The organism is Herbidospora cretacea (assembly GCF_001570605.1).
Classification (GTDB): domain Bacteria; phylum Actinomycetota; class Actinomycetes; order Streptosporangiales; family Streptosporangiaceae; genus Herbidospora; species Herbidospora cretacea.
Genome location: NZ_BBXG01000015.1, coordinates 56,950 through 113,668, shown reverse-complemented (window position 1 = coordinate 113,668; position 56,719 = coordinate 56,950). Strand labels below are relative to the sequence as shown.

At 70.5% G+C, this 56,719-nt stretch carries 55 protein-coding genes and 1 tRNA gene (2 of these 56 running past the window's edge); 35 read left to right on the top strand and 21 right to left on the bottom strand.

What is annotated here, in order from left to right; all coding sequences use genetic code 11:
- From glmU to pth, 4 genes are all read left to right on the top strand, one after another.
- Positions 1-993, top strand: partial view of a bifunctional UDP-N-acetylglucosamine diphosphorylase/glucosamine-1-phosphate N-acetyltransferase GlmU gene (gene glmU / locus AW270_RS26255; RefSeq protein WP_061298620.1) — the 3' portion only. The gene continues 438 nt to the left of window position 1, outside the view; only the last 993 of its 1,431 coding nucleotides appear in the window; the start codon falls outside the window, past its left edge; the stop codon is at positions 991-993.
- Between the two features lie 65 nt (positions 994-1,058).
- On the top strand, positions 1,059-2,036 hold the full coding sequence (locus AW270_RS26250) for a ribose-phosphate diphosphokinase (protein WP_061298618.1): 978 nt from the start codon (positions 1,059-1,061) through the stop codon (positions 2,034-2,036).
- Positions 2,037-2,296: 260 nt separating this feature from the next.
- Positions 2,297-2,935 carry a 50S ribosomal protein L25/general stress protein Ctc gene (locus AW270_RS26245; RefSeq protein ID WP_061298616.1) on the top strand — a complete coding sequence of 213 codons (639 nt, stop codon included), beginning with the start codon at positions 2,297-2,299 and terminating at the stop codon, positions 2,933-2,935.
- A gap of 63 nt (positions 2,936-2,998) precedes the next feature.
- Positions 2,999-3,595: an aminoacyl-tRNA hydrolase gene (gene pth, locus AW270_RS26240; RefSeq protein WP_061298614.1), complete on the top strand. Its 597-nt coding sequence runs from the start codon at positions 2,999-3,001 to the stop codon at positions 3,593-3,595.
- Here the strand turns inward: pth and AW270_RS26235 are convergent.
- Complete coding sequence (locus AW270_RS26235) at positions 3,579-4,502, bottom strand: LysR family transcriptional regulator (protein WP_061298612.1); 924 nt, start codon at positions 4,500-4,502, stop codon at positions 3,579-3,581. The genes pth and AW270_RS26235 overlap by 17 nt on opposite strands.
- Positions 4,503-4,597: 95 nt before the next feature.
- Here AW270_RS26235 and AW270_RS26230 point away from each other — a divergent pair, with 95 nt between their 5' ends.
- The 3 genes from AW270_RS26230 (at position 4,598) to AW270_RS26220 (ending at position 7,213) form a co-directional block, all read left to right on the top strand.
- Complete coding sequence (locus tag AW270_RS26230) at positions 4,598-5,773, top strand: MFS transporter (RefSeq protein ID WP_245674859.1); 1,176 nt, start codon at positions 4,598-4,600, stop codon at positions 5,771-5,773.
- A gap of 43 nt (positions 5,774-5,816) precedes the next feature.
- Positions 5,817-6,188 carry a ClpX C4-type zinc finger protein gene (locus tag AW270_RS26225; protein WP_061298610.1) on the top strand — a complete coding sequence of 124 codons (372 nt, stop codon included), beginning with the start codon at positions 5,817-5,819 and terminating at the stop codon, positions 6,186-6,188.
- Positions 6,189-6,355: 167 nt separating this feature from the next.
- Positions 6,356-7,213, top strand: coding sequence for an SAM-dependent methyltransferase (locus tag AW270_RS26220; protein ID WP_061298607.1), 858 nt, complete (start codon positions 6,356-6,358; stop codon positions 7,211-7,213).
- Between the two features lie 13 nt (positions 7,214-7,226).
- Here AW270_RS26220 and AW270_RS26215 read toward each other — a convergent pair whose 3' ends face one another.
- Positions 7,227-7,799, bottom strand: coding sequence for a 3'-5' exonuclease (locus tag AW270_RS26215; protein ID WP_061298605.1), 573 nt, complete (start codon positions 7,797-7,799; stop codon positions 7,227-7,229).
- A 106-nt stretch (positions 7,800-7,905) separates the two neighbouring features.
- Between AW270_RS26215 and AW270_RS39905 the strand changes: the two genes are divergently transcribed.
- The 7 genes from AW270_RS39905 to AW270_RS26180 all read left to right on the top strand — a co-directional run bounded on the left by AW270_RS39905 (position 7,906) and on the right by AW270_RS26180 (position 14,919).
- A complete protein-coding gene (locus AW270_RS39905) occupies positions 7,906-9,300 on the top strand; it encodes a sugar transferase (RefSeq protein WP_061298773.1) in 1,395 nt (464 codons plus the stop codon).
- 3 nt (positions 9,301-9,303) lie between these two features.
- Positions 9,304-10,062, top strand: a complete 759-nt coding sequence (locus tag AW270_RS39900; RefSeq protein WP_061298603.1) for a 3'(2'),5'-bisphosphate nucleotidase CysQ — start codon at positions 9,304-9,306, stop codon at positions 10,060-10,062.
- A gap of 17 nt (positions 10,063-10,079) precedes the next feature.
- On the top strand, positions 10,080-10,994 hold the full coding sequence (cysD, locus tag AW270_RS26200; protein ID WP_061298602.1) for a sulfate adenylyltransferase subunit CysD: 915 nt from the start codon (positions 10,080-10,082) through the stop codon (positions 10,992-10,994).
- Entirely contained in the window at positions 10,994-12,238 is a 1,245-nt protein-coding gene (gene cysN / locus AW270_RS26195) for a sulfate adenylyltransferase subunit CysN (RefSeq protein WP_061298600.1), read from the top strand. The genes cysD and cysN overlap by 1 nt, the downstream gene beginning before the upstream one ends.
- A 115-nt stretch (positions 12,239-12,353) precedes the next feature.
- A complete protein-coding gene (locus AW270_RS26190; protein ID WP_061298597.1) occupies positions 12,354-13,247 on the top strand; it encodes a sulfotransferase family protein in 894 nt (297 codons plus the stop codon).
- 20 nt (positions 13,248-13,267) lie between these two features.
- Positions 13,268-14,131, top strand: coding sequence for a glycosyltransferase family 2 protein (locus tag AW270_RS26185; RefSeq protein WP_061298595.1), 864 nt, complete (start codon positions 13,268-13,270; stop codon positions 14,129-14,131).
- Positions 14,131-14,919 (top strand): WecB/TagA/CpsF family glycosyltransferase, encoded by a 789-nt coding sequence (locus AW270_RS26180; protein WP_061298593.1) that lies wholly within the window; start codon positions 14,131-14,133, stop codon positions 14,917-14,919. The genes AW270_RS26185 and AW270_RS26180 overlap by 1 nt, the downstream gene beginning before the upstream one ends.
- On the opposite strand, the gene AW270_RS26175 is transcribed toward AW270_RS26180, so the two are convergent.
- Genes AW270_RS26175 through AW270_RS26150 form a run of 6 tightly spaced genes read right to left on the bottom strand, consistent with a single transcriptional unit; the run spans position 14,912 to position 21,190 of the window.
- The gene (locus AW270_RS26175; protein WP_061298591.1) at positions 14,912-15,766 is read right to left on the bottom strand and encodes a sulfotransferase; all 855 of its coding nucleotides are present in this window, start codon (positions 15,764-15,766) and stop codon (positions 14,912-14,914) included. The two genes, AW270_RS26180 and AW270_RS26175, sit on opposite strands and share 8 nt — an antisense overlap.
- Positions 15,763-17,010, bottom strand: a complete 1,248-nt coding sequence (locus tag AW270_RS26170) for a lipopolysaccharide biosynthesis protein (RefSeq protein WP_061298588.1) — start codon at positions 17,008-17,010, stop codon at positions 15,763-15,765. Before AW270_RS26170 ends, AW270_RS26175 begins: the two co-directional genes overlap by 4 nt.
- Positions 16,998-17,819, bottom strand: coding sequence for a sulfotransferase domain-containing protein (locus AW270_RS26165; RefSeq protein ID WP_061298586.1), 822 nt, complete (start codon positions 17,817-17,819; stop codon positions 16,998-17,000). Before AW270_RS26165 ends, AW270_RS26170 begins: the two co-directional genes overlap by 13 nt.
- Positions 17,816-18,706, bottom strand: coding sequence for a hypothetical protein (locus AW270_RS26160; RefSeq protein ID WP_061298771.1), 891 nt, complete (start codon positions 18,704-18,706; stop codon positions 17,816-17,818). Before AW270_RS26160 ends, AW270_RS26165 begins: the two co-directional genes overlap by 4 nt.
- Positions 18,703-19,965: a hypothetical protein gene (locus AW270_RS26155; RefSeq protein WP_245674858.1), complete on the bottom strand. Its 1,263-nt coding sequence runs from the start codon at positions 19,963-19,965 to the stop codon at positions 18,703-18,705. Before AW270_RS26155 ends, AW270_RS26160 begins: the two co-directional genes overlap by 4 nt.
- A gap of 13 nt (positions 19,966-19,978) precedes the next feature.
- Positions 19,979-21,190 (bottom strand): YveK family protein, encoded by a 1,212-nt coding sequence (locus tag AW270_RS26150; RefSeq protein WP_061298584.1) that lies wholly within the window; start codon positions 21,188-21,190, stop codon positions 19,979-19,981.
- 184 nt (positions 21,191-21,374) lie between these two features.
- Between AW270_RS26150 and AW270_RS26145 the strand changes: the two genes are divergently transcribed.
- Complete coding sequence (locus tag AW270_RS26145) at positions 21,375-22,463, top strand: glycoside hydrolase family 26 protein (protein WP_157522651.1); 1,089 nt, start codon at positions 21,375-21,377, stop codon at positions 22,461-22,463.
- Here AW270_RS26145 and cysC read toward each other — a convergent pair.
- Positions 22,352-23,560, bottom strand: coding sequence for an adenylyl-sulfate kinase (gene cysC / locus AW270_RS26140; protein WP_061298583.1), 1,209 nt, complete (start codon positions 23,558-23,560; stop codon positions 22,352-22,354). The genes AW270_RS26145 and cysC overlap by 112 nt on opposite strands.
- Positions 23,561-23,645: 85 nt before the next feature.
- Between cysC and AW270_RS26135 the strand changes: the two genes are divergently transcribed.
- Entirely contained in the window at positions 23,646-24,140 is a 495-nt protein-coding gene (locus AW270_RS26135; RefSeq protein ID WP_061298581.1) for a SigE family RNA polymerase sigma factor, read from the top strand.
- Entirely contained in the window at positions 24,137-25,309 is a 1,173-nt protein-coding gene (locus AW270_RS26130; RefSeq protein WP_061298578.1) for a hypothetical protein, read from the top strand. The genes AW270_RS26135 and AW270_RS26130 overlap by 4 nt, the downstream gene beginning before the upstream one ends.
- Here the strand turns inward: AW270_RS26130 and AW270_RS26125 are convergent.
- Entirely contained in the window at positions 25,306-25,974 is a 669-nt protein-coding gene (locus AW270_RS26125; protein WP_157522648.1) for a methyltransferase domain-containing protein, read from the bottom strand. The two genes, AW270_RS26130 and AW270_RS26125, sit on opposite strands and share 4 nt — an antisense overlap.
- Before the next feature lie 166 nt (positions 25,975-26,140).
- Between AW270_RS26125 and mfd the strand changes: the two genes are divergently transcribed.
- The 7 genes from mfd to AW270_RS26090 all read left to right on the top strand — a co-directional run bounded on the left by mfd (position 26,141) and on the right by AW270_RS26090 (position 34,436).
- Complete coding sequence (gene mfd, locus AW270_RS26120) at positions 26,141-29,623, top strand: transcription-repair coupling factor (protein ID WP_061298573.1); 3,483 nt, start codon at positions 26,141-26,143, stop codon at positions 29,621-29,623.
- Between the two features lie 38 nt (positions 29,624-29,661).
- The gene (locus AW270_RS39065) at positions 29,662-30,264 is read left to right on the top strand and encodes a SurA N-terminal domain-containing protein (RefSeq protein WP_061298571.1); all 603 of its coding nucleotides are present in this window, start codon (positions 29,662-29,664) and stop codon (positions 30,262-30,264) included.
- A gap of 4 nt (positions 30,265-30,268) precedes the next feature.
- Positions 30,269-31,240, top strand: coding sequence for a nucleoside triphosphate pyrophosphohydrolase (locus AW270_RS26110; protein WP_061298569.1), 972 nt, complete (start codon positions 30,269-30,271; stop codon positions 31,238-31,240).
- Between the two features lie 51 nt (positions 31,241-31,291).
- Positions 31,292-32,569, top strand: coding sequence for a phosphopyruvate hydratase (gene eno, locus AW270_RS26105; RefSeq protein WP_061298567.1), 1,278 nt, complete (start codon positions 31,292-31,294; stop codon positions 32,567-32,569).
- A 63-nt stretch (positions 32,570-32,632) separates the two neighbouring features.
- The gene (locus AW270_RS39060; protein WP_061298565.1) at positions 32,633-33,028 is read left to right on the top strand and encodes an FtsB family cell division protein; all 396 of its coding nucleotides are present in this window, start codon (positions 32,633-32,635) and stop codon (positions 33,026-33,028) included.
- Complete coding sequence (locus AW270_RS39055) at positions 33,029-33,529, top strand: DUF501 domain-containing protein (protein ID WP_061298563.1); 501 nt, start codon at positions 33,029-33,031, stop codon at positions 33,527-33,529.
- 16 nt (positions 33,530-33,545) lie between these two features.
- On the top strand, positions 33,546-34,436 hold the full coding sequence (locus AW270_RS26090) for a Ppx/GppA phosphatase family protein (RefSeq protein WP_082801844.1): 891 nt from the start codon (positions 33,546-33,548) through the stop codon (positions 34,434-34,436).
- A gap of 4 nt (positions 34,437-34,440) precedes the next feature.
- Here AW270_RS26090 and AW270_RS26085 read toward each other — a convergent pair whose 3' ends face one another.
- Complete coding sequence (locus AW270_RS26085) at positions 34,441-35,625, bottom strand: cytochrome P450 family protein (protein WP_245674857.1); 1,185 nt, start codon at positions 35,623-35,625, stop codon at positions 34,441-34,443.
- 43 nt (positions 35,626-35,668) lie between these two features.
- Here AW270_RS26085 and AW270_RS26080 point away from each other — a divergent pair, with 43 nt between their 5' ends.
- The 4 genes from AW270_RS26080 to AW270_RS39050 all read left to right on the top strand — a co-directional run bounded on the left by AW270_RS26080 (position 35,669) and on the right by AW270_RS39050 (position 39,070).
- Positions 35,669-36,439, top strand: a complete 771-nt coding sequence (locus AW270_RS26080) for a uracil-DNA glycosylase (protein ID WP_061298556.1) — start codon at positions 35,669-35,671, stop codon at positions 36,437-36,439.
- 406 nt (positions 36,440-36,845) lie between these two features.
- On the top strand, positions 36,846-38,111 hold the full coding sequence (locus tag AW270_RS26075; protein ID WP_061298767.1) for an NAD(P)/FAD-dependent oxidoreductase: 1,266 nt from the start codon (positions 36,846-36,848) through the stop codon (positions 38,109-38,111).
- A gap of 218 nt (positions 38,112-38,329) precedes the next feature.
- Positions 38,330-38,402, top strand: a tRNA-Leu gene (locus AW270_RS26070).
- Positions 38,403-38,761: 359 nt separating this feature from the next.
- Positions 38,762-39,070 (top strand): hypothetical protein, encoded by a 309-nt coding sequence (locus AW270_RS39050; RefSeq protein ID WP_157522645.1) that lies wholly within the window; start codon positions 38,762-38,764, stop codon positions 39,068-39,070.
- Between the two features lie 45 nt (positions 39,071-39,115).
- Here AW270_RS39050 and AW270_RS26065 read toward each other — a convergent pair whose 3' ends face one another.
- Complete coding sequence (locus AW270_RS26065; protein ID WP_061298554.1) at positions 39,116-40,429, bottom strand: AAA family ATPase; 1,314 nt, start codon at positions 40,427-40,429, stop codon at positions 39,116-39,118.
- A 7-nt stretch (positions 40,430-40,436) separates the two neighbouring features.
- On the bottom strand, positions 40,437-41,435 hold the full coding sequence (locus tag AW270_RS26060) for a DUF418 domain-containing protein (RefSeq protein ID WP_061298552.1): 999 nt from the start codon (positions 41,433-41,435) through the stop codon (positions 40,437-40,439).
- Positions 41,436-41,654: 219 nt separating this feature from the next.
- On the opposite strand from AW270_RS26060, the gene AW270_RS26055 reads away from it, so the two are divergent.
- From AW270_RS26055 to AW270_RS26040, 4 genes are all read left to right on the top strand, one after another.
- Entirely contained in the window at positions 41,655-43,559 is a 1,905-nt protein-coding gene (locus AW270_RS26055) for a glycoside hydrolase family 15 protein (protein WP_061298550.1), read from the top strand.
- 52 nt (positions 43,560-43,611) lie between these two features.
- Positions 43,612-44,439 carry a Bax inhibitor-1/YccA family protein gene (locus tag AW270_RS26050; RefSeq protein ID WP_500784463.1) on the top strand — a complete coding sequence of 276 codons (828 nt, stop codon included), beginning with the start codon at positions 43,612-43,614 and terminating at the stop codon, positions 44,437-44,439.
- 168 nt (positions 44,440-44,607) lie between these two features.
- Positions 44,608-44,835: a DUF4287 domain-containing protein gene (locus tag AW270_RS26045; protein WP_061298765.1), complete on the top strand. Its 228-nt coding sequence runs from the start codon at positions 44,608-44,610 to the stop codon at positions 44,833-44,835.
- 99 nt (positions 44,836-44,934) lie between these two features.
- Positions 44,935-45,345, top strand: coding sequence for a PPOX class F420-dependent oxidoreductase (locus AW270_RS26040; protein ID WP_061298764.1), 411 nt, complete (start codon positions 44,935-44,937; stop codon positions 45,343-45,345).
- A gap of 4 nt (positions 45,346-45,349) precedes the next feature.
- Here the strand turns inward: AW270_RS26040 and AW270_RS26035 are convergent, their stop codons facing one another.
- The 3 genes from AW270_RS26035 to AW270_RS26025 form a co-directional block, all read right to left on the bottom strand.
- On the bottom strand, positions 45,350-46,570 hold the full coding sequence (locus AW270_RS26035) for an acetyl-CoA C-acetyltransferase (RefSeq protein WP_061298546.1): 1,221 nt from the start codon (positions 46,568-46,570) through the stop codon (positions 45,350-45,352).
- Positions 46,571-46,679: 109 nt separating this feature from the next.
- On the bottom strand, positions 46,680-48,020 hold the full coding sequence (locus AW270_RS26030) for an outer membrane protein assembly factor BamB family protein (protein WP_245674854.1): 1,341 nt from the start codon (positions 48,018-48,020) through the stop codon (positions 46,680-46,682).
- 49 nt (positions 48,021-48,069) lie between these two features.
- A complete protein-coding gene (locus tag AW270_RS26025) occupies positions 48,070-49,059 on the bottom strand; it encodes an SGNH/GDSL hydrolase family protein (protein WP_061298542.1) in 990 nt (329 codons plus the stop codon).
- 131 nt (positions 49,060-49,190) lie between these two features.
- Between AW270_RS26025 and AW270_RS26020 the strand changes: the two genes are divergently transcribed.
- Positions 49,191-50,561 carry a cystathionine beta-synthase gene (locus AW270_RS26020; RefSeq protein ID WP_061298539.1) on the top strand — a complete coding sequence of 457 codons (1,371 nt, stop codon included), beginning with the start codon at positions 49,191-49,193 and terminating at the stop codon, positions 50,559-50,561.
- Here AW270_RS26020 and AW270_RS26015 read toward each other — a convergent pair.
- Positions 50,547-51,701, bottom strand: coding sequence for a sensor histidine kinase (locus tag AW270_RS26015; RefSeq protein WP_061298537.1), 1,155 nt, complete (start codon positions 51,699-51,701; stop codon positions 50,547-50,549). The two genes, AW270_RS26020 and AW270_RS26015, sit on opposite strands and share 15 nt — an antisense overlap.
- 85 nt (positions 51,702-51,786) lie before the next feature.
- Here AW270_RS26015 and AW270_RS26010 point away from each other — a divergent pair, with 85 nt between their 5' ends.
- Both AW270_RS26010 and AW270_RS26005 read left to right on the top strand, forming a co-directional pair.
- Positions 51,787-52,017 carry a hypothetical protein gene (locus tag AW270_RS26010; RefSeq protein WP_157522639.1) on the top strand — a complete coding sequence of 77 codons (231 nt, stop codon included), beginning with the start codon at positions 51,787-51,789 and terminating at the stop codon, positions 52,015-52,017.
- A complete protein-coding gene (locus tag AW270_RS26005; RefSeq protein ID WP_061298534.1) occupies positions 52,014-53,153 on the top strand; it encodes a cystathionine gamma-synthase in 1,140 nt (379 codons plus the stop codon). Before AW270_RS26010 ends, AW270_RS26005 begins: the two co-directional genes overlap by 4 nt.
- A gap of 3 nt (positions 53,154-53,156) precedes the next feature.
- Here AW270_RS26005 and AW270_RS26000 read toward each other — a convergent pair whose 3' ends face one another.
- The 4 genes from AW270_RS26000 to AW270_RS25985 form a co-directional block, all read right to left on the bottom strand.
- Positions 53,157-53,588: a hypothetical protein gene (locus AW270_RS26000; RefSeq protein ID WP_061298531.1), complete on the bottom strand. Its 432-nt coding sequence runs from the start codon at positions 53,586-53,588 to the stop codon at positions 53,157-53,159.
- 26 nt (positions 53,589-53,614) lie between these two features.
- Positions 53,615-53,863, bottom strand: coding sequence for a hypothetical protein (locus AW270_RS25995; protein WP_061298529.1), 249 nt, complete (start codon positions 53,861-53,863; stop codon positions 53,615-53,617).
- A gap of 127 nt (positions 53,864-53,990) precedes the next feature.
- Positions 53,991-55,937 carry a vWA domain-containing protein gene (locus tag AW270_RS25990; RefSeq protein WP_061298527.1) on the bottom strand — a complete coding sequence of 649 codons (1,947 nt, stop codon included), beginning with the start codon at positions 55,935-55,937 and terminating at the stop codon, positions 53,991-53,993.
- Positions 55,934-56,719 carry the 3' portion of a sigma 54-interacting transcriptional regulator gene (locus tag AW270_RS25985; RefSeq protein ID WP_439649074.1) on the bottom strand. The gene runs 588 nt beyond the window's last position, so the window shows 786 of its 1,374 coding nt (coding positions 589-1,374); its start codon lies off the right edge, out of view; the stop codon is at positions 55,934-55,936. Before AW270_RS25985 ends, AW270_RS25990 begins: the two co-directional genes overlap by 4 nt.

Below are 56,719 nucleotides of genomic sequence, written 5' to 3'. Positions count from 1 at the left end.
ATCGTCCGCGGCGCCGACGGCGCGGTGCTGGCGATCGTGGAGCACAAGGACGCCACGCCCGAACAGCTCGCCATCGACGAGATGAACTCCGGCGTCTACGCCTTCGACGGCGCCCTCCTGGCGGATGCCGTCAAGCGCGTGTCGACCGCCAACTCCCAGGGCGAGGAATACCTGACCGACGTGCTGTCGATCCTCCGCGAGGAGGGCCACCGCGTCGGCGCCCACGTCGCCGCCGACCACGTCGAGGTCGAGGGCGTCAACAACAAGGCCCAGCTCGCCTTCGCGCGCCGGGTGCTGAACGACCGCATCGTCCACGACCACATGGTCAACGGGGTGACGATCGTCGATCCGGCCTCGACCTGGATCGACGCCGATGTCACGCTGGAAGCCGACGCCGTCGTCCATCCGAACACCCAGCTCCACGGCGTGAGCAGGGTGGGCGCGGGTGCGGAGGTCGGTCCGGGCTGCACCCTGACCGACACCGTCGTCGGCGCGGACGCCGTGGTCCGCAACGCGGTGTGCGACTCCGCCGAGATCGGCGCGGGCGCGTCGGTGGGCCCCTTCGCCTACCTGCGGCCGGGCACCCGTCTGGGCGCGAAGGGCAAGATCGGCACCTACGTCGAGACCAAGAACGCCGTCATCGGCACCGGCTCCAAGGTGCCCCACCTGAGCTACGTCGGCGACGCGACGATCGGCGAGGGCGCCAACATCGGCGCCGCGACCGTCTTCGTCAACTACGACGGCGTGGACAAGCACCACACGACCGTGGGCGACCACGCCCGCGTCGGCAGCGACACCATGCTCGTCGCGCCGCTGACGATCGGCGACGGCGCCTACACGGCCGCCGGATCGGTGATCGTCAACGACGTCCCCCCCGGCGCGATGGCCGTCGCACGCGGCCGTCAGCGCAACGTCGAGGGCTGGGTGATCCGCCGCCGGTCCGGCACCAAGTCGGCCGAGGCGGCCCAGCGGGCCCTCGAAGAAGGTTCATAACGGTTCAAGGCGCGGGCAGCCCCGCGTATCACTCGGTTTCCCCGGGGCCAGGAGGAGCAAGTCGCATGAGCGGGATCCAGACCATGGGCCAGAAGAACCTGATGTTCTTCTCGGGCCGGGCATACCCACAGCTTGCCGAGGAGGTCGCGCGCAACCTGGGGGTGGAGATCACCCCGACCTCCCTGCGTGACTTCGCCAACGGAGAGATCTACGTCCGCTACCTGGAGTCGGTCCGGGGCTGCGACGCGTTCGTGATCCAGAGCCACACGGCTCCCATCAACCAGTGGATCATGGAACAACTGATCATGGTCGACGCGCTGAAGAGAGCCTCGGCCAAGCGCGTGACCGTCATCATGCCCTTCTTCGGGTACGCCCGGCAGGACAAGAAGGGCCGCGGCCGCGAGCCGATCACCGCACGCCTGATGGCCGACATGTTCAAGCAGGCCGGCGCCGACCGTCTGATGTCCATCGACCTGCACACCTCGCAGATCCAGGGCTTCTTCGACGGCCCGGTCGACCACCTGTTCGCGATGCCGATCCTGATCAACTATCTGCGCGACAAGATCGACCCGGCGTCGACGACCATCGTGTCGCCCGACACGGGCCGGGTCCGCCTCGCGGAACGCTGGTCGGACGCCCTCGGCACGCCTGTCGCCTTCATCCACAAGCGTCGGGATCTTGACGTGGCGAACCAGGTGAAGGTGAACGAGGTCGTCGGCAAGGTCCGCGGGCGCACGTGCGTGCTGATCGACGACATGATCGACACGGGCGGGTCGATCTGCAAGGCGGCCGACGCGCTTTACGACCACGGAGCCACGAACGTGATCGTGGCGGCGACCCACGCGGTGTTCTCCGACCCGGCGGTGGATCGGCTGAAGAACTCGGCGATCTCCGAGGTCATCGTGACGAACACGCTGCCGATCTCGGAGGAGCAGCGGTTCGACAAGCTGACCGTGCTGTCGATCGCCCCGCTGATCGCGCGGGCCATCACCGAGGTGTTCACCGACGGCTCGGTGACCAGCCTGTTCGAGGGCGACTCGTAACCGGAACGACTTCACGGGCCGATCGGTGACTCACCGGTCGGCCCGATCACTGTTCGAGGCGGATCGGGTAGTCGAGTACGGCACGGTTGCCCGGAATGACGATCGGGTCGGCGACTTGCGTTCCTTCGACGTCATGATCGTTCGCGCCGGTCAGGCCGTACAGGATAGTGCACTAAGCTGGAACGAGTGCCTGTAACGCCTTCCGCTAGGGCGGGTGAGGGTGGGCGCTAATCCGAAACCGTGATCCCTAGGAGATCGTCGTGTCCGAAGTCAAGATCGCTTCCGAGCTGCGTGACCAGTTCGGCAAGGGTGCCGCTCGTAAGATCCGTCGCGCCGACCGTGTTCCGGTCGTGCTCTACGGTCACGGCACCGAGCCCCGTCACCTCACGATGCCCGGGCACGACCTGCTGCTCGCGCTGCGCACGCCCAACGTCCTCATCCGGATCGAGGGCGCGGTCGACGAGCTCGCGCTCCCCAAGGGTGTGCAGCGTGACCCGATCAAGGGTTTCCTCGAGCACGTCGACCTGATCCTGGTCCGCCGGGGCGAGAAGGTCACCATCGAGATGCCGGTCACGGTCTCGGGTGAGGTCGTCAACGGCGCCATCCTCGACCAGCAGCTGGTGCAGATCTCGGTCGAGGCCGAGGCGACCAACCTGCCGAGCGGTGTCGAGATCGACGTCGACGGCAAGGACGTCGGTTTCGCCGTCCACGCCGGTGACCTCGACCTGCCGAAGGGCACCACCCTCGCGGTGGAGCCCGACACGCTGGTGCTCCACGTCATCGCCGCGCCGACCGTCGACCTGCCCGAGGAGGGCGAGGCCGAGGCCGCCGCTGAGGCGCCCGCCGCCGAGGCCGGCGACGAGGCCGCCGAGGGCGAGCAGGCTGCCGCCGCCGAATAAGGCGTTTCTGTAAGGTCCCCCACAGGGAGATCCTGTGGGGGACCTTTCGGTGTGTGAGGAGACATGCGAGTGGACCGCTGGCTGATCGCCGGGCTGGGCAATCCCGGGCCTGAGTACGCCGGGAACCGGCACAACGCGGGCTTCATGGTGGCCGAGGAGCTGGCCGCGCGGGCCGGCGGGCGGTTCAAGGCACACCGGTCGCGCGCCGAGGTGCTCGAAGGGCGGCTGGCCGGGGTGCCGGTGGTGCTGGCCAAGCCCATGACGTTCATGAACCTCTCGGGAGGGCCGGTGAAGGCCCTCGCCGATTTCTACAAGACCGGGCTGAACCTCATCGTGATTCACGACGAGCTCGATGTGCCCTACGGCGCGCTGCGCGCCAAGAAGGGCGGCGGCGACAACGGGCACAACGGGCTGAAGTCGATCACCAAGGCGATGACGCCCGACTATCTGCGGCTGCGGTTCGGGATCGGGCGGCCGCCCGGTCGCATGGACACCGCCGTCTACGTGCTGAAGGACTTCGCGACCGCCGAGCGCAAGGACCTGCCGTTCCTGGTCGACCGCGCGGCCGACATGGTCGAGTCGCTGATGGTCAACGGGCTGGAGCCCACCCAGAACAAGTTCCACGCCGGTGACCTCAACCCGGTCAAGCCCCCGCGGTAGCCCATTCCGGCGTCCACGTGCCGGGCTGCGGCCTGGTCGTGCCGAGATGGGCGCGGAGCGCGGTGAGGGTGGCGTGCGGGTTGTCGCGGCGCCAGATCAGCGAGTGGGGATAGACCGGGGTCGGCTCCCGTACGGGAATGCGCCGCAACCCCTGCTCCGGAGGCCAGACCAGCCGGGTCCCCTCGCCCAGGAACGTCGCCAGTGACGGCGATCCGGCGAGCGTGTCGGGCAGCGGGTCGGTCCCGAAGCCGGGCCCGGTCACCTCGATGGTGAGCCCGAACGCGGCGGCGAGGGCGCCGTAGTAGGCGGCCCACTCGGTCCCGGCCACGATGCCGGGCATCCAGATCCGGTGCCCGGCGAGCTCGGCCGGGCTGACCACGGTCGCGCCGGCCAGCGGGTGGGCCGGGCCGGTGAGCAGGTGGAGGGGCTCGTCGTGCACCCGGACGGCCGCGACGTCACCGGGGAGCCGCGCCGGGTCGACGGCGCGGAACGACGCGTCGACCGTTCCCGACGTGATCGCCTCCAGGGCGGCACCGGCGTCGAAGAGCGTCACGACGTCGAGTTCGGCATCCGGGCAGGCGCGCTGGAACCCGCCCAGGACGGCCGCCGGGGCGAGCCGCCGCCCGATCACGTCGACCCGCAGCGCGCGCCGGCTCAGGCGGACGCTGGCCAGGGCCCTTTCCTCGGCGCGGAGCAGGTCGCGGGCGTGCGGGAGGAAGGCCTGTCCGTCGGCGGTGAGCTTGGCGCCGCGTGCGGTGCGCGTGAACAGCTTCACTCCGAGGGTCCGCTCCAGCGCGGCGACGCGCTTGGACACGGCCTGCTGGGTGATCGACAGTTCGTCGGCGGCGTCCTGGAACCGGCCGGCGTCCACCACCGCGACGAAGCCGCGCACGACGTCCAGATCCATCCCCGCAGGCTAGTGGTCGGCACAACCGCTCGTTGTGGGAGGCCGGACGGCGAGTTGTTTGAGGCCGGGGGCCGGGGACCGATTTGATACCCGGCGTGGATCGGCGATTCGGGTGGTTGTGGGCGGCTTACGCGGTCAGCTCCTACGGCACGTGGCTGGGGTTCGGGGCGTTCTCGCTGATCGCGGTGGTGGTGCTGGACGCGGGGCCGGCGCAGGTGTCGGCGCTGTCGGCCGCGGGGCTGGCCGTGGGGGCGGTGGTCGCCCTGCCGCTCGGGCACTGGGTGGAGTTCCGGGGCAAGCGGCGGGTGATGGTCGCGATGGACCTGGTCCGGTTCGCGGCCCTGGCCAGTGTTCCGGTCGCGTTCGTGCTCGGTTGGCTCACCTTCGGCCAGCTGGTGGTCGTGGCCGTCGTCGCGGCGGCGGCGAAGATCGCTTTCAACGCCGCTTCGGGGGCCTTCCTGAAGACGCTGCTCTCGCGGGAGGACCTGCTGGTCGCCAACAGCCGGCTGGAGTCGACGATGTGGTCGGCGAGCGTGGTCGGGCCGCCGCTCGGCGGGCTCGCGATCGGGGTGCTCGGGCCGGTCGTGACGGTGGTCGCGGACGCGGTCAGTTACCTGCTGTCGGCGGTGTTCGTGCGGGCGATCGGCGGCGGTGAGCCTCCTGCGGCGCGGAACGCGGCCCGGCTGCGGCCCACCGATCTGCTCGACGGGTGGCGCGACATTCTGGCCCACCGTCCGCTGCGGCGGCTGTTCCTCAACGTCGTCTTCTTCAACGGCCTGGTCATGGCGACCGAGCCGCTGCTGGCCGTCCTGCTCCTGGGCCGGCTGGGGTTCACGCCGTGGCAGTACGGGCTGGTGTTCGCGCTGCCCTGCGTCGGCGGGCTCGTCGGGGCGCGGCTGGCGCGGCGGCTGGTGCCCCGGTTCGGGCAGTGGGCGGTGCTGCGCGTGGCGGGGGCGCTGCGGGTGTGCTGGCCCTTCTGGCTGGCGTTCGTCCAGCCGGGCCTGCCGGGGATCGTGCTGGTCGTGGTCGTCCAGTTCGGGCTGGTGACCTGCTGTGCGGTGTTCAACCCGGTCGTGGCCACCTACCGGCTGGAGCACATCGCCCCCGACCGGGTCGCCCGCACCCTGACCGCGTGGTCGGTGAGCACCAGCGCGGCCATCGCGGTGCTGACCGCGCTCTGGGGCCTGCTGGCCGCCGCCGTCGGCCTGCGCGAGGCGGTCGCGGCGGCTGGGGTGCTCCTCCTGTTCACCGGCTTGTCAGGCAAACCCTGACGCGTTAGTTTGTCAGGACATCCCTGACGAACAGGAGCGTCTCATGACCGTGGCCGCCCGAATCCGGTGTTCCTTCTGCGGCAAGGCCGACACCGAGGTCCAGCGGATCGTCGCCGGTCCCGGGGTCTACATCTGCGACGAGTGCGTGAGCCTGGCCGCGACGGTCATCGAGCAGAGCGCCGCGACCGCCGGGGAAGACCCGGCCAGGCCGAAGCTGCCGATCTGGAGCTCTCTGTCCGACGACGAGATGCTCGGCCACATCCCCCGCGTCGCCGCCCACATCGACGCCACCGAGGCCGACCTCGTCGCCTGGGTGCGCGAGCTGCGCCGCCGGGGCACCACCTGGACGAAGATCGGCGAGGCTCTGGGCATCACCCGCCAGTCGGCCTGGGAGCGCTTCTCCGGCGAGGAATGACACCTTTCATTGAGAAATGTCCGATGAAAATTTCATCGTCGGATTCCTCCGTAAAGGCCGCCATTACAAACGCCTCGCAAGTACTGCAAATGGGTTGCAACGGGCTACAGTGAGCGAACGCTGCTGCTCGATCGACACAGTCGCGGGAACAACCGAGGGGAACGAGAATGGCCGGTTTCGCCAATGGTTCATGGGCATCGTCGACCGGCGACGCGCCGCCCATCACGCGAATCGACCCGACGATCCCCCATCCGGCCCGCATCTACGACTACCTCCTGGGCGGCAAGGACCACTTCGCCTCCGACCGCGAGGCCGGCGACCAGCTCATCAAGCTCTCGCCCGGCACCCGCGAGGGCGTGCGCGCCCACCGCGCGTTCCTCCGCCGGGCCGTGCGCCACCTCGCGGACGAGGCCGGGATGACCCAGTTCCTGGACATCGGCACCGGCATCCCCACGCAGGGGAACACCCACGAGATCGCCCAGGCCGTCAACCCCAAGTCCCGCGTGGTGTACGTGGACAACGACCCCATCGTCCTGGTCCACGGACGCGCCCTGCTGACGAGCAGCGACGAGGGGATGACCACGGTCATCGAGGCCGACCTGCGCGACCCTGACAGCATCCTCGGGCACCCTGAGGTCAACGGGATGCTCGACTTCTCCCAGCCGGTGGCGATCATCATGGCCGGTGTCCTGCACTTCGTCACCGACGACAACCGGCCCGTCGAACTGGTCGAGCGCTACAAGGCGGCCGTGCCCTCGGGCAGCCGTCTGCTGGTCTCCCACATCACGCTCGACTTCGCCCCGCAGGTCGCCGAAGACGACTTCACCAAGCCCTACGACAAGGGCCCGGCCTCCATGGTCCCGCGCACCCACGCGCAGGTCGGCGAGTTCTTCCAGGGCTGGACGCTCGTCGACCCCGGCCTCGCCGAGGTCGTCACGTGGCGGCCCGACGAGGACGAATACCAGGAGACCATCCCGGGCGGCGGCCACGCGTGGGCGTACGGCGGCGTGGCCGTGAAGCCGTAACGCCCCTTTTCTTTCAGGATCTCCATTCCATGATGTTCTGGAACAGTTCCGCCTGTTCGATCGCGTCGTCCAATGCGTGGTGCGAGTGGGGATGGGTGGAATGGAGCTCTTTCGGCATCTGTCGTTTCGATGACCACATGAGCGGAACCCCGGCCTTCGCGGCGTAAAGCGTTTTGATGTCCATCGCCCTGGAATGCCCGAACGGCGAATCGCCGGTGAAATTCAGGAAATACCAGTAGATCCACATCCAGTCGAAGGACAACGGGAACGCGACCAGTACCGGGGTCGTCCCGTCGCACACCTTCCGCACCCATGAGGCCGCCGCCGCCATCGCCTCTTTCGGGTGGCGGCCCTCACGGAGGAGCAGGTCACGGTCGAGACCGCTGACCTCCAGGGCCGACGGGACGAACGCGTCGCTGATGGGGCGCAGCTCCGCGTAGAAGGTCGTCGCCGTCGGGTCGACGCGGGTGAACTCGCGGCCGAGCCGTCGTCCCGCCACCGTCATCCCGAAACTCACCATGGAATATGGGCCTGGAATGGGGCCGTCCGCCTCAATGTCGACGGAAATGTACGTCTCGGCTTTCACTGAATTCTCCCAGGAGCTGGCGCTAGCATTCCTGCGGTCGGTAAACGTTCGGTAAAGGGGCGTGTGGGTGACAGTCGTCGACCGGCCGAAGACGGCCATCAAGCGCATGGGGCCCGGGTGGGCGGCGCGATATCGGGCCACAGTGATCGTCTCCGACGTGCTGTGCGCTCTTCTCGCCGGTGGGCTCGCGGTTGTCGTCCGGTTCGGTGAGGTTACTCCCTATGTCGAGCCGTACGCCGTGTTGAGCGGTGCGCTGCCGGTTCTGTGGGTCGTGGTGGTCGGGTTGAGCCGGGCCTACGAGCCGCGGTTCGCCGGGGTGGGGTCGGAGGAGTTCCGGCGGGTCGCGCGAGCCGGGGTGATGCTCACGGCCGCCGTCGCGGTGGGATCGTACGTGACCAAGATCGATCTCGCACGTGGTTACGTTATCATCGCGTTACCGGTCATGACGGTTCTGACGCTGCTCGCCCGTTATGCCCTTCGGCGCAGGCTGCACCGTAAGCGGACGAAACTCCAGTGCATGCGCCGGGTCGTCGCCGTGGGACACAAGGAGTCGGTGGCGGATCTGATCCGGCTCGTCCAGAAAGAGCGCTATCACGGCATGCACATCGTCGGGGCCTGTCTCCCCGACGACGGCGCCTCCGTCGAGGAGGTCGCCGGCGTGCCCGTGCTGGGCGGGTTCTCCGACGTTCCGCTCGCGGTCGACCAGATCGGGGCCGACACCGTCGCGGTGCTCGCCTGCCCGGAGCTCGACGGGTCGGCGCTGCGCCGGCTCGCCTGGCGGCTGGAGCGGTCGCGGACCGACCTGGTGGTGGCCCCGGCGCTGATGGAGGTGGCGGGGCCGCGTACGACGATCAGGCCGGTCGCGGGCATGCCGCTCCTGCACGTCGAGCACCCCGAGCTGGCGGGCGGCCGGCGGCTGGTGAAGAACGTCTTCGACCGCGTCGTCGCCGGGCTCGGGCTGGTCCTGGTCTCGCCGCTGTTCCTGGCCGTCGCCGTCGCGGTGAAGACGACCAGTCCCGGGCCCGCGTTCTTCCGGCAGACCCGGGTCGGCAAGGACGGCGCGACGTTCACCATCGTCAAGTTCCGCACGATGGGGGTCGACGCAGAGAGCCGCAAGGTCGAGCTGGTCAGCGACGCCGACGGCGTGCTCTTCAAGGTCAGGAACGACCCCCGCGTCACCCGCGTCGGCGCCTTCCTGCGCCGTCACTCGCTCGACGAACTGCCCCAGCTGGTGAACGTGGTCAAGGGCGACATGTCCCTGGTCGGCCCCCGCCCGCCGCTGCCCCAGGAGGTCGCCCGCTACGGCGACGACGTGCGGCGCAAACTCCTTGTCAGGCCGGGAATGACGGGTTTGTGGCAGGTGAGCGGGCGCTCGGATCTGTCGTGGGAGGAAGCGGTACGGTTGGACCTGCGCTACATGGAAAACTGGTCACTCACCCTCGACCTCCAGATCATGTGGAAGACGTGGTCGGCCGTGGCACGCGGATCAGGAGCCTACTAAGCAGTGATGAGCATCAGAGACGATCACGCCCTCGCCGGAGACCTCGCGACGGAGGCGGGTGAGAGACTGCTCCGCCTGCGGGCCCAGCTCGGCTTCGACGACGCCAAAGCGCTGAAGGACGCGGGAGACCAGTCGTCCCACGAGTTCCTCGTCGAGTCGCTCGGACGGCTCCGCCCCAGCGACCACATCCTGTCGGAGGAGGGCGCGCGCACCGAGGCGGCGCGGCTGTCCGCCAACCGGGTCTGGATCGTCGACCCCCTCGACGGCACCCGTGAGTTCTCCGAGGCCGGCCGGGTCGACTGGGCCGTCCACGTCGCGCTGTGGGAGGGCGGCAAGCTGGCCGCCGGGGCGATCGCGCTCCCGGCCCAGGGCGCGACCCTGACCACGGCCAACCCGCCCCAGCTGCCGCGTCGCGAAGGCCAGCGCATCCGGATCGCGGTCTCCCGCACCCGCCCGCCGGAGTTCGTGCAGAAGCTCGCCTACCTGGTCGGGGCCGACCTCGTCCCGATCGGCAGCGCCGGCGCGAAGATCGCCGCCGTGCTGACCGGTCAGGTGGAGGCATACGTCCACGCGGGTGGGCAGTATGAATGGGACTCGGCCGCTCCGGTGGCCGTGGCGCTGGCCGCGGGAGCCCACGCGAGCCGGATCGACGGATCGGAGCTGGTGTACAACCAGGCCGACCCCTCGTTGCCGGATATCCTTGTTTCCCTACCGGATCTGGCGCCGATGCTCCTCGCCGGGATCCGTGACCTGCACCAGTAACTTCATAAGGAACTGTTTTGCTGCAGCATGACTACACGACGTCGCAGCTCGACGTCCTCGAAGCCGAGGCGATCCACATCATGCGTGAGGTCGCGGCCGAGTTCGAGCGACCCTGTCTGCTCTTCTCCGGCGGCAAGGACTCGATCGTCATGCTGCGCATCGCCGAGAAGGCCTTCTGGCCGGCCCCCATCCCGTTCCCGCTGATGCACGTCGACACCGGGCACAACTTCCCCGAGGTGATCGACTACCGCGACCGGCGGGCGGCCGAGCTGGGGGCGCGGCTGGTGGTGGCGTCCGTACAGGACTCGATCGACGCCGGACGGGTGGTCGAGGAGACCGGGCGGCGCGCCTCGCGCAACCGGCTCCAGACCACCACCCTGCTCGACGGGATCGAGGAGAACGAGTTCGACGCCGTCTTCGGCGGCGCGCGGCGCGACGAGGAGAAGGCCCGCGCCAAGGAGCGGGTGTTCTCCTTCCGCGACGACTTCGGCCAGTGGGACCCGAAGAACCAGCGGCCCGAGCTCTGGAACCTTTACAACGCGAAGATCCGCAAGGGTGAGCACATCCGGGTCTTCCCGCTGTCCAACTGGACCGAGCTCGACGTGTGGGACTACATCCGCCGCGAGGGCATCGAGATCCCGTCCATCTACTTCGCCCACACCCGCCGGGTGTTCGAGCGCGACGGCATGCTGCTGCCCGAGGGCGACGTGGTGCAGCGCGGCGACGACGAGCCGCTGTTCGAGGCGACCGTGCGCTACCGCACGGTCGGCGACATGACCTGCACCGGCGCGGTCACCTCGACCGCCGCCACGGTCGACGAGATCATCGCCGAGATCGCGGCGACCCGGATCACCGAGCGTGGCGCGACCCGCGCCGACGACCGCGCGTCCGAAGCCGCCATGGAGGACCGGAAGAAGGAAGGCTACTTTTAATGGACATCCTTCGTTTCGCGACGGCGGGCAGCGTCGACGACGGCAAGTCGACCCTGATCGGACGCCTCCTGTTCGACTCCAAGGCCATCTTCGAAGACCAGCTCGAAGCGGTCGAGCGCACCAGCCGCGACCGGGGCACCGAATACACCGACCTGTCACTGCTGACCGACGGCCTGCGCGCCGAGCGTGAGCAGGGCATCACGATCGACGTGGCCTACCGCTACTTCGCCACGCCGAAGCGGAAGTTCATCATCGCCGACACCCCGGGCCACATTCAGTACACCCGGAACATGGTGACCGGCGCCTCGACCGCCGACCTGGCGATCATCCTGATCGACGCGCGCAAGGGCGTGCTGGAGCAGTCGCGCCGCCACGCCTTCCTGACGACGCTGCTGCGGGTGCCCCACCTGGTCGTCGCGATCAACAAGATGGACCTGGTCGACTACGCCGAGGAGCGCTTCGAGGAGATCCGCGAGGAGTTCACCCAGTTCGCCAGCAAGCTGAACGCGAGCGACCTGAGCTTCATCCCGATCTCCGCCCTCCATGGCGACAACGTGGTCTCCCGCTCGGAGAACATGCCGTGGTACCAGGGGCCGTCGCTGCTCCACCACCTGGAGCACGTCCACATCGCCTCCGACCGCAACCTGGTCGACGTGCGCTTCCCGGTGCAATACGTGATCCGCCCCCACAAGACCGAGTTCCACGACTACCGGGGTTACGCCGGTCAGGTCGCGGGCGGGGTGCTGAAGCCGGGCGACGAGGTCATGCACCTGCCGTCGGGCCTCACCACGAAGATCGCCTCGATCGACACCTTCGACGGGCCGGTGACCGAGGCGTTCGCGCCCATGTCGGTGACCCTCCGGCTGGAGGACCACCTCGACATCTCGCGCGGCGACATGATCTGCCGGCCGAACAACCAGCCGAAGGTCGCCCAGGAGATCGACGCGATGGTCTGCTGGATGGCCGACGCCACCAAGCTCACCCCGCGCACCAAGTTGACCATCAAGCACACCACCCGGACCGCCCGCGCCCTGGTGAAGGACCTCCACTACCGGCTCGACGTCAACACCCTCCACCGCGACGAGGCCGCCACCAGCCTGTCGCTCAACGAGATCGGCCGGGTGTCGCTGCGCATCACCCAGCCGCTGTTCGTCGACGACTACGCACGCAACCGGCTCACCGGCGGCTTCATCCTCATCGACGAGGCCACCAACGGCACCGTCGGCGCGGGCATGATCGTCTAAACCCGGGTATAGGTAGATCCTTGAGCGTTCGGTGAACGCTTAGTTACTCTCCGCTGTAGCGTCAGCACGTTCCGTATCCACTTCGGGGGTCGTGCACGTGTCTGACGCTCAGCCGATGATCTTCGTTGGAGGGCTGGGGCGCAGCGGGACGACGCTGCTGGAGCGCCTTCTGGGCGAGCTTCCCGGCGTCGCGCCGCTGGGCGAGGTCGTCCATCTCTGGCACCGAGGGGTGCGCTCGAACGAGCCGTGCGGTTGCGGGCGGCCGTTCTCGCAGTGCCGTTTCTGGCACGAGGTCGGCGACCGCGCCTTCGGGGGCTGGCGTCCGGCCAAGGCCGAGCGGCTGCTCGAACTGCGTCACAAGGTCGACCGCACCCGCCGGGTGCCCGTGTTCGTGCTGGGCCTGATCAGCCGTGAGGCGCAGCTCACCGAGTACGTCGCCGCCTACCACCGCGTCTACGCGGCGGCGGCCGAGGTCGTGCGCGGTCAGGTGGTCGTCGATTCGAGCAAGCACGCCTCGCTGGCCTACTGCCTGTCGGCCATCCTCGACCTGACCGTCGTCCACGTCGTGCGCGATCCGCGTGCGGTGGCCGCCTCGTGGCGGCGCAAGGTCGCGCGGCCGGAGGACGGCCGTCCGATGGCCCGGTGGTCGCCGGCCCGCACCGCCGTCCACTGGTTCGTGCAGAACCTCGCCTACGAGGTGCTGCGCCGCAAAGGGGTGCCGATCGTCCGGGTCCACTACGAGGACCTGGTCGAGGAGCCGGCCGACACGCTGCGCAAACTGGCCGGCAAGCTCGGGCTGCCCGACAGCCACGAGGCGCTGGCCTTCATCACCGGCCGCAGCGCCCGGCTCGGCGTCGCCCACACCGTCTCCGGCAACCCCATGCGCTTCCACGTGGGCCGCGTGCGCTTCCGCGACCGGCGTCCTGACCTGCCCTTCCCCCATCGCTGGGCGGTCACCGCGCTCACTCTCCCCCTTCTTCTCTGGTACGGCTACCGCCTCACCTACTGACCTACCGATCGGAGGCAACGATGACCTCGACCGTCGGCGTCGTCATCCCCACCCGTGGTGACCGTCCCCTGCGAGCCACGATCGACGGTGTGCTCGCCCAGCGCCCGGCCGCCGTCGTGGTCGTCGTGGACGGAGCGCCGTTAACGTCCGTCGACGATCCCCGCGTGAAAGTCGTGCCCAACTGCCTGAGCCCGGGTCTGCCGGGGGCCCGCAACACCGGGATCGCGGCGCTCGACACCGACCTGGTGGCCTTCTGCGACGACGACGACGTGTGGCTGCCCGGGAAGCTCGACGCCCAGGTCCGGCTCCTGGAGGACACCGGGGCCGAGTTCGTGAGCTGCGGGATCGAGGTCGAATACGGCTCGCGCCGGGTGACCCGGCTGGCCGGTCGCACCGAGATCACCGCCGCCGACCTGACCCGGTCGCGCATGGTGATGGTCCACTCCTCGACCTACCTCTTCACCAAAGGGGCCCTCTGGGTCGACGAGAGCGCGCCCGGCGGCCAGAACGAAGACTGGGACCTGGCGCTGCGGGCGGCCAAACGACGTCCGATCGCCCACGTCGACCGGCCGCTCGTGCGGGTGCGGTGGGGCGGCTCCCACTACGCCACCCGCTGGGCCGACCGCATCAGCGGGCTGGAGTGGATGCTGGCCCGGCATCCCGAGATCGCCGACGACGCGCGCGGGGCCGCCCGGATCTACGGCCAGCTCGCCTTCCACCACGCCGCCCTCGGCCGCCGGAAGGAGGCCCGGCGGTTCGCCGCCCTGGCCTTCCACTCCAGGCACCGGGAGCCCCGGGCCGCGCTGGCGATGGCCGTGGCGGCCGGGCTGGTCTCGGCTCCGGCCGTGCTGAGCGCGCTGCATACCCGCGGTCACGGAATCTGATGCGCACGCGCATCGTCGCGCCGCCCAAACGGCGGCGGGTCATCGTGGGCGGGGTGGCCATCGACCGGCTGACCGAGATCGAGGTGGTCGACCGGGTGATCGGGGCCATCCGGCGCGGTTCCGGCGGCCATCTGGTGACGCCCAACGTGGACATCTGCCGGGCGTGCGCGCGTGATCCCGCGCTGCGCGCCCTGGTCGCGCGGGCGACCATCGCGGTGGCCGACGGGATGCCGCTGGTGTGGGCGGCCCGGCTGCTCGGCAAGCCGGTGCCGGCGCGCATCACGGGAGCCGACCTGATCTGGTCGCTGTCGGAGGCGGCCGCGTTCTACCGGGTGCCGATCTACCTGCTGGGCGGGCCGCCCGGTGTCGGCGACCGGGCCGCGCGGGCGCTGTGCGAGCGCTATCCGGGGCTGTCCATCGCCGGGGTGGACGCGCCGCCGTGGGGGTTCGAGGAGGACGCCGACCAGTTCGCCGCCGTGCGTGAGGCGCTGCTGTCGGCGCGTCCGCTGCTGGTGTTCGTCGGGCTGGGGTTCCCCAAGCAGGATCTGCTCATCGAGCGGCTGCGGGGGGACCTGCCCGAGGCCTGGTTCGTGGGGTGCGGGTCGGCGATCGCGTTCGCCGGGGGCGCGGTGGCGCGGGCGCCCGCGTGGATGCGGGACCGCGGGCTGGAGTGGCTGTTCCGGCTGCTCAGTGAGCCGTCGCGGCTGGCCAGGCGTTATCTGGTCGACGATCTGCCGTTCGCGGTGCGGCTGCTGACCGTGTGCGCGGTGCGGCGGCTGTTCACCTGAGGGTCAGCCGGCTGACCCTCTCGGCGTCGGCGGCGGACAGGCGCGACCTGGCCGCCGCCGTTCTGCTGTCGGTGGGGCGGAAGGCGGTCCGCGAGGTGCCCTGCCAGGCGAAGGTGGCCTCCTGGGTGAGGCCGGTGCACGACCGGGTGATCGTGGCGGCCGACCGGTCGGTCCAGGGGATGCCGCACCATTCGTACAGGCTGCGGAAGCCGAAGTGGGGGTCGGCGGCCAGGTCCTCGTAGGCGACGGCGCGGATGTTGGGGTGGCGCATCCGGCGGACCGACTCGTGGGCGGCCTTCCAGAGGGCCGCGACCTTCTCCAGGCGGTCGTGCGCGTCGGCCAGGGCCGAGACGTGGGGGTGGTCCCGGACGAGGAGGGGCTGGCCGAGCAGGTCGGCGGGGTTGGCGGTCCAGCCGAGGTGGTCCCAGCTCCCGGCGAAGGTGATCGGGTCGCGGGTCAGGATGACGACGCGGCAGTCGAGCCGGTCGGCGAACCACTCCGCCGACCACAGGGCGAAGGGGTCGTCGAGGAGGGCCTTGCGGCCGGTCAGGCGGCCGTGTGTGAACGAGGTCCCGTATTTCAGGTAACGGGCGGGCGAGGGGGGCCAGGGGAGTTCGGCGTGCCAGCGGAACCTCAGGGCCAGCGTGTCCCGGAACGGTTTGAGCCACGCCGCCTCGTTGTCCCGGCAGATGTACTGGAAACGGTTTCTGACCTGGGCGTTCAGGACTCCCCGGTAGGGGCGTTCGGGGTTGAGGGGCTCGTTGACGTAGACGAGCTCGCCCGAGGCGCAGAGCATGCGGCCGGCCCACGAGGTGCCGCTGCGGGGCAGGCCGGTGACGAGGATCACGCGGCGGCCCTGGAGAGCCGGGCGAGCGGCAGCAGGTTCTTCACGAGCACCCCTCCCGCCCAGCCGAGCGCCGCGCCGAACGCGCCGTGGGCCGGGACGAGCAGCAGATCGAGCACGACGGTGGCGGCGAGCGCGGCGGCGATGGTGGCGAGACTGGCCTTGGTCCGGCCTGAGGCGATCATGACGACGTCGACCATCCCGCAGGCCGAGGCGACCATCATGGTGACGGCCACCACGATCGCCGTGTCGGCGGCGTGGGCATAGCCGTCGCCGAAGAGCTGGAGGATCTGCGGCGCGAAGACGGCGTACAGGATCCAGAAGGGCCAGGTCAGGGCCATCTGGGTGTGGGCCGCCCGCCGATGCAGGGCGCGCGCCGCCTCCGGCTCTCCCCGCGCGAACCGCCGCACCAGCTCAGCCTGTACGCCCTGCGCCAAGCCCTGCCCGACGAGCTGCCCGACCACCTTGAACCGCGTCGCGGCGACGTAGAAGGCGGCCTCGGCGGGCCCGGCGAGGAACGCGACGATCACGACGTCGAGCCGCTGGAAGACGGCCTGGAGCGCGGCGGCCGCCGACCGGGGTCCCGTGTAGGTCCAGAACTCCCGCCACGACGTCACCGTCTCGACGCCCCGCAGCCGCCACGCGGCGACCACGACCACCGGGACGGCCGGGGTCCCCCACGCCACGATGAGCCAGGGAGCGGAGAGCCCGGCGGCCAGCGCGCCCCCGACGAGGAGAAGCTGCGCGACGGGCTGCACCAGCCCGCTGAGCAGCAGCGTCTCCCGCATCGCCCCGGTTCCCCGGGTGGCCGTCACGAGCACGTCGGCGACCACGACGAAGGGCAGCACGAGAGCGAGCGCCGGTTCGGCGCCGGCGAGGAGGACGGCAGCGCCCAGAGCTCCGGCGACTACGGGAACCAGCGCGACCCGGAGGAGCGGAGCCGCTGTCCCGGAGACGACTTCCCGCAGCGCGGTCGGGCGGGCGCCGGGTGGGGGCGACGGATGCCCCACGGCTGCCGGTTGAGGTGTCGGAGAGTCGTCGGGCCGGCGGGCTCGGAAGTAGATGAGGCCGTTGCCGGTGTCGAGGCGTAACACCCCGGCCAGCATCAGGCCGAGCGCCGTCGTGGTGAAGAACGCGCCCGCTTCGGCGGGGGGCAGGGTCCGGGTGATCAGCAGGGTGACGGCGAACTGGGCCGCCGCGCTGGTCCCGGCTCCGGCCAGCCCGGCCGCCGACCTCAGACGCGCCATGAAGGGGTCGCGTCGAGCCAGGGGAGCAGCAGCGCGTCCCACGGCAGGAAGTGCTCCGACAGCCGCGCGCGCAGGCCGGGCGCGATCGTCGAGTAGGTCCGCGAGTTGTGGCGCTCGAAGACCGGGTCGGCCGCCGGGGGCAGGCCGAGGAAGTCGAGGAGGTCGGCGTACACGGGCATGGGGTCGGTGAAGAAGCGGCCGCTGTCGATGACCTTGACGCGGTTCCGGGGGATCACCGGTTCGAGGCGGGCGAGCTGTTCGGCGTAGCGGCCCCGGGCCAGATAGGCGTGGTGCCGGTGGGCGTGGCTCGACGACAGCGGCGCGGCGCAGAGCCGGGCGCTCTCCCCGGCGAGGCGTTCGGGCTCCAGCTCGACGGCGCGGGCGAAGGACGGCTCCGACTCGAAGCCCCGCGCGAGTTCGTGCGCATGGGCCGAAATGGCACGTTCCACCGGATCCCGGACGAGCACGATCAGCTTCACCTCCGGCAGGTCCCACGCGATGCGCGGCCCGGCCAGCGGATGGAACAGGTAGTAGGGCGCCGACTCGAAGGCCAGCATGCCCGCCCGCCGCAGCGGGAAATGCGCCCGGTACCAGGCCAGACCGCGCCCATAGGCCATGTCGAAGTAGTGGACGCCCTTGCGCAGCACCGGTTTGGCGACGAGCGGGTGCTGCGACAGGGCCCGGTAGAGGGACGTCGTCCCGCACCGCTGGGCCCCCACGATCAGGAACGACGGGAGCATCCGGGCGCTCCCCGTCAGCCGCCCCGCCGTGATCGACACGGCGTGGGCGGTCGTCTTCAGTGCCCTCACGTCAGGGATTCCAGCCCGTCGACGGCGGGGTTCAGCCACTTCGCGGGCGGGCCCAGCGGCTCGTGGCCGCTGGAGCGGTGGCGTTCGGCCAGGGTCATCAGGTAGGCGGCGGCGGTCACCCGGGCCTCCTCATAGCTGATCCCGAAGGGTTCGAGCAGGCGTCCCGACTGCGCGACGCACGCCTTGGCCGCCGACACCGGGCGCATCCGCCGCAGCGCCGTCTGGAAGAAGTAGTGCAGCGTGTCGAAGCCCAGCGGCACGCCGGTGCCGAACCGCTCCCAGTCCCAGACCAGCAGCCGGTCGCCCATCGGCGCGACGTTCCAGGGCGAGAAGTCGCCGTGCCAGGCGCCCTTGCCGAGCGCGGCGATCTCCTTGGCCGCCGCCGCCAGCAGGTCGGCCGACGGCTTGCCCTTCGTGACCGGCAGCGGGGTCAGGACGAGGACGTCGAGGCCGCGCCACTCGCCGTGGTGCATCACCTTGGGCGCCATGACGACGTCGAACGGGTGGCGGGCGATGGCGCGCAGCGTGTCGGCCTCGTGGCGGATCAGGTCTTTCGTGTGCTGCTTGTCGCCGATCTTCACGAAGGCGAGGAGGCCGGTGTCGCCGTACAGCTCAAGGATGGGTTTGCGGTTCGCCCGGCGGGCCGGGCGGACGTGGAGCGTGGCCCGCAGCCGGTGGCCGAGCACGTCGCCGAGGTGCGTCTCGATCGTGTCGGGACCTTCGGGGACCAGCACCCGCCCGCCGACGTGCCAGGGCGCGCGGGGCACCAGCCGCCGGGGGACGAGCCGGCTCGGCAGCAGAGTCCGGGCCGTTGACGTGGAAGACGGCGGGAACAGCAAGGAGATCACCTCATCCAGATAGCGCAGCCGTATGCGGAAGTCCTTCACGTCGCGTTCCGCCACAGGACCGCGAACGAGATCAGATAGAGGGTCAGGGCACTTACCAAGCCGTCGTAGATGAACATGTAGAACAGGACGAGCAGCATGACCAGGCTTCCCGCCTGCCCGACAGGCGACCGATCATGCCAATGGCGTCTGATCGCCCCCGCGAAGAACCCGACATACAGGGCCGCGCCGGTGAAACCCTGGGTGATGAGCAGCAGCCAGAGCTGACCGTCCGACCCCAGCGGCGGATGCCCGCAGGAGCGGCACCAGTCGGTCCGGCCGGTGGTGATCGTGCGATGGCTCCCGAACGCGTTGCGGGTGTTCCCGTAGCCGATGACCGGCGACGTGGCGGCGACCCTGACGGTGGTGGCGACCGTGAAGGCCCGGATGTCGTTGGAGTGCGGCCGGTCGACCCGGGCCGCGACGACCTGCCCCAGCGGCGAGAGCACCAGGGCCGCGCCGGTGGCGGTCGCGAGCACCAGCAGCGCCGCCCGGCTGCGGTTCCTCATGATCGTGTACGCGATGCAGACGGCGATCGCGGCCCACAGCCCCCGGTTGAGCGAGTAGACGATCGGCACCGCCGCCACCGCCACCGCGACCACCGCGACCACCCGGCGGCCCGGACCGCCGTGGATCCACCACCCGACGACGAACCAGACCAGCAAGATCGAGACGTTCCCACCCCAGGCGTTGGCCCACTCGAAGGGGGCCTCCGGGCGGGGCGCGGCGTGGCCCAGGACGTGCTGGATCTGCGCGGCGGTCGGATGGACGAGGTTCGTGACGAAGGCGTGGTCGGGAAGCAGATACTCCATCGGCGCGGTGAACTCGAACCTCGGCGCCAGCACCCCGAGCACCCCACCGGCGACCGCCGTGAGGAACAGCACGCCCAGCATCCTGACCAGCGTCAACTGGGGAAGCTCCTCCTCGGTCAGGTTCCCCAGGTAGAGGACGACGACGAACAGCGCCACGTAGACCGCGAGCCGCATGGCGTAGCCGACCACCCGCCCGGCGCCGAACTCGCCGTAGGTCCCGGCCGGGGTGGCGTCCAGCATGACGGCGCTCACCAGATACCCGACGATGAGCAGCGCCCACAGCCCCATGCCCCGAGGTATCCGCACGGGCCGCCGCAACCACAGCACCACCGCCATGGGCACCGCGACCACGACGATGGACAACCCCCCGAAGCCGAGGGCCCACCAGACGGGGTAACCCACGAGAAACGCCGCGATCGGCCAAGCGGCGGGCGCCAGTCGCCAGGTCACGGATATCCCCTGGTCACAGTAGGTCCCTGCGTTGCTGGGGGATGTCCACGGTCGGGGGTTGCTGGGAGCGCAACGCGTCGACCGCCAGGGTGCCGGGGGCGCCCGCCTGGTCGACCGCGATCACGCCGAGCACGTCGATGCCTCGCCGCTTCAAGGACCGGGCCGTCTTGATGACCCAGGGCGCACGGATCCGGCCCAGGGCCACGGCCAGCACGGCGGCGTCGGTGGGGCCCGCCGTCACCAGGAGGATGCCGCTCGCCGGGGGGAAGCCCTCCTCCAGCGTCCAGGCCACGTGGGCGGGCTCGACCCCGAGGCCCTCGACCAGGACGCTTCGGTGACCGGCCGCGGTGACCACGGCGGCGAACTCCTCGCCCTGGGGGAGGAGGGCCAGGTTGGTGAGGCGCTCCACGTCGGCCGGGGTGCGCAGGCGGGTGTCGTAGCGGTCGCGGGCGAAGGCGGCCCCCGCACCGAGCAGGATGCCGGCGAACAGGCCGCCGCCCACGTACAGCGACGGGCGGGGTTCGCTCGGTTCGGTGGGCGGGGTGGCCGGGGTGATCACCGTCCCGGGCGTGACGGAGGTGGTCTTGAGGACGTCGTACCGGAGACTGAGGGCCGTCGCCTGGCGGGACAGCACCGTCTGCTGGTGAGCGGCCAGGGCGCGCTGCGGAGTCCCCCGCGCGTGCCGGGACATCGTCACCAGAGCCGTGCTGAGCTGGCTGTTCACCAGGCGGAGCTTGGTCAGGACGGCCCGCCGCTGCTCGGTCAGCACGGCCTCCGCAGAGGCCAGGCGGTGCGCCAGGTAGGCGTCCGCGAAGGCCTGCGCCCCCCGGGCCGCGCCGGCGGAATCGCGCCAGGTGAACGAAATCCGAAGAATTCCCGAATTAGGCGGAACATCAACGGAAACCAGCCCCCGAAGCGTCTCCGCATCCCCTCCGACAACCTGTGCGGCATTCGTCGCCACGACGGAGGATTGAGCAATCTGCGCCTCGGTGTCGAGATTGAGAGCTTCGCGCTGCCGGGCCGTCACCAGATTCTGCGGCTCGGCGAGACCGGTCGGCGACACCTGGACCTCGGCCACGCCGACATACGCCGTCGGCGCCGTCCACAGCAGTCCGACACCGGCCATGACGCCGAGAAACAGGCAGGTCAAGGCGATGGTACGGCGGCGGCGGAACACGGAGCCGTACTCCGCGAGGTCGCGGCTGTGCCGCGCTGGCTGGCTCATGCAGGTCTCCGATGGGGGTCAAGCGACTACGAACCCTAGCCGGGCCCGAAGATTTTCCCGATGCCATTTGAAGAATTTCTGCATGCGAATCACGGAACAATAACGGCGATTCGCCGGACATGTCGGAGCTGCGTTCTGGAAAAGGTGGCCACATGTTCTGCCCAAGCAGTGGAATGGTGAATCCATGCGCTGGGCAATCACGGTGGTCGTGTTGATGGTGGCGGGCTGCTCCTTGGCTTCGGGGGCCGCCGAGCGGAAGGTCCCCAAGGTGGAGCCACCGCTCGCCGCGCCGTGCGCCGTCACCGCCGTGCTGATCCCGACCTGCGGCGCCTGGTGGGGCATCGCCCCCGAGGTCTTCACCGGCCAGGGGCCGGCCCGGAGCCTGGAGCGGGCCGAGCGGCGGATGGGCCGCCGGGCCGACGTCCTGCACGTCTACCACCGCGCCGGCGAGCTCTTCCCCACCGCCGAGGAGCGCGCCCTCGTGAGAGACCGGCTGCTGCTGGTCAACTGGAAGCCGTCACTGCGTCACACCTGGGCCGAGATCGCCTCGGGCGCGCTCGACCGGCGGATCGACAAGCTCGCCGGCCACATCACCAGGACGTTCCCGCAGCGGTTCTTCCTGACGATCCACCACGAACCTGAGAACGACGTCCGCCCGGCCGAGGGCATGGCGGCCGACGACTACGCCGCGATGTTCCGCCACGTCGTGCTGCGCCTGCGCGCGAAGGGCGTCACCAACGCGGTGACGGTGATGACCTACATGGGCGCGCCCAACTGGTCGTCGGCGCCCTGGTTCGAGCGGCTCTACCCGGGTGACGCGGTGGTCGACTGGATCGGCGTCGACCCCTACGCCGACGACCGGGTCACCGACTTCGCCTCACTCGTCGACAAGCGCCGCCCCGACCATCCCGGCTGGCCGGGTTTCTACCGGTGGGCGCAGTCGCGCTTCCCGGCCAAGCCGATCATGGTGGCCGAATGGGGGGTGTTCGAGCGCCCCGGGTTCAAGGCCTCGTTCTTCGATTCGGCACGCCGCCAGATCGCCGCCTACCCCCAGATCAAGGCCCTGGTCTACTTCGACTCCCCGTGGGCGCCCCGAGGCGACACCCGGTTCGACACCACGCCCGACGCCGCCGAGGCGTTCCGGCGGCTCGGGCGCTCGCCCTACCTGACCCAGCCGCCCGCCGTCAGGGCGTTCATCACCAGCGAGACGGCCCGCTCGACCGGCAGGCCGGTGGTGTCGATCTCCAGGTCGGCGTCCTCCGGCTCGTCGTAGGGGGCCGAGACGCCGGTGAACTCGGGGATCAGGCCCGCGCGGGCCTTGGCGTAGAGGCCCTTGCGGTCGCGGCGCTCACACTCCTCCAGCGGGGTGGAGATCCACACCAGCAGGAAGTCGGCGCCGACCTCCTCGGCCATCTCGCGCGCCTCGTCGCGGGTGTGCGCGTGCGGCGCGATCGGGGCGCAGATGGCCAGACCGCCGTGGCGGGCGACCTCCGAGGCGACGTACCCGATCCTGCGGATGTTCAGGTCCCGGTCCTCCGCCGAGAAGGTCAGGCCCTTGGACAGCAGCCGCCGGACCACGTCGCCGTCGAGGTAGGTGACCGTGCGGGTGCCCTTCTCCAGCAGCGCGTCGCGCACCCCTCGGGCCACAGTCGACTTGCCCGAACCGCTCAGGCCGGTGAAGAAGACGACCAGGCCGCGCCGGTGGGGCGGGCCGGGGATGCGGACCGGGGCGGGGCCGGCGTAGTGCTCGGTCGCGCCGAAGTTGCGGGCGACGTGCTCACGGAGTTCGAGGTCGATCTCGACGTCCTCGCGCGGCGCGAGCGGGACCGCCACCACCTGCGACCCGGGCAGCTCGGCCTGCGCCTTCAGCGCTGACCGCACCACCGCGGGCCCGCCCTCGCCGAAGGCGAGCGGCATGAGCAGGATCGTCGCCTCCAGCTCCTCGGCGGTGGCGGCGACGTCGGCCAGCGCTGGTCCGTCGAGCGGCCCGCGCATCGTGACCGCCAGCACCTCGCCGTCGAGCTTCAGTTCCTCGGGGGTACGGCGCAGCCGCGCGAACGGCCCGTACACGGGCGCGCCCAGCGCCTCCACCGGACCCGCGGCGTGGTGCCCGTCGCGCTCGGTCACGGTCAGGGTCGCCAGCGCGGCGCCCTCCGGGTCGGTGAGCGTGACCACGTCGCCGACGGCGATCTCGTCGGGCAGCGCGATCGTGACAGGGTCGGGCCAGGGGGTGCCGTCGGCGAGCGTGCCCGTCTCCTCGACGGAGGTCGCGTCGGCCTTCCCGAGGAAACCGGTCAGCGGCGCGAACGCTCCCGACAGGAGCAGTTCGAGGTCGGCCAGTTCGCGGGCGTCGGGGGTCCAGTCGGTCATGGCGGTCGATTATCCGATCTCGGCAGGCATAGGCGGAGCCGCACGGCGGCGTCATAAAGGCTGACACATCTTCCAGGAGGTGACCGTGGACTCGGCAGCAGAACTGCGTTTCCGCGAGTTCGTGGCCGCCCGGTCACCCGCGCTGATGGGCCTCGCCTATCTCCTCACCGCCGGCGACCAGCACGCCGCCGAGGACCTCGTGCAGTCGTCGCTGGTCAGGGCCCTGGCCAAATGGGACAGGATCGACGACCCCGAGGCCTACCTGAAACGCGTCATGTACCACCAGCACGTCAGCCTGTGGCGGCGCGCCTTCCGGCGGCACGAGACCACCGTCGCCGAACCCCCCGAGAAGGGCGCCGACGACGCCACCCGCACGGTCGAGTTACGCCTGGCCCTGCGCGAGGCGCTGGCCACCCTCACGCGCCGGCAGCGCGCCATGCTCGTGCTCCGCTTCTACGAGGACCTGCCCGAAGAGGAGATCGCCCGCCTCATGGGCTGCTCGGTCGGCACGGTCCGCAGCACCACCCACCGATCCCTGGCGAAACTGCGCTCTGCCGACCTGAGGGAGCTCACCCGATGAACGAGGACGTCCTGATCGAGGAGGGCCTCCGGGACTGGGCCCAGGAGGCGCGGGTGCCCGCCGACCTGGCCGACCGCGCGCTGCGGGCCCGCAGGCGGCGACGGGTCGGCCTCACCGGCTTCGGCGCGGTCCTGGTCGCCGCCGCCGTCACGGCCGTCGTCACCCTGGTGCCGGGCGCCTCACCCGAGCGCACCATCGTGGCCGTGGCGCCGACCCGGGCCGCCTCACCCGCGCCGACGACCGTGCACAGTGACGTGGAGAACGACCCGCCGCTGAACCTGGTCGCGGCCGGGCCCTGGGCCGTGGGCTCCTACTACTCCACCGAATGGGCCGACACCGGCCGGGGCACCGAGACCCTCCGCTACACCTGGAGCGTCTACAGCCAGGCCGAGGGCCGCTACGTCCGCACCCCGTTCCAGTGGCTCGACGTGCTCCCCGGCATGCGGCAGGCGGCGGTGATCGAGGGCGACCTGCCCTCCCGCAGGATCGGCGTGGTCGACCTGACGACCATGGCGATCACCCGCTGGTTCGACCTGGAGGAGGCCGCCGGTTCGGTCTTCTGGTCGCCCGACGGCTCGAAGCTGGTCGCCACCACCTACAGCGCGCCCCCCGACGAGCAGAAATGGCTCGACGAGGAGCGCACCAGCGCGACGGGCCTGCCGAAGTCCCGCACCGGCTTCTACGTGATCGACATGAACGCCGAAACCATGACCTGGAGACCCCTGCCGCCCGACACCGACAACATGAACGGGCGCGAGGACCTGCGCTGGGACGACGACAACACCCGCCTATGGGCCGCCAAGATCAGCGGCGGCGGCCGGTGGCTCTACGACACCGAGGGCACCCCGCTGGGCGCCGAGGAGGACTACCCCCGCCGCATGAACGAGGCGGGAGTGTCCCCGAACGGCAGACTGCGGGCCGGTCCCGCCGGCCTGCCCACCAGAATCACCGACGTCGAGACCGGTGAGGTCGTCGGCCGCCAGCGGATGCTCCAGCTCTGGGCCTGGGTCGACGACGACCACCTGATCGGCCTCGGGTGCGCCCGCGACTGCGACGACGAGTTCGAGAGCGCGCTGGTCATGGTGAGCGTCGACGGCGAGGAGACGGTCCAGCTCGCCTCCTACCGCGACTCCCGCACCTCCTGGCGGCCGGTCCTGGTGCGCCGCTAGATGATCCGCGCGAAGTGGTTCCTCGGTCTGCGCACGATCAGCGTCACCTCGTCGTAGACCGGTTCGAGCCGCCCGCGCGACGCCGACGCCACCGCCCGCAGCACCGTCTCGACCAGTTTTCTCCGGGGGCCGAGACGGGCCGGGCCGGTGGTGTCGCCCCGGTCCTCGGCGATCATCAGGCCGCGCATCAGGCAGTAGGCCCGCAGCCCCTCCCGCGAGCAGACCGGTTCGTAGACGGCCGGCAGCGTCTCCCCGAACCGCCGCCGCACCCAGTCGGGCAGGTTCCGGTCGACGAACCCGTAGGCCGACTCGCGGTCACGGACCCTCAGCAGGAGGAGCCCGCCGGGACGCAGCGAGTTGACCATGCGGTCGAGGATCAGCTCGGCGTACTGCACCCGCTCCAGCAGGAACTCCACGCAGACGACGTCGAACCCGCGCGGTGTCATCGGCACGGAACGCAGGTCGCCCAGGGCGTACGCGTGCAGATCGGGACGCCGGGTCGTGTGGGAACGCAGCGCGGGCCGATCCTCATCGACCCCCGTCACCCGGCAGTCGACACCGCCGAGATCCAGTGGTTCGCCCCGGCCGCATCCGGCCACCAGGACGTCGAGCGGCTTGCCGGGCGACTCCGCGGCGCGTTCGCCGATGATTTTTCCGAAGGACATGTAACAAAGCGTAGTCATCCGCTCACCGAATCGGTCGCCATCATGGGCGAGTCGCGTCCGCAGTAGCCTTGTGAGGTATCCCCGGTCCCGATCAGGTTCCGGGTCGTCCGTGTGCCGTCGACTCGTCCGGCGCGCGGCTGTAGTGACTCACGTGGGGGCCCGCGGCATGACTCTTTCCGGACTTCTCGACCTCGTAGCCGCTCAGCCTGAGCTGGCCGAGGCGCTCGGCCAGGAGGTGACCGGCGCCGATCTGATCGCGCCGGCCGCGCTGCGCCCGTTCGGGGTGGCGGCGGTGGCGCGCACCCGTCCGGTCCTGGCGGTGACCGCCACCGGGCGCGAGGCCGAGGACCTGGCGGCCGCCCTCACGAGCCTGCTGCCCGAGTCGGAGGTGGCGGTCTTCCCGGCGTGGGAGACGCTGCCGCACGAGCGGCTCTCGCCGCGCAGCGACACGGTAGGCCAGCGGCTCGCCGTCCTGCGGCGGCTCGCCCATCCGATCGCGGGCGACCCGAGCGCGGGGCCGCTGCGGGTGGTGGTCGCGCCGGTCCGCGCGATCCTGCAGCCCATCGTGGCGGGCCTGGGCGATCTGGAGCCGGTGCGCCTGCGGCCCGGCGACGACGCCGACCTCGAAGACGTGGTGGCCCGGCTGGTGGAGAACGGCTACCACCGGGTCGACATGGTGGAGAAGCGCGGCGAGGTCGCGGTCCGGGGCGGGCTGCTCGACGTGTTCCCGCCGACCGAGGAACACCCGCTGCGGCTGGAGTTCTGGGGCGACACCGTGGAGGAGATCCGCTGGTTCAAGGTCGCCGACCAGCGCTCCCTCGAAGTCGCCGAGGGCGGGCTGTTCGCCGCGCCGTGCCGTGAGCTGCTGCTGACCGCCGAGGTCCGTGAGCGCGCCCGTGAGCTGGCCGAGAGCCACCCGGCGCTGGGGGAGATCCTCGGCTCGCTGGCCGACGGGATCCCGGTCGAGGGCATGGAGGCGTTCGCGCCGGTGCTCGCCGGGGACATGGACATGCTGATCGACCACCTGCCGCTGCGGGCCGGGATCTTCGTCTGCGACCCCGAGCGCATCCGGGGCCGGGCGGTCGAGCTCGTCCGGACCAGCCAGGAGTTCCTGGAGGCGTCGTGGATCACCGCCGCCGCCGGGGGAGAGGCCCCGATCGACCTCGACGCCGCCGCGTTCCGCACCCTCGACGAGGTGCGCGAGCACGCCGGTGAGCTGGGCCAGCCCTGGTGGTCGATCTCGCCCTTCGGCGAGGGCATCGACCTGGGGGGCCACGACGTGGAGGCGTACCGGGGAGACACCCAGCGCGCGCTCGGCGACATCAAGGGCTGGCTGGGAGCGGGGCGCTCGGTCGTCCTGATGAGCGAGGGCCACGGGCCGGCCGAGCGGATGGTCGAGCTGCTCAAGGGGGTCGACGTCGCGGCCCGGCTGGTGCGGTCGATCGACGGGCCGCCCGACCGCGACGTGGTCCACGTGACGACGGGGCGGCTGGAACACGGCTTCGTCATGCAGACGCTGGCCGTGCTGACCCATCTCGACCTGGTGGGGCAGAAGGCGTCCACGAAGGACATGCGGCGGCTGCCGAGCCGGCGCCGGAACATGGTCGACCCGCTCCAGCTCAAGATCGGCGACCACGTCGTCCACGAGCAGCACGGCGTCGGCCGCTACATCGAGATGGTCCAGCGCACGGTCCAAAGCGCGACCCGCGAATACCTCGTCATCGAATACGCCAAGGGCGACCGCCTCTACGTCCCCACCGACCAGCTCGACGAGGTCACCCGCTACGTCGGCGGCGAGTCCCCGACGCTCAACCGGATGGGCGGCGCCGACTGGGCCAAGGCCAAGACGCGGGCCAAGAAGGCCGTCAAGGAGATCGCGGGCGAGCTGATCCGCCTCTACTCCGCCCGCATGGCCTCCCCGGGCCACGCCTTCGCGGCCGACTCGCCGTGGCAGCGCGAGATGGAGGACGCCTTCCCCTACGCCGAGACCGGCGACCAGCTCGAAGCGATCGACGAGGTCAAGCGCGACATGGAGCGGGCGGTCCCGATGGACCGGCTGATCTGCGGCGACGTGGGCTACGGCAAGACCGAGATCGCGGTGCGGGCGGCGTTCAAGGCCGTCCAGGACGGCAAGCAGGTCGCGGTGCTGGTGCCGACGACGCTGCTGGTGCAGCAGCACCTGTCGACCTTCGGCGAGCGGTTCGCCAACTTCCCGGTGACGGTGAAGCCGGTCTCCCGCTTCCAGACCGACGCCGAGGTGAAGGACACCCTCGAAGGGCTGCGGGCGGGCGGCATCGACGTCGTGATCGGCACCCACCGCCTCTTCTCGCCCGAGGTCAGGTTCAAGGACCTGGGCCTGATCATCGTCGACGAGGAGCAGCGGTTCGGAGTCGAGCACAAGGAGGCGATGAAGCACCTGCGCACCCAGGTCGACGTGCTGGCCATGTCGGCCACCCCGATCCCGCGAACCCTGGAGATGGGCCTGACCGGCATCCGCGAGATGTCGACCATCCTCACCCCGCCCGAGGAGCGCCACCCGATCCTGACCTTCGTCGGCCCCTACGACGAGAAGCAGATCGCCGCCGCGATCCGGCGCGAGCTGATGCGCGACGGCCAGGTGTTCTTCGTCCACAACCGGGTGCGCAGCATCGACAAGGTCGCCGCCCGCCTGCACGAACTCGTCCCCGAGGCGCGCGTGGCGGTCGCCCACGGCCAGATGAACGAGCAGCAGCTCGAAAAGATCATGGTGGGCTTCTGGGAGCGCGACTTCGACGTGCTCGTCTCCACCACGATCGTCGAGTCGGGCCTCGACGTGCCCAACGCCAACACCCTGATCGTCGACCGGGCCGACAACTACGGCCTCTCGCAGCTCCACCAGCTCCGCGGCCGCGTCGGCCGTGGCCGGGAGCGCGGCTACGCCTACTTCCTCTACCCGCCGGAGAACCCGCTCACCGAGACCGCCCACGAGCGCCTGGCCACGATCGCCCAGCACACCGAGATGGGCGCGGGCATGTACGTCGCCATGAAGGACCTGGAGATCCGGGGCGCCGGCAACATCCTGGGCGCCGAGCAGTCGGGCCACATCCAGGGCGTCGGCTTCGACCTGTATGTGCGGATGATGGCGGAGGCCGTACAGGAACAGAAGAACAAGCTCTCCGGCGAGACGGTCACCGAGCAGCCCGACGTCAAGGTCGAGCTCCCGATCAACGCGCACATCCCGCACGACTACGTCACCAGCGAGCGCCTGCGGCTGGAGGCCTACAAGCGGATCGCCGCGATCGGCGGCGAAGAGGACATCACGGCCGTCCGCGACGAGCTCACCGACCGCTACGGCCGCCCGCCGCAGGAGGTCGACAACCTGCTCGAAGTGGCCCGGTTCCGCCTGCGGGCCCGCAAGGCGGGGCTGACCGACGTCCAGCTGATGGGCGCCAACGTCAAGTTCGCCCCGGCGGTCCTGCGCGACTCCCAGCAGGTGCGGCTCCAGCGGCTCTACCCGAAGGCCCTGCTCAAGCAGGCCGCCGAGACGCTGCTGGTGCCGGTTCCCAAGACCAAGCCGATCGGCGGGCAGCCGCTGCGCGACCTCGACATGCTCCGCTGGTGCGGGGACCTGGTCGAGGCTCTGTTCCTGGAGCCCAACCGAGTAAAGTAGCCCCGCGTTGTGAACCTGCCGCAAAGAAGGGTCGTTCCGTGAAGCTCAAACTGGCCGCCGTGGCCGTCGCCGCAGGGCTGGCGCTGACCGCGTGCAGCGGGCCGATCGAGGCCGGTTCCGCGGCCATCGTCGGAGACCACCGCATCACCACCGACACGCTCGAACAGAACGTGTCCGAATACCAGAAGGCGCTGGAGGCGGCGAAGGTGGCGCCCGACCAGCTCCAGCTTCCCGGCACGCTGACCCAGGCGGTGCTGCTCCAGCTCGCCAACATCAGCCAGTTCAGCCAGCTCGAGACGCAGAACGGCATCACCGTCACCGACGGCGAGGTCGCCGCGTTCTACGCCAAGAACAACGGCCAGGCCGCCGTCGACCAGATCCTGCTCCAGCGGGGTGTGGCGCCGGGGCAGACCCGTGAGTGGCTCAAGGTCTCCATCGGCTCGGAGAAGCTCGCCGCCAAGCTCGGCGGCGGCACCGGCGAGCAGCAGATCGCCGCGGGCCAGGAGAAGATCAACGAGCTGGCCGGCAAGATCCGGGTGACCTTCAGCCCCCGCTACGGCAAGTTCGACCCCGCGCAGGGCTGGCTGCCGAACGACCGCTTCGGCACCCCGCCGGCCCCCAACGGCGCCGCCGCGGGCTGATCGCGTGCCACTGATCGTCGTCACCTCCTCGCCCCGGGTCGCCCCCGGGATCCTCAGCGCTCCCGCGTGGGAGGCCCTGCGGGCGGGGAAGGTCTTCACCGGTTCCGCCGACCATCCCCTGCTGCCGTTCGTGCCGGGGGCCGAGGTCCGCGACGACCCGGCGGGCATCGCCCACGAGAGCGTCACCGCGACTCTGGTCTGGCTCGCCGCCCAAGACGGCGACGAGGCGTTCTTCCGCGCCGTCGGCCACGCCGCGCTGGCGCTCGACGACCCGCCGGAGATCGAGGTCGTCCCGGGCTCCTACGACCTGCCCGGCGCCCGCCTGCTCGACATGGTCTCGGTGATGGACCGGCTGCGCCGCGAGTGCCCCTGGGACGGCCGGCAGACCCACGCGTCCCTGATCCCCTACCTGCTCGAAGAGTCCTACGAGGTCCTGGAGACCATCGAGAACGGCGACTTCGACGCGCTCCGCGAGGAGCTCGGCGACCTGCTGTTCCAGGTGGTCTTCCACGCCCGCCTCGCCCAGGAGCGCGGCGACGAGGGCTGGGACGTCGACGACGTCGCCGAGGCGATCGTGACCAAGCTGGTCCGCCGCCACCCCCACGTCTTCGCCGACGTGTCGGTCGACGGGGCCGAGACGGTGGCGGCCAACTGGGAAGAGATCAAGAAGGCCGAACGCGCGGCCAAGGGCGAGTCGGAGTCGGCGCTGAGCGGGGTCCCGATGGGCCAGCCGTCGGTGTCGCTGGCGGCCCAGCTGCTGCGCCGCGCGTCCCGGGCGGGGGCGCCCGCCGCGCTCGCCGAAGGGCCCGCCTCCCCAGGTCAGCGGCTCTTCGATCTCGTCCGCGAGATCCAGGCCGCCGGGGAGGACCCGGAGGCCGCGCTGCGCCGGGCGGCCCGTGACTACCGGGCCAGGGTCGAGGCGTGGGAGCGGAACTCCGTCTCGGATGGTGGACAGATGGGCGTTACCGGCGAGTAGGCGTCGATAGGCTCTTGTCGCAAACTGTCTTTCGACATTTAGGAGTGCTTCGTGGCTTCCATCGAGGCCGTTCACGCCCGCGAGATCCTCGATTCACGGGGTAACCCCACCGTCGAGGTCGAAGTCCTGCTCGAAGACGGCAGCACCGGCCGGGCTGCTGTGCCGAGCGGCGCCTCCACCGGGCAGTTCGAGGCGGTCGAGCTCCGTGACGGCGGCTCCCGCTACAAGGGCAAGGGCGTCGAGAAGGCCGTCCTGGCCGTCACCGACGAGATCCAGGACGAGATCCTCGGCATCGACGCCGAGGAGCAGCGCATCATCGACCAGGTCATGATCGACCTCGACGGCACGCCGAACAAGGCGCGCCTGGGCGCCAACGCCATCCTCGGCGTGTCGCTGGCCGTCGCCAAGGCCGCGGCCGAGTCGTCCGACCTCCAGCTGTTCCGCTACGTCGGCGGCCCCAACGCCCACGTGCTGCCGGTCCCGATGATGAACATCCTCAACGGCGGCGCCCACGCCGACTCCAACGTCGACATCCAGGAGTTCATGATCGCGCCGATCGGCGCGGCCACGTTCTCCGAGGCCGTCCGCATCGGCGCGGAGACCTACCACTCGCTCAAGTCGGTGCTCAAGGAGCGCGGCTACGCCACGGGCCTCGGCGACGAGGGCGGCTTCGCCCCCAACCTGCCCAGCAACCGCGACGCCCTCGACCTGATCCTGGTCGCGATCGAGAAGGCCGGCTTCACCCCCGGCACCGACATCGCGCTCGCCCTCGACGTGGCCGCCACCGAGTTCCACAAGGACGGCGTCTACACCATCGACGGCAAGGGCCTGTCGGCCGAGGAGCTCGCCGCCTACTACGAGGACCTGGTCCGCAGCTACCCGCTCGTCTCGATCGAAGACCCCTTCGACGAGGAGGACTGGGCGGGCTGGAAGACGCTGACCGACACCGTCGGCGGCAAGGTCCAGATCGTCGGCGACGACCTGTTCGTCACCAACCCCGAGCGGCTGGCCCGCGGCATCGAGACCGGCACCGCCAACGCCCTGCTGGTCAAGGTCAACCAGATCGGCACCCTGTCGGAGACCCTCGACGCCGTCGACCTGGCCCACCGCAGCGGCTACCGCTGCATGATGAGCCACCGCTCGGGCGAGACCGAGGACGTCACCATCGCCGACCTCGCGGTCGCGGTCAACGCCGGCCAGATCAAGACCGGCGCCCCCGCCCGCTCCGACCGGGTCGCGAAGTACAACCAGCTGCTGCGCATCGAGGAACTTCTCGACGACGCCGCGCGCTACGCGGGTCGCGCGGCTTTCCCGCGCTTCCAGGGCTAAGTTTTACCGGTACGGCCCGCGTCCCAGCGGGCGCGGGCCCTACCGGGAAGCGGGGGATCGAACTTGGCGAGACGACCGCAGCTCACCGGCCGCGCCGCGATCCTCGCGGTCGTGGTCTGCGCGATCGCGATGAGCCTGGCCTATCCCGTCCGCGAGTTCCTCGCGCAGCGACGGCAGATCGCCCAGCTCGAACAGCAGCAGGCGAAGGCGCTGACCGACCTCCGTTCACTGGAGGAGGAGCGCAAACGCCTCGAAGACCCCGAATACATCAAGCGCGAGGCCCGCGAGAAGCTCCACTTCTGCGAGCCCGGCGCCCACTGCTACGGGGTCCTCGACGACGGAACGAAGACATCCGCCTCGGCCGGACAGCGCAAGGCCGCCGTCTCGCCGTGGTACATCTCGCTCTGGCAGTCGGTCGAGTCGGCCGACCGGGGGCAAGGCAAGAAGATCGGGGGATAGGTGTCCGGGGTCAGTCCAGACGACCTGGCGGCGGTGGAGGCCCAGCTGGGGCGCCCGCCGCGTGGCGTGCGCGCGGTGGCGCACCGATGCCCGTGCGGGCTCCCTGACGTGGTCGAGACCTCACCGCGCCTGCCCGACGGCACTCCCTTCCCCACCACCTTCTACCTGACCTGCCCCAAGGCGGCGTCGGCCATCGGCACCCTGGAGGCCGACGGCGTGATGGCCGAGATGCGCGAACGCCTGGCCGCCGACCCCGAGCTGGCCGCGCGCTACCAGGCCGCCCACGACGACTACCTGGCCCGCCGCGACAAGGCCGCCGCCGAAGACGGCCTGGAACCGCTGCCGCGCGGCACCCAGACGGCCGGCGGCATGCCCGACCGGGTCAAGTGCCTCCACGCGCTGGTCGGCCACGAACTCGCCGCCCCCGGCGCCAACCCTTTCGGCCGCGAGGCCCTCGACCGATTGCCCGAGTGGTGGGCCGAAGGCCCCTGCGTCTGCTGACGAGGTGGGATCAGAAGTGACTCGTGTGGCCGCCATCGACTGCGGGACCAACTCGGTCCGGCTGCTCATCGCCGACGTCGAGGGTGACACCCTCACCGACGTCACGCGCCGGATGGAGATCGTCCGTCTCGGGCAGGGCGTCGACAAGACCGGCATGCTCGCCCCCGAGGCCCTGGAGCGCACGTTCGCCGCGATGCGCGGCTACGCCTCGGAGATCCTCGACGAGGGCGCGGTGAAGACCCGCGTGGTCGCGACCTCCGCCACCCGCGACGCCGGCAACCGCGACGTCTTCGTCGACGGCGTGCGCGCCATCTTCGGCGTGGAGCCCGAAGTCGTGACGGGTGACGTGGAGGCCAATCTCTCCTTCAACGGGGCCGTAAGGGGCATTTCCGACCCGCCGGGGCCCTATCTGGTCGTGGACATCGGCGGCGGCTCGACCGAGTTCGTCGTGGGGTCGTCGTCGGTCAAGGGCGCCCTGTCGATGGACATCGGCTGCGTCCGCCTGACCGAGCGCCACGACTCCGACTTCGCCGCCATGCGGGCCGACATCGACGCCGCCCTGTCGGTGGTGGCCGACACGGTCCCGGTGCGCGACGCCCGGACGCTGGTCGGCCTCGCCGGCTCGGTGACCACCGTCGCCGGAATCGCTCTCGACCTGCCCTTCTACGACTCCGACAAGATCCACCACTCGCGGATCTCCGCCGCCGACGTCCACGCGGTGACCAAGCGGCTCCTCACGATGACCCGCGAGGAGCGCGCCGCCATCCCGGTCATGCACCCGGGCCGCGTCGACGTGATCAGCGCGGGCGCGCTCATCATCGACCGCATCGTCGAGGACTTCGGCTTCACCGAGGTGATCGTCAGCGAACACGACATCCTCGACGGCATCGCCTGGTCGATGGCCTGAGCCCTCACCTCCGCAGGCGCACCGGCAGGGAGAACAGGCCGCGCATGATGTTGCCCGGCCACCAGACCAGGTCGTCGGTGGCCAGGGTCAGGTCGGGGAAGCGGCGGATCACGCCGCCGATCGCGACCTCGCCCTCGATCTTGGCCAGCGCCGCCCCCACGCAGTAGTGCGGCCCGCGCCCGAACGCCAGATGCGGTTCGTCGATCCGGCCGGGGCGGAACGCGTCGGGGTCGTCGAACGCCTCCGGATCGCGGTTGGCCGCCAGGAGGGACACCAGGATCGGCTCGCCGGGCAGCATCTCCTGGCCGCCGATCACGACGGGCTCGGTCGGGAAGCGCCACGTCGCGTTCCGCACCGGGCCGTCGTAGCGGAGCATCTCGTCGATGACGTCGGGGAGCGTCGCCGGGTCTTGCTGCAGGGCGGCGAACTGGCCGGGGTGGCGTAACAGCGCGAGCAGGCCGTTGCCGATCAGCGCGACCGTCGTCTCGTGGCCGGCGATCAGCAGCAGGAAGGCGGTCGAGGTCAGCTCGTCGGGGCTGATGTCGGGGCGGCGCACCAGCTCGGTCAGCAGGTCGTCGCCCGGGTGGGTGCGCTTGTGGGCCACCAGGTCGCCCAGGAAGCGCTCCAGCCCGTCGGTCGCCTCGGCGAGCCGGCCGATCTCCGCCGCCGCCGCCGAGTCGATGATCGAGGCCAGGTGGTGGAAGGTGGCCCGCTCGGACTCGGGCACGCCCAGCAGGTCGCAGATGATCGCGATCGGCAGCGGATAGGCCAGGTCGGCGATCAGGTCGGCCTCGTCCTTGGCGGCCATCACGGCGAGCAGGCCCTCGGTCAGCTCCTCGGCCCTGGCCCGGAGCCCGGCCACGCGGCGGGGCGTGAACGCGGCGCTGACCAGGCGGCGCAGCCGCGGGTGGTCGGGGGAGTCGGCGTTCAGCATGTGGCGGGCCAGCGTCGAGCGGTGGTCGAGGGGGAGACCGAGCTGCGCGCGGAACCATTCGGGGGAGCCCAGCGCCGGGTCCTTCGCCAGCGCGGGGTGGGTCAGCGCGGTCACCGCGTCGGCGTAACGGGTGATCAGCCAGGCCTCGCAGCCGGGTAGCGGGACCTTGGTCACCGGGGCGTTGCGGCGCAGCCAGTCGTAGGCCGGATAGGGGTCGGCGTCGAAGGCGGGCCCGAAAAGGGGAGGGAGGGACACGGCGTTCTCCTTCCCCGCGCCCTCCCCTGGCACGCTTGGGGCCATGAGTTTCGTTCCTCCCGGCACCGGCTGGCCGGACGACCCGGCCACGCCCTCGACCCCCGTCGCGACCACCCCGGCCGAGGTGGCCGCGCTGGCGGCGGCCAGCCCGTCGATCGGCGAGCTGACCGCCCGCCAGTCGGTGTGCCGGGCCTGTCCACGGCTGGTGGAGTGGCGCGAGGAGGTGGCCGAGGTGAAGCGGAAGGCGTACCGGACCGAGACCTACTGGGGCCGCCCGATCGCCGGGTGGGGCGACGACGACCCGAGGGTCCTGATCGTGGGCCTCGCGCCGGCCGCCCACGGCGGGAACCGGACCGGCCGCATCTTCACCGGCGACCGCAGCGGCGACTGGCTCTTCGCCTCCCTCCACCGCACCGGCCTGGCCGCGCGGCCGACGAGCGTCTTCGCGGGTGACGGCCAGCGCCTGATCGGCGCCCGCATGGTCGCCGCCGTCCGCTGCGCCCCACCCGCCAACAAGCCGACCCCCGAGGAGCGGGACACCTGCTTCCCGTGGCTGCTCATGGAGCTCCAGTTCGTCCGCCCCCGCGCCGTGGTCGCGCTGGGCGGCTTCGCCTGGCAGGCGATCTGGCCGGCCCTGAAAGCCGCCGGATACCCCCCCCCGGCGCCGCGCCCGCCGTTCGGCCACGGCGTGGAGGTCCCCCTGGGCGGCACCACCCTGATCGGCTGTTACCACCCCAGCCAGCAGAACACCTTCACCGGGCGCGTCACCGAACCGATGCTCGACGCGGTCTTCACCAGGGCCGCAGCCCTCTAAGAGCCTTTCTTCCGTTACGGCTCCCGCCCACCCCGGCCCCGACCGCCGCCCAAGCCCGCCGCCGTACCCGGCGCCTCCCGGCCGCGCGGGCGACGCGCCGCGACGGCGGGGGGAGCCGCCCCGTTCCGACACAAGTGCGTTGTCGCAGGTGGGAGGGCTTGTGAATTGCTTCACATGTGTGAAGTCGGTCACGTTCGCAAGATCGGTCAGTTTTTCCTCGGGAAGTCGTACAGAAACTTGCCGATCTGGAAACTTCGGTCAAGTTCCCTTGGGAAGGGATTGGCCTCGCCGGGTGTTGTTCAGGTAGCTTGTGAATGCTTTCACAAGCGATCGGCACACACGAAGGGCATCCGTGGTGAACCGCACCTCGAAGCACATCGTCATCGTTGGCGGTGGATACGTGGGCATGTACACCGGCCTGCGGCTCCAGCGCACGCTCCGCCGCGAACTGCGGAACGGATCGGTCCAGATCACCCTCATCGACCCCCAGTCCTACATGACCTACCAGCCGTTCCTGCCGGAGGCAGCCGCCGGGAGCATCTCGCCCCGCCACGTCGTCGCGCCGCTGCGCCGGGTGCTGTCCAAGGTCAGGATCCTCAACGGCAAGGTCGCGAAGGTCCACCACGAGCAGCGCACGCTGACCTTCGAGCCGATCGTGGGCGAACCCCGGGAGATCGGCTACGACATCGTGGTGATGGCCGCCGGGTCGGTCTCCCGCACCCTGCCCATCCCCGGGCTCGCCGACGCGGCGATCGGGTTCAAGTCGGTCGGTGAGGCCATCGCGCTGCGCAACCGGGTGCTGGCCCTGCTCGACCGGGCCGAGTCGGCCGACGACGAGGAGGTGCGGCGCAGGGCGCTCACGTTCGTCGTGGTCGGCGGCGGGTTCGCCGGCATCGAGGCGCTGGCCGAGCTGGAGGACATGACCGAGGACGCCATCAGGTACTACCCGTCGATCAAGAAGAGCGACATGCGGTGGGTGCTGATCGAGGCGACCGACCGCATCCTTCCCGAGGTCGGGCCCGAGATGGGCCTGTGGACCGCCGACCAGCTGCGCGAGCGCGGCATCGAGCTGAAGATGAAGACCCGGCTCGACTCGGTCGTCGGCGGACACGTCAAGACGAGCGACGGCGACTCCTTCGAGGCGGCGACCGTGGTGTGGACGGCGGGCGTCAAGGCCGCGCCGATCGTGAACAGCGGCGACTTCCCGCTCGACGAGCGCGGACGCATCAAGACGACCACCAAGCTGACCGTCGACGGCGTCGACGACGCCTTCGCGGCCGGTGACGTGGCCGGCGTGCCCGACCTCACCCACCCCGGTGAATACTGCGCGCCCAACGCCCAGCACGCCGTCCGCCAGGCGAAGGTCCTCGGCGACAACATCACCGCCTACCTGCGGGAACGCCCTCTCAAGGACTACCGGCACAAGTACGTCGGCTCGGTCGCCGGCCTCGGCCTGCACAAGGGCGTCGCGAACGTCTACGGCGTCAAGCTGCGCGGCTGGCCCGCGTGGTTCATGCACCGGACCTACCACCTGTCGCGGGTGCCGACCACCAACCGGAAGGTCCGCGTCATGGCCGACTGGACCCTGTCGCTGTTCTTCCGCCGGGAGACCGTCTCGCTGGGTGAGATCGAGCACCCCCGCGACCAGTTCAAAGCCGCTGCCGCTGGGTAACCCCGGCATCTCCCTTTGTTAACGGCCCGCGCCTACCATCAGGCGCGGGCCGTTGTCGCATTGGCAGGGGAGAAGGGCGCGGACGTGGTTGTTTCATCCCGTTTCGCTAGCCATTCTCCCTGCTACTGTATTGGCGCCCAGTTTGATGGATCGTACGGGGGATGCGGCGTAAGGTCTCACCAGTTACAGTTGTGCGCTCCGTGACGTATGATCGCGGCGCCCCCGTAGCCCAATGGCAGAGGCAAGCCCCTTAAAAGGGCTTTAGTGCGGGTTCGAGTCCCGCCGGGGGCACCGTTCTGCGGCGTTATTCAGCCCGTGACCAGCGAAAATGCGGTCACGGGCTGTTGTGATTCCAGGATGAAAGCAGAGAGTGCGCGAGACCCGGCCACGCCGCCCTCGGATGATCTACCTGCGGCTCGTCCCGTCAGTGGCCCCGTCAAGGCCGGATCCCCGCCGCGCACGCCGGACCGGGCTCCCGGGGCCGCCTCCGAACGAAGTTCTGTCAGGGGGGACGGTGAGTGCCGAGGCGGTCACCTCGGACCTGGTCGCCAGGAGGCCTTACTCCGGGGTGAGAATCCGTTTCCACCTGGAGGCCGGGCCGCGCGGAAGCGGATGCCGAGAAACGCCATAAAAGGACGACCGATAAATCGATGATCATGGATCTGCGGCCATCGATCGGGTATTGCGCGATTTTCCCGGAAGTGGTTTTTCCTGAAGTGCCGCGACCGCCTCACGTCAATGGCGGCCGAATGGTTCGGATGGATGAACCGGTGCTTATTCGGGTGGTTATGCCAGATGGCGTCGCCACCGGAAGTCGCGACCGGGTGAATGTGCGCACCCGTAGCTTATCGATCAAGGATTTCCCAGGTCAGGCCACATGGGCGACGTCCATTCACGGAATCCTGGAAGAAACCTGTGGGTTCACCGGGAAGGGCTGCGCCAGGTGTGACCACCTGTGACGGTGGTGTTCTTGGGGTCTGGCCTGGAATGTCCTGAGTCGCCGGTCAAATATGTCCCAAGCCGACCGCCGGGCCTGTTAGTCCCTTTGATTTCGCCGCCAGCACGGCCCTGACCGCCCCGGGCAGGCCGGGCGAGTCCATGGCGGCGAGTTCGGCCGCCGTCCACCGCCGGGCCGCGACCAGCTCGGCCACCCGCTCCGCCAGACCGTCTCCCGCCAGGCAGCAGACCGCCCGGAACAGAAGCGTCTCGTGGTGGACGGCCAGCCGCAGACAGGCCTCGGCCGCCTCGGGCGACTCGTCCGCGATCAGCGCCAGCCACCACAGCGCCCGCCGCGCCTGCGGGATCGACAGGTGCTCGGTGAGCCGGTCGATCAGCCCCGGACGGGCCGCGGCGACCTCGCCCAGCAGCCGTCCGGCCAGCGCCACCGGCCGGACGGGGTGCCCGGAGGTCCACTCGGCCAGCCACTTCAGCTCCTCCGCGCCCAGAGCGGCCAGCTCCGGGACGCGCCGCAGCGGCGCGGGCCGTGGCCCCAGCAGCATGCTCGCGACCACCGCCGGCGCCTCCGCGCGCCAGTCGGCCAGCGGATCGACTTCCAGCGCCGCCGCGACCACCTCGAACACCCGGCCCTCCGGCCGCCCGACCTCACCGGGCTCCCGCCAGAAGGCCTTCAGCGCGTCGTGGAAGATCCGGTCGAGGTCGTCGGGGTCCTCCAGCCACAGCACCGCCCCGCTATGGGGCGCCAGCCCGCCCGGATGGCGGACCTCGACCAGCAGCCGGACCTGCCGGTTGCCGTCGGGCAGCTCGGTGAGCAGGGCGTCCATGTCGTCGCGGAGGTCGCCCTCCTGCACCACGACGAGCGCCGGTCGCCGGTCTGCCGTCAGCAGCGCGACCAGCCCCTTTCCCGAGCCGGGACGCAGCCGCCCGGCCCGCCGGCCCGGCGACCGGCGGCGTGCGAACTCCACCATGAGCCGCGACTTCCCCACCCCGGGAGCCCCGGCGACCACCATGACGGGTGGGGCGTCGCGGTCGTCGAGCCAGGCGTCCAGCATGGCCATCTCCCGGTCGCGCCCGCTGAAGGGGACCGGGCAGGCGGCCGCGTCGAGCGGCGACCCGCGTCCCGGCTTCACCCACAACGAGGTCAGCCGAGGCCCCGGGGTGAGCCCGGTCTCCGGTCCCACCATCGCCCGGTGCGACCGGAACCGCCGGAACCAGGACACGAACGCCCCGATGAGCAGCCCCCGGACGACGAACTCGGCCGCGCCGCCCAGGTCCTCGGTGAACCACAGGGCGACGCCGAGAAGGAGGATGACCGCGGCGAAGAGGAGCTCCGGCAGCCAGGGGCGTAATCGCTGGACCATGGGTCGATCAAGGCACGCGGGGGTGGCCGGGTGCAATACCCGTGCGTGCCTTTCGCGGCCAGGTGACCAGCCGCCACGCGTGTTCGACCGGGCCCTGCCGGAAGTGCCGCAGCCACAGCGCCGACCACACCCACTGCACGATCAGGATGACCCCCGCGATCCCCAGCACCGTCCCCGTCGACCAGTCCTCGGCGGTCCCGCCGACCAGCCTCGACGCCGCCAGCACGAGCAGCGTCGCCGTCAGGTAGTTGGTCAGCGCCATCCGGCCCAGGGGCGCGAGGAGGCCGTACAGGAACCCCCGGAGGGGGCTGCGCAGCAGCACCAGGAACAGGCAGAAGTAGACCGTCGCGGTCGCCAGCCCGGCGGCGGTGAACAGGTTCACATCCGAGGCCTGGAGGTGACCGAGCACGACGGCCGGGACCAGCGCCACCGCCCCGACCAGCAGCGGAATCCTTGTGGACGACTCCAGCCGGTCGGCCACCCCGAACCGCACCAGCGCCGACCCCAGCAGGAACAGCCCCGGCACCACCAGGATCCCGCCGCCGAGGAAGAGGGCCGCGCCGAGGGCGACCGCCGCGAGCGCCGCGACCACCCGCCGGGGCAGCCACGACGACGGCAGCAGCACGACCAGCCCGGCCGCTGCGTAGATCGTGAGGATGTCGCCGTCCCAGAGCAGCCGATGTGCCAGCCCGAGCAGGAACAGCGCCAGCAGCCGCCGCAGCAGCACCAGGCGCGGCGACACGCCCCGAGCCTCGGCCGACTCGTAGAGGAGCGAGAAGCCCATCCCGAACAGCAGCGAGAAGATCGGGAAGAACCGGTGGTCGACCAGGAGCCCGAGCCAGAGGTCGGCGGTGGTCGGCGGCGCGCCGTCGGGGGGCAGCAGGCCGACCGTGGTCGCGATCGGCCGCACGTTGGCGACCAGGATCCCGCAGAGCGCGAACCCGCGGATCACGTCGAGCGCCACGATGCGTGGCCGGGGGGATTGCTGGGGGGCTTGTCGTGACATGTCGCCAAAGTGTGGTCACGGCGGCGGTCCCCGGCCTGATCCGAACGGCCAGTTGAGACCGCCGGCGCCTCGTCCTTTCGGCCGGGACGGCGAACCGGCCCCGGACCTGGCCCGTACTCCATCACGACTCGACCCGAGACATGGTCAAAATGATCTTGCGTGCGTTGATCGCGGCGTATCGTGGCTCGGAACACGGTACGGCGATCGGACGGGTGGAACATGGACACGCTTCACGGATCTTCCCCCTTTCCCCCTATCGCGGACTACGGCTTCCTCTCCGACTGCGAAGTGACCGCACTGGTCGCGAGCAGCGGAAACATCGAATGGCTCTGCCTGCCACGGCTCGACTCCCCGTCGGTTTTCGGCGCGGTGCTCGACCGTGGCGCGGGGCGGTTCCGGCTCGGCCCGGCCGACACCTACGTCCCGGCCGCCCGCCGATATCTCCCGGGCACGATGGTGCTGGAGACCTCCTGGGGCACCCCCCAGGGCTGGATCATCGTCAGGGACGTCCTCCTCATGGGCCCCTGGCACCACGAGAACGAGCTCTCCCACACCCACCGGAGAGCGCCCACCGACTACGACAGCGACCACGTCCTGCTCAGGACGGTCCGCTGCGTGTCGGGCGAACTGCAGATCACTTTGGACTGCGAACCGGTCCTCGACTACGGCCGTAAGCCCGTGACCTGGTCATACACAGGCAGGGGATACCACCAAGGACTGGCGACGGCAGACGGCAGCGATCTCCGGCTGCGCCTCACCACCGACATGCGCCTCGGGTTCGAGGCGGGCCGCGCCATGGCGCGGACGCTCATCAAGGAGGGCGAGACCCGGTTCGTCGCGCTCTCCTGGACCGAGCACGAACCCCCGTACAACTACGAGGACGCCTACAAGCGGCTCGTCTGGACCGCGCACCACTGGCAGCACTGGCTGGCGCGCGGCGACATCCCCGACCACCCCTGGCGCGGCTACCTGGAGCGCAGCGCGCTCACCCTGAAGGGGCTCACGTTCGCCCCGACGGGGGCCCTGGTCGCGGCGGCGACCACCTCGCTGCCGGAGACCCCGGGCGGCGAGCGCAACTGGGACTACCGCTACTCGTGGGTGCGCGACTCCACGTTCGCGCTCTGGGGCCTCTACACGCTCGGCTTCGACTGGGAGGCCGACGACTTCTTCTGGTTCATCGCCGACGTGGCCGAACGAGACGAAGAGCTCCAGATCATGTACGGCGTCGACGGCGAACGCGACCTCACCGAGCGCATCCTCGGCCACCTGGAGGGATACGAGGGCGCCAAACCGGTCAGGGTCGGCAACGGCGCGTTCGACCACCGCCAGAACGACGTCTGGGGCGCGGTCCTCGACTCCTTCTACATCCACATCAAGTCGCGCGACCGGCTCGACGACCGGATATGGCCGATCCTGGTCCGCCAGGTCGAGGCCGCGATGAAGCACTGGCGCGAGCCCGACCGGGGCATCTGGGAGGTGCGCGGCGAGCCGCAGCACTTCACCTCCTCCAAGGTCATGTGCTGGGTGGCCATGGACCGGGGCGCCCGGCTGGCCGAACTGCGCGGCGAGCCCGCGCTGGCCGAGACGTGGCAGAAGGTCGCCGACGAGATCAAGGACGACATCTGCACCAACGGCGTCAGCGAGAACGGGATCTTCCGGCAGCACTACGGCACCGACGCGCTCGACGCCTCGCTGCTGCTGATCCCGCTGGTGCGCTTCCTGCCGGCCGACGACCCGCGCGTGCGGGCGACCGTGCTGGCCATCGCCGACGACCTCACGGTCGACGACCTGGTGCTGCGCTACCGCACGAAGGAGACCGACGACGGCCTGTCCGGCGAGGAGGGCACCTTCACGATCTGCTCGTTCTGGCTGGTCAGCGCGCTGGCCGAGACGGGCGAGCTCCAGCGGGCCCGACGGCTGTGCGAGAAGCTGCTGTCCTTCGCCAGCTCCCTCGGCCTGTACGCCGAGGAGATCGACCCGGTCAGCGGACGGCAGCTCGGGAACTTCCCGCAGGCCTTCACCCACCTGGCGCTGATCAACGCAATCATCCACATCATCCGGGCGGAAACCGCACATCACGCCCCCGGAACTTCTCCGGCGGATCACTCGTTGAGGAGGCGGTGAACCATCGCTCGGTCTTGCGGAGGAATGAACTCCACGGGACCATGGCGAAAAAGTGATCATTAAACCGCATCGTGGAGGCAACGCGGTGGAGAGCAGGAACCCGATTTTCAGTCGGCGTGGCCCGGTCGGCCAAGGACAGTGGTCGGGGCCGGCGCCGAGCCCCCAGCATTTGCAGGACATGTACAACCAGCCGTCCTACGCGCCCCCTGCCGGCATGGGCCGCACCCTGACGATGGACGACGTCGTCATGAAGGGCTTCATCGTCCTCGGCACGCTCATGGCGTCCGCGGGCGTGGCGTGGATCATGGAGGTCCCCATGGGGATCGCCGTCGTGGCGCTCATCGCCGCGCTGATCCTCGGCTTGGTCATCACCTTCAAGCAGAGCACCAACCCGGCGCTCATCCTGGCCTACGCGGTGCTCGAGGGCGTCGCGCTGGCCGGCATCAGCCTGATCTTCGCAGCCCGCTTCGGCAACGGCCTCGTCCTCCAGGCGATCGTCGGCACGATGATGGCGGTCCTGGGTGTCCTCGCGGTCTACGCGCTGAACATCTTCCGGCCCACGCCGAAGTTCGCCAAGTTCGTGATCGGCGCCGCGATCGGCGCCATCGGCCTGATCCTGGTCAACATGCTCGTCGGCATCTGGGTGCCCGGCGGCCTCGGCCTCCGCTCCGGCGGGGCGCTGGCGATCGTGTTCAGCGCCGCGATGATCCTGCTGGGCATGTTCTTCCTGCTGCTCGACTTCGACGAGATCAACCACGCGGTGCAGGCCGGCGCCCCTGAGCGCACGTCCTGGCTGCTGGTCTTCGGGCTGATGCTCAGCATCGTCTGGATCTACCTGGAGGTCCTGCGGCTGCTGTCGTACTTCTCCGGCGACGACTGATCGAACGACGGAAACGACGCCCCCGGCACCGCGCCGGGGGCGTTTTTCGTCGTCCGGCAAGGAACGGGAGATCAACATCTCGTAACGAAGAGATGTCTGTTGGGTCTTGTCAAGCCCCTACCGGTGAGGCAGTGTCGACTCAAAGGAGCCTTATCCGTGGAGGTGCTCATGTCGTTGAACCACTCACTGGAGACCCAAACAAAGCTCATCGCCCGCGTTCCCAGCATCACCGGACGCGAACTCCCCGAGTGGTTTCAAGCCATCGACAACGGTCCGTCGTTCTCTCGCTGCGACGAGCGCGCCAACTGGCTCGCCGACGAACACGGGCTGACCCACGGCTACGCCGCCGCCATCGTGCTGGAGCACGAACGTCGCCGACGCGGCCACCTGTTCTAAGCGAGACGCGGTCGGCCGAAGGCCGACTGTGGCTCGCGCCAGGAATCTGTCTTAGACAGGCGCCCGCGCCCCCTCCGGCGCGGGCGCATCATGGTGTTCATGGAGATTCAGAAGGCTCTGGAGTTCGTCCGGGCCAACCACCGCGCGGTCATGATCACCCGCTATGCCGACGGCCGCATCCAGTCGTCCCCCGTCACGGTCGGGGTGGGCGCGGGTGACCGGGTCGTCATCAGCAGCCGCGAGACCGCGGTGAAGACGAAGAACGTGCGGGCCAACCCCGAGGTCGTCCTGACGGTCATGACCGACGCCTTCTACGGCCAGTGGCTCCAGCTGGAGGGCACGGCCGAGGTGATCTCGCTGCCCGAGGCGATGGAGCCGCTGGTCGACTACTACCGCGACATCAGCGGCGAACACCCCGACTGGGACGACTACCGCGCCGCCATGGAGCGGGACCGGCGCGTGATCATCAGCGTCGACGTCACGAAGGCCGGTCCCGACTTCCACGGATAGAGCGTTACGACAGACGCTCCACCAGCATCGCCATGCCCTGGCCGCCGCCGACGCACATCGTCTCCAGGCCGATGGTCCGGTCGTGGAAGCGCAGGCTGTTGATCAGCGTCGAGGTGATGCGCGCGCCGGTCATCCCGAAGGGGTGGCCGACCGCGATCGCGCCGCCGTTCACGTTGAGCCGGTCGACGTCGATGCCGAGCTCCTGGTACGACGGGATCACCTGCGCCGCGAACGCCTCGTTGATCTCCACCAGGTCGACGTCGCCGATCGCCATGCCGGCCTTGGCCAGCGCCTTCTTCGACGCCTCGACCGGGCCCAGGCCCATGATCTCGGGCGACAGGCCGGTGACGCCGGTGGAGACGATCCGGGCCAGCGGGGTGATGCCGAGCTGGGCGGCCTTCACGTCACTCATGATCACCACGGCGGCGGCGCCGTCGTTGAGGGGGCAGCAGTTGCCCGCGGTGACCGTGCCGTCGGGGCGGAAGACCGGCTTGAGCTGCGAGACGGCCTCGTAGGTGGTGCCCGCCCTGGGGCCGTCGTCCTTGCTGACGACGGTGCCGTCGGGGAGCGTCACCGGGGTGATGTCGGTCTCCCAGAAGCCGTTGGCCAGCGCCTTCTCGGCCAGGTTCTGCGACCGGACGCCGAACTCGTCCTGCTCGCGGCGGCTGACGCCCCGGGAGGAGGCGACGTTCTCGGCGGTCTGGCCCATCGCCATGTAGATGTCGGGCAGGGCGCCGTCGTCGCGGGGGTCGTGCCACGGGGGCGTGCCCCCGGCCGCGGCGGCCTCGGTGCGCGACTTGGCGTCGAGGAACGCCTGGTTGCGGGTGTCGGGCCAGGAGTCGGCGGCGCCCTTCACGAACCGGGACACGCACTCCACGCCGGCCGAGACGAACACGTCGCCCTCGCCGGCCTTGATCGCGTGGAAGGCCATCCGGGTCGTCTGCAGCGACGACGAGCAGTAGCGGTTGACGGTGGTGCCCGGCACCCGGTCGAGCCCGAGCAGCACGGTCACCACCCGGGCCAGGTTGAAGCCCTGCTCACCGGCCGGCTGGCCGGTGCCGAGCATCAGGTCGTCGATCTCGTTCGGGTCGAGCTGCGGCACCTTGGCCAGCGCCGCCCGGACCATCTGGACGGTCAGGTCGTCGGCCCGGATGTCCTTGAGTGATCCTTTGTTGGCGCGACCGATGGGGGAGCGGGCGGTCGCGACGATGACTGCCTCTGGCATGGGGGCTCTCCTGTAAGACGGCTACCTCTCCTCGGAAAGCTACTACCTGGGATTCCCGAAGTCGGCGTCAGGGGGCCGAAAAACAGAACTTTGTACTGGTGCACAAGATCTAGCCGTACATGCCGGGCAGCGTTGTGGTGGCGTCCTTGATCCCGTGGAGGGCGCCCTTCTCGTCGCGCCACAGGCGCCACCCGTTCTGGGCGCCGGTGAACCAGGCCGGCGGGGCGCCCTGGTCCGCGGTGCGCTTGCCGGTGGCCAGGTCGAACTCGCACAGCGAGGCCACGGAGTAGAAACCGGCGGCGGCCTTGCCCAGCGGCTGGGGGTCGGTCACGCAGAACGACCAGCTCCGGACGCCCTTGACCTGGGTGGCCTGGCCGCTGGACAGGTCGAAGGCCGAGCCGGGCGCGTTGTGCTTGAGGAACCCCAGGGTGTTCATCGCCGACGGGAACGCCAGCCACCAGCCCGAACCGGGGACCTGGGTGGCGGTGATCTGGCCTATCACCCGGCCGCTCTGCCCGTCGAGCCGGGCGAACCCGCCGTAGGTGCCCTCGTCGTCGACCGGCCGCACCACCGGCGACACGGCCGGGTTGCCGCTCGGGTAGACCCGCACCACCGACGGCCGGACCCAGTCGATCACCCCGTCGTTCATCCGGATGGAGAACATCCCGAACGTGGAGGTCTTCCCGGTCTTCGGATGCGTGTACGGCGCGATGTACCCCACCAGCCGGTCACCGGCCACCCCGAACGCCCAGCCGCCCGACAGGTCGACCCCGTTGCCCAGGGCCGCCTGCACCGGCTGCTGCCACAGGGGCTTGCCGTCCTTGAGCGAGTAGGCCTCCACGACCGGGTTGGCGGCCAGCCGCAGGATGACGACGTGCTGGTCGTCGGCCCACTCGACCTCGGCGATCCCGGGCATCTTCCACAGCAGTTTGCCGGTGAGCGGGTCGAGCACGACCATCCGGGCGTTCGCCAGCGCGGTGTGCTCGGACATGCACACGAACTTGCCGCACCGCTGCGGCCCGAAGGTCGAGTGGACCGGCCGGGTCCACAGCTGCTTTCCGGTACGCGCGTCGCGCGCCATCAGCGTCGCGTTCCATCTGCCCTGCTTGGCCGGGTCGAGCGCGACCACGACGCCCTGGCCGGGGGCGGTCTCCACGGTGGCGGGGGCCTGCACGCCCATGCCGGGCAGCCGCCCGGCCATCGTGGCGGGCTGGGCCCAGAGCTTCTTCCCGCTGGTCAGCTCGACAGCCACGGTCTCCAGCGCGCCGTCGGCCCGCATCGACGTCAGGGCCGCCACCCCGGCTCCGGTAGTGGTCCGGCTGACCATGTTGACCTGGGTGTTGCTCCAGGTGGGGAAGTCAGCGGGGGCGATGGCCGCGTCACTGCCCGAGCAGGCGGCCAGGGCTCCACAGGTGAGCAGGGCGAGCGCGAGGGCATGGGGCCGTATCAAGATTCACTCCTCCAGGGGGTGACGGCCCGGACGCCGAGGGTGACCGGAATCAGGTGTGCGGAGACACCGCGTCACGCCTGCGGCGGAGCAGCATGGCCCACCGTCCGTGGGGACCGACCGCCCGGCCTGCGACGCGGGTCGCGGTGACCTCGGTTCCGGGTTCCTCAACGGCCATCGCCGCCAGAAGGTATTGCGAGCCTTCGACGCGCTCGGGGGAGGGCTCTGGCCACAGGTCGAGCGCGGCGCATACAGAAGGTAGCACTGTGTAAGCAGCCTGTAGGTAGCCTCGGGCACTTGGATGGAATCGATCCGGTCCGAACATTTCTGCCGGATTTGTCATGAACGAGGGTCCGAGCAGGTCGGCGAAGCTGACCGTGCGCCCGCCCGCCTCGATCACCGCGATGGTCTGGGCCGCGGCGAGCTGACGGCTCCACCGGCGCGTCACCCAGCGCAACGGCTGGGCGATCGGCCGGACCGTGCCGAGATCGGGGCAGGTGCCCACGACCACCTCCGCGCCCGCCTCCCGCAGCCGCCTGACGGCGTCCTGGAGGTGGCGGACCGCGGTGGCCGGGCGGGTCTGGGTGGTGACGTCGTTGGCGCCGATGAAGACGACCGCCAGATCGGGGGCGGCCTCCAGGGCCCGGTCGACCTGGGCGTCGAGATCGCGGGAGATCGCGCCGGAGCGGCCCACGACGGTCAGCCGGACCGGGCGTTCGGCCATGGCCGCCAGGCCGAGGGCGAGGTTGACGCCGGGGGTGTCCTTCGGGTCGGTCATGCCGAGGCCGACCGAGGTCGAGTCGCCGAGCACGACCATGGAGATCGGCGGGGCTCCGTCGCCGGCCGAGTCCTCGCCGTAGACGCCGTCGGAGGGCGGGCCGTCCTCGGAGACCGGGCGGCCGACGATGCGGCGGGCCAGCGCGGCCTCGGTCAGCAGGAGGGCGTAGGCCGCCGCGCCCAGGGCGGTCATGCCGCCCCCGCCCAGTGCCGCGGCGGTCGCGATGCGCCTGGCCGCGCGTGCCGCGCCCGGAGTCCAGATCACCGGACCGACCCCCTATACGGTGTGGCTATACGGTGTGAAGTGAAACTAGCTCAGCCCCGGCCACCCTCTTGGGGCTGAGGCTGCCGTCCGGCCGACAAAGCTTCGGCAAATAACGCAAGGTGGTTGTCGCGGTGCGCGTACACGACTCGCTGATCGAGCTGATGGGGAACACCCCGCTGGTGAGGCTCCGCAAGGTGACGGCGGGCGCGCCGGCGCAGGTGCTGGCGAAGGTCGAATATTTCAACCCGGGCGGGTCGGTCAAAGACCGCATCGCGCTGCGCATGGTCGAGGCGGCCGAGCGCAGCGGCGCGCTCAAGCCGGGCGGCACGATCGTCGAGCCGACCTCGGGCAACACCGGCGTGGGGCTGGCCATCGTGGCGCAGGAGAAGGGCTACAAGTGCCTCTTCGTCGTGCCCGACAAGGTCGCCAACGACAAGATCGCGGTGCTGCGCGCCTACGGCGCCGAGGTCGTGGTCTGCCCGACCGCGGTCTCTCCCGACCACCCCAACTCCTACTACTCGGTCTCCGACCGGCTGGCGCGGGAGACCCCGAACGCCTGGAAGCCCGACCAGTACAGCAACCCGGAGAACCCCAACAGCCACTACCACTCGACCGGCCCGGAGATCTGGGAGCAGACCGAGGGGCGGATCACCCACTTCGTGGCGGGCGTCGGCACCGGCGGCACGATCAGCGGCACCGGCCGCTACCTGAAAGAGGTCTCCGGCGGCCGGGTGAAGATCATCGGCGCCGACCCTGAAGGCTCGGTCTACTCGGGCGGCACCGGCCGTCCCTACCTGGTCGAGGGCGTTGGCGAGGACATCTGGCCGGCCACCTACGACACCGGGATCTGCGACGAGATCATCGCCGTCTCCGACCGTGACTCGTTCGGCATGACCCGGCGGCTGGCCCGCGAGGAGGCGCTGCTGGTGGGCGGCTCGTGCGGGATGGCCGCGGTGGCGGCGATCCGGGTGGCCCGCAACGCCGGCCCCGACGACGTCGTGGTCGTGCTGCTGCCCGACAGCGGGCGCGGCTACCTGTCGAAGATCTTCAACGACGAGTGGATGGCCGACTACGGCTTCCTGTCCACGGCGGCCGACGAACACGCCGTCGGTGAGGTGCTCGTCCGCAAGGGCGGGGTGCTGCCCCAGTTCGTCCACGTGCACCCTCACGAGACCGTGTCCACGGCGATCGCGATCATGCGCGAATACGGCGTCTCGCAGCTCCCGGTCATGAAGGAGGAGCCTCCGGTCATGGCGGCCGAGGTGGTCGGCTCGATCGTCGAGCGCGACCTGCTCGACGGGCTCTACCGGGGCAAGGTCCACGCCGAAGACCCGCTGGGCGACCACATGTCCGCGCCGCTGCCGATGATCGGCTCCGGCGAGGCGGTGGCCCGCGCGATAGAGGCGCTGGAGAAGGCCGACGCGGCGGTCGTCCTCGACGACGGCAAGCCCGCCGGCCTCGTGACCAGGCAGGACCTGCTCGCGTTCCTAGCGGGCCGGTAGCGGCACCACCGCGGCCACCTCCCACAGGTGCCCGGCCACCGGGCCGGCGACGAGGTGGCCGCCCATGGTCTCGACGCGTTCGGCCATGCCCACCAGGCCGAACCCGCCGCCGAGCCGCGACAGCCGGGGGTCGGCGGCCGACAGCGGGTTGGCGACGCGCAGGCGCACCGCGCTGTCGAAGGTGGTCAGCCGCACCTCGACCCAGGGGGCGTGCGGCGCGTGGCGGCGCACGTTGGTGAGCGACTCGGTCAGCACCCGGTGCAGCGTGGTCAGCACCTCCGGGGCCAGGGTCAGCGACGTGACGCCGGGCCCGAGGTCGAAGGTGGCGGCGGGGGAGAACTGGTCGACCATCTTCCGCAGGTCGTCGAGGGTGACGCCGACGTGGCGGGTGGCGTGGTCGTCGGCCCGGAGCACGCCGACGAGGCGGCGCATCGAGGTCAGCGCCTCGCTCCCGGCCCCGGCGATGGCGTCCAGGGCCGGGACCACCGCCTCGGGCTGGGTCTCGGCCACCGTCCGGGCCGCCTGGGCCTGCACGACGATGCCGGTGATGTGGTGGGCGACCAGGTCGTGGAGCTCCCTGGCCAGGTCGAGGCGCTCGCCCCGCCTGACCCGCTCCTCGCCGATCTTGCGGCGCTCCTGCTGGACGCGGAGATAACCGCCGATCCCCGCCCCCACGCTCCAGCCGATCACGAACAGGAAGGCGGCCGCGGTCGGGAACTCGGAGTAGTAGTCGCTCATCTTCAGCCGGAACCCGGGGAGCGAGACGAGCACCACCAGGATCCCGATGACGATGACCACCGCGTTCCTCACCGGCTCGACCCGGCGGAGCACGGTGATGGTCAGCACCATGAACGCGCCCGCCTCGGTGAAGCCGACCGCGTTGGTGACCGGCGTCGCGATCAACGACAGCGACAGCATCAGCGACGCCGCGATCAGCGCGACGGCCACCAGCCCGGTCCGGCGCCTGCGCAGGAACACCGCCACGATCCCGAGGCCCGCGCCGGTCAGGGCGACCGCCGCGCCGGCGCCGTCCCGCGGGCCGGCCGAGATGAGGGCGTCGAACACGAAAGTCAGCCCGAGGATGCCGAGCAGGGCGATCTCGCCCACCCGCTGGGTCCAGGTGCTCAGTCGTTCCCACACGATCGCCGAGGCTACGACGAAAGGGGTACATCGGACATCGGCCGATCGGCCGACCCGTTCGGCGCGAACCGTTCCCATGGGCGAGATGAAGACGAGGGCCCTTCTTGTTCCATGGAGAGTGGAGGTGGTTCTCGTGACCGTCGTCGCGATCGCCCTGGTGGCGTTAGGAATGGTTCTCGTCGGCGCGCTGGCGTTCGCCGACCCGGTGCTGCTCTCGTGGTTCGAGCGGGAGAAGAAGGCCGAGGTCGTGGAGTTGCCCGAGTTCAGGGCGAAGGAAAAGCAGAGGGCGGCCCAGCCGATACGCTCGACTGCATGACTGAAGGATTCGAAACCCTGGCCATCCACGCCGGCCAGGAGCCCGACTCGCTGACCGGTGCCGTGGTCCCGCCCATCTACGCCGTCTCGACGTACAAGCAAGACGGTGTGGGCGGCCTGCGGGGCGGCTACGAATACAGCAGGTCGGCGAATCCGACCCGGACCGCGCTCGAGTCGTGCCTGGCCGCCCTCGAAGGCGGGGTGCGCGGGCTCGCGTTCGCCTCCGGCCTGGCCGCCGAGGACACCCTGCTCCGCACGGTCTGCCGCCCCGGCGACCACGTGATCATCCCCGACGACGCCTACGGCGGCACCTACCGGCTGTTCGCCAAGGTGCTGGAGCGCTGGGGCCTGGCCTACGACCCGGTCCCGCTGGGCAACGCCGAGGCGGTGCGCGCCGCGATGCGCCCCGAGACCAAGGTCATCTGGGTCGAGACGCCGACCAACCCGCTGCTCGGCATCGCCGACATCGAGAAGCTGGCCTCGATCGCCCACGACGGCGACGCGCTGCTCGTGGTCGACAACACCTTCGCCTCGCCCTACCTCCAGCAGCCCCTCGCGCTCGGCGCCGACGTGGTCGTCCACTCGACGACCAAGTACGTCGGCGGCCACTCCGACGTCATCGGCGGCGCGCTGATCGCCCGCGACACCACGCTGGGCGAGGAGCTCACCTACCACCAGAACGCCATGGGCGCGGTGGCCGGGCCGTTCGACGCGTGGCTGACGCTGCGCGGCGTGAAGACCCTGGGCGTCCGCATGGACCGCCACTGCGACAACGCCGAGCGCGTCGTCGACCTGCTGCTCTCCCACCCGAAGGTGGTCGAGGTGTTCTACCCCGGGATCGAGCGCCACCCCGGCCACGAGATCGCCGCCAAGCAGATGAAGCGGTTCGGCGGCATGGTGTCGTTCCGGGTCGCGGGCGGCGAGCAGGCGGCCGTCGACGTGTGCGACCGGGCCCGCCTGTTCACCCTCGGCGAGTCGCTCGGCGGCGTCGAGTCGCTGATCGAGCACCCCGGCCGGATGACCCACGCGAGCGCGGCGGGCTCGCCGCTCGAGGTCCCGGCCGACCTGGTGAGGCTGTCGGTCGGCATCGAGACCGTCGGGGACCTCCTCGACGACCTCTCGCAGGCGCTCGGCTAGCCGTCAGGGGTTGAAGAAGACCATCAGAACGAGGATCACCAGCCAGATCAGGGCGACGATGCCGCCCAGCGCGGCGACCCTGGCGGTCTGGACCTTCCCGTCGTCCGACGGGTCGTCGTTCTCCAGGGCGATGATCGCGTTCTTCGCGTCGCGGTCGATGATGACGAGCATCACGGCCGCGACTATGAACAGCGTCATGGACACGGTCAGGTAGACCGCTCCCAGGCCACTGCGGCCGAGCAGCACCCCGAAGAGGAAGACCCCCAGGGTCAGCAGGCCGAACACCCGGCCCATCCGCTTCAGGTAGCGCAGGACGCTCAGGTCCTTCTTGCGGATGTAGCGCGGGATCGAGCTCGTGACCACGGTCAGCGGGCCGATCGTGAAGATGGCGAAGGCGATGTGAAGCCAGAGGAGCAGCTTGTCGAGGAACGACATGCGCCGAAGGCTATCGCGATCACGCGTCAGACGGTGAGAGTGGCGTCGACCTTCGCGCATGTCCGGCAGGCCTGCTCGGGGTGGATCGCACACGCCGTGTGATCCACATTCAGTCCGAGCATGCGCCGCGACAGCGACGACATCGCGCTCTGGGGGCTCATGGTGAGGCTGCGCCGGCGGTCCTCCCGCTTGATGCTGAAAACCAGGAGGGCGAAGCTCGCCATGGCGCCGAAGGCGAGCACGAGAGAGACGACGAGGATGAGGCTGGACAACATGTGCGCGACTCCAATCGCGTGCGGTGCATCGCACACTATGAGCCGCTCACCATGGTCAGCTGTGAGGTGCAAGAGAGGGTGGTCTTACCGGCGGTAAGACCGAAATCACCCTTTGTCGAGGTTGGGCCTACGACCTCCGGCGTGCCCTCAGGAAGTCGCTGACGACGTACTCGCCCAGCTTGTCGACGTTGGGGGCGAACACGCGCCCGCCGTTGCGCCGTGCGACCTCGTCGATGAAGGCCCTCAGGCGTTCGTCGGCGGCCAGCATGAAGACGTTCAGGGTCGCCCGGCGGCGGGTCATCTTGTCGACCTCGGCCAGCGTCAGTTCGAGGGTCTCCTTCGAGGGGGGCCACTCGAACCTCGGGGTGCCGTCGCGCGTCAGGTGGGCGGTCGGCTCGCCGTCGGTCACGACCAGGACGACCGGCTCGAAGTCGGGGTGGCGGTCGAGGTGGCGGCCCGCGATCAGCAGCGCGTGGTGCAGGTTGGTGCCCTGGACCATGTCCCATTCGAGGCCGGCCAGTTCGTCGGGCTGCAGCACCCGGGCGTAGTTGGAGAAGCCGATGATCTGCACCGAGTCCTGGGGGAACTTCGAGGCCACCAGCGCCTGGAGGGCCAGCGCGGTCTGTTTCGCCGCCGCCCAGGTGCCGCGCAGGGCCATCGAGTAGGACAGGTCGACCAGCAGGCAGACCGCCGCGGCCGAGCGCCTTTCGGTTTCGGCCACCTCGAAATCGTCCACGCTCAGCCGCACCGGCGCGCCGCCGCCCCGGCGCACGCCGTTGATCACCGTGCGGACGACGTCGATCGGCTGCTCGTCGCCGAACCGCCACGGCCGGGTCGAGCCGGTCAGCTCGCCGGCGGCCCCGGCGTCGTGCTGGTCGTGGTCGCCCCGGCGGGTGCTCTCCAGCGAGTTGAAGACCCGCCGCAGCGCGGTCTCGCCCAGGCGGCGGACCGCCTTCGGGGTGAGCTCCAGCTTGCCCCGGTTGCGGCGCAGGTAGCCCTGCTGCTCCAGCTCTCGCTCGATCTGCTTGAGCGACTGGATGTCGTCGACGGCCGAGCGGCCGAGGGCGCGGCGGATCGCCTCCTCGTCGACGTCGGACAGGCGCGCGCCCGGATAGTCCTGACGCAGCGACGACTCCAGGTCGTTGAGGTCGGCGAGCTCCTGGAGGGCGCTGACCGAGTCGCTCATGCCCGTCGGCGACTCGCCGCTGACCCGCTCGGCGGAGTTCCAGGCCAGGTCGGGGCGGCGGGCGTAGAGGGAGTCGCCGAGGCGGCGCATCTGGTCGGCCAGACCGCTCTGCTGGAGGGTCTGCTCCATCAGCCCGGCCAGCTCCTCGCGCTGCTGCGGGGTCAGCGAGGCCAGCATCCGCTGCGCGGCGGCGGCCCTCCGGGCGAGCTGGTCGACGAGCTCGTCGAGGTTGCGCGGGTTCTCGGGGAACATGTCCCCGTATTCGCGCATGAAGTCGTCGAAGTCCTGCTGGGTGTGCTCGCCGCGCGCGTCGCGGTCGAGCATCTCGTTCAGCCCGGCCATCATCTGCCTGACCCGCTCCATCGCGGCCGGGTCGGGGTTGGCCAGGGCCTCCTTCATGCCCTTGAACTGGCTGTCGAGCACTTCGCGCCGCAGCAGGTCGCGCAGCTCCTCGAAGGTCTGGCGCGCCTGCGGCGACCGCCAGTCATACTCCGAGAGTTCCTGTACGGCCCTCGCGGTGTCCCCCGGCAGGTTGTCGAGCTGGGCCTCACGGAAGCGGGCGTCGTCGGCCGGGTCGGGGAACAGGGCGGTGCGCTCCTGCTCGACGGCCCGGTCGAGCAGCTCGCGGGCCTGCTCCAGGATCCCGTCGAGCCGGGTGTTCTGCCGCAGGTCCCGCCTGCGCTTGCGGACCTGGCGGAGCAGCTCCTCCAGGCCCTTGCGCCCCGGGGCGTTCGGCAGACCGCGTTTCAGCAGGTCGCGCAGGGCGTCGAGGGGCGTGGAGCCCGACAGGATGGCGTCGCCCATCTCGTCGAGCGCGCCCCTGACGTCATAGGGCGGGGCCAGGGGGTCGGGGCCGTCCTGGTATTCGCCGTACCGGTAGGAGGTCACGTGCGGTAGACCGCGGCGCCCGCGATGTCGTCCTTCGACAGGCGGCGCATCAGGTAGAGGCCTTCCAGGGCGAACTCCAGCGCGGCGGCGGCGTGGCCGGGGGACTCGTCGCCCTCGCCCATGCCGATGCGGGACATGATCTTGGCGAGGCCCTCGACCCGGCCGATGCGGCGCAGCAGCTCGGTCGCGCCGACCATCTCGCCCGACTCGATCTGGGCGCCCTCGGCGAACTTGTCGAGCAGCGGGGCCAGGTCGGCGCCGCCCAGGGTGCCGCGGAAGGTCTCGGCGGTGGCCCGCCGGAGCAGGTGGGAGAGCACCTCGATCTCCCGGCCCTCCTCGCTGACCTCGAACTCCACCTTGCCGCGCAGCGTGTGGACGATGCCGGGCAGGTCGCAGACCCGGGCGACCGGCAGGTCCTCGCCGGTCAGCGCGGCCCGGCGCACGGCGGAGGCGGCGGCGGTCTCGGCGGCGGCGATGGAGAACCGGGCCGACACCCCCGAGCGCGTGTCGACGGCGGAGGACTCGCGGACCAGCCGGGTGAACCTGGCGATGATCTCGATCAGGTGGTCGGGCACGTCGGCGCCGATGTCGGCCACGGCCTCCTGGCGGATCAGCACGAGCTCGTCGTCGATCGACCTCGGGTAGTGGGTGCGCACCTCCGCCCCGAAGCGGTCCTTCAGGGGCGTGATGATGCGGCCCCGGTTGGTGTAGTCCTCGGGGTTGGCGGAGGCGATCAGCAGGACGTCCAGCGGAAGCCTGAGGTTGTAGCCCCGGACCTGGAT

Excerpts from the sequence above, each read along its gene's own strand:
- AW270_RS26040 (WP_061298764.1), top strand. The coding sequence starts at position 44,935 with ATGGAGATTCAGAAGGCTCTGGAGTTCGTCCGGGCCAACCACCGCGCG.
- AW270_RS26130 (WP_061298578.1), top strand. The coding sequence starts at position 24,137 with ATGAACGAGGACGTCCTGATCGAGGAGGGCCTCCGGGACTGGGCCCAG.
- mfd (WP_061298573.1), top strand. The coding sequence starts at position 26,141 with ATGACTCTTTCCGGACTTCTCGACCTCGTAGCCGCTCAGCCTGAGCTG.
- AW270_RS26075 (WP_061298767.1), top strand. The coding sequence starts at position 36,846 with ATGTACACCGGCCTGCGGCTCCAGCGCACGCTCCGCCGCGAACTGCGG.
- AW270_RS25995 (WP_061298529.1), bottom strand. The coding sequence starts at position 53,863 with ATGTTGTCCAGCCTCATCCTCGTCGTCTCTCTCGTGCTCGCCTTCGGC.
- AW270_RS26185 (WP_061298595.1), top strand. The coding sequence starts at position 13,268 with ATGACCTCGACCGTCGGCGTCGTCATCCCCACCCGTGGTGACCGTCCC.
- AW270_RS26180 (WP_061298593.1), top strand. The coding sequence starts at position 14,131 with ATGCGCACGCGCATCGTCGCGCCGCCCAAACGGCGGCGGGTCATCGTG.
- AW270_RS26010 (WP_157522639.1), top strand. The coding sequence starts at position 51,787 with ATGAAGACGAGGGCCCTTCTTGTTCCATGGAGAGTGGAGGTGGTTCTC.
- AW270_RS26045 (WP_061298765.1), top strand. The coding sequence starts at position 44,608 with ATGTCGTTGAACCACTCACTGGAGACCCAAACAAAGCTCATCGCCCGC.
- cysC (WP_061298583.1), bottom strand. The coding sequence starts at position 23,560 with ATGACCGACTGGACCCCCGACGCCCGCGAACTGGCCGACCTCGAACTG.
- AW270_RS26060 (WP_061298552.1), bottom strand. The coding sequence starts at position 41,435 with ATGTCACGACAAGCCCCCCAGCAATCCCCCCGGCCACGCATCGTGGCG.
- AW270_RS26055 (WP_061298550.1), top strand. The coding sequence starts at position 41,655 with ATGGACACGCTTCACGGATCTTCCCCCTTTCCCCCTATCGCGGACTAC.
- cysN (WP_061298600.1), top strand. The coding sequence starts at position 10,994 with ATGGACATCCTTCGTTTCGCGACGGCGGGCAGCGTCGACGACGGCAAG.
- AW270_RS39905 (WP_061298773.1), top strand. The coding sequence starts at position 7,906 with ATGGGGCCCGGGTGGGCGGCGCGATATCGGGCCACAGTGATCGTCTCC.
- AW270_RS26220 (WP_061298607.1), top strand. The coding sequence starts at position 6,356 with ATGGCCGGTTTCGCCAATGGTTCATGGGCATCGTCGACCGGCGACGCG.
- AW270_RS26150 (WP_061298584.1), bottom strand. The coding sequence starts at position 21,190 with ATGAGCCAGCCAGCGCGGCACAGCCGCGACCTCGCGGAGTACGGCTCC.
- AW270_RS26225 (WP_061298610.1), top strand. The coding sequence starts at position 5,817 with ATGACCGTGGCCGCCCGAATCCGGTGTTCCTTCTGCGGCAAGGCCGAC.
- AW270_RS26035 (WP_061298546.1), bottom strand. The coding sequence starts at position 46,570 with ATGCCAGAGGCAGTCATCGTCGCGACCGCCCGCTCCCCCATCGGTCGC.
- AW270_RS26065 (WP_061298554.1), bottom strand. The coding sequence starts at position 40,429 with ATGGTCCAGCGATTACGCCCCTGGCTGCCGGAGCTCCTCTTCGCCGCG.
- AW270_RS26005 (WP_061298534.1), top strand. The coding sequence starts at position 52,014 with ATGACTGAAGGATTCGAAACCCTGGCCATCCACGCCGGCCAGGAGCCC.
- AW270_RS26170 (WP_061298588.1), bottom strand. The coding sequence starts at position 17,010 with ATGGCGCGTCTGAGGTCGGCGGCCGGGCTGGCCGGAGCCGGGACCAGC.
- AW270_RS26000 (WP_061298531.1), bottom strand. The coding sequence starts at position 53,588 with ATGTCGTTCCTCGACAAGCTGCTCCTCTGGCTTCACATCGCCTTCGCC.
- AW270_RS26250 (WP_061298618.1), top strand. The coding sequence starts at position 1,059 with ATGAGCGGGATCCAGACCATGGGCCAGAAGAACCTGATGTTCTTCTCG.
- AW270_RS26235 (WP_061298612.1), bottom strand. The coding sequence starts at position 4,502 with ATGGATCTGGACGTCGTGCGCGGCTTCGTCGCGGTGGTGGACGCCGGC.
- AW270_RS26080 (WP_061298556.1), top strand. The coding sequence starts at position 35,669 with ATGAGTTTCGTTCCTCCCGGCACCGGCTGGCCGGACGACCCGGCCACG.
- AW270_RS26190 (WP_061298597.1), top strand. The coding sequence starts at position 12,354 with ATGATCTTCGTTGGAGGGCTGGGGCGCAGCGGGACGACGCTGCTGGAG.
- AW270_RS39050 (WP_157522645.1), top strand. The coding sequence starts at position 38,762 with ATGATCATGGATCTGCGGCCATCGATCGGGTATTGCGCGATTTTCCCG.
- AW270_RS26125 (WP_157522648.1), bottom strand. The coding sequence starts at position 25,974 with ATGTCCTTCGGAAAAATCATCGGCGAACGCGCCGCGGAGTCGCCCGGC.
- AW270_RS26145 (WP_157522651.1), top strand. The coding sequence starts at position 21,375 with ATGCGCTGGGCAATCACGGTGGTCGTGTTGATGGTGGCGGGCTGCTCC.
- pth (WP_061298614.1), top strand. The coding sequence starts at position 2,999 with ATGCGAGTGGACCGCTGGCTGATCGCCGGGCTGGGCAATCCCGGGCCT.